Origin of the sequence: Flavobacterium bizetiae (assembly GCF_902804475.1) — a bacterium.
Lineage (GTDB): Bacteria > Bacteroidota > Bacteroidia > Flavobacteriales > Flavobacteriaceae > Flavobacterium > Flavobacterium bizetiae.
Window position 1 is genome coordinate 1 of record NZ_CADCSU010000079.1, and the last position, 46,677, is coordinate 46,677.

General features: G+C 35.7%; 26 protein-coding genes. 2 read left to right on the forward strand and 24 right to left on the reverse strand.

Annotated features, from left to right (window positions below):
• Positions 1-251 precede the first annotated feature (251 nt).
• Complete coding sequence (locus FLACOL7796_RS09415) at positions 252-3,446, forward strand: glycoside hydrolase family 2 TIM barrel-domain containing protein (protein WP_173970547.1); 3,195 nt, start codon at positions 252-254, stop codon at positions 3,444-3,446.
• A gap of 97 nt (positions 3,447-3,543) precedes the next feature.
• Here FLACOL7796_RS09415 and FLACOL7796_RS09420 read toward each other — a convergent pair whose 3' ends face one another.
• The 16 genes from FLACOL7796_RS09420 to FLACOL7796_RS09495 all read right to left on the reverse strand — a co-directional run bounded on the left by FLACOL7796_RS09420 (position 3,544) and on the right by FLACOL7796_RS09495 (position 30,286).
• Positions 3,544-6,246: an alpha-L-rhamnosidase gene (locus tag FLACOL7796_RS09420; RefSeq protein WP_173970548.1), complete on the reverse strand. Its 2,703-nt coding sequence runs from the start codon at positions 6,244-6,246 to the stop codon at positions 3,544-3,546.
• 749 nt (positions 6,247-6,995) lie between these two features.
• Positions 6,996-8,957, reverse strand: a complete 1,962-nt coding sequence (locus FLACOL7796_RS09425) for a glycoside hydrolase family 97 protein (RefSeq protein WP_173970549.1) — start codon at positions 8,955-8,957, stop codon at positions 6,996-6,998.
• A 77-nt stretch (positions 8,958-9,034) separates the two neighbouring features.
• The gene (locus FLACOL7796_RS09430; RefSeq protein ID WP_173970550.1) at positions 9,035-11,215 is read right to left on the reverse strand and encodes a GH92 family glycosyl hydrolase; all 2,181 of its coding nucleotides are present in this window, start codon (positions 11,213-11,215) and stop codon (positions 9,035-9,037) included.
• A gap of 31 nt (positions 11,216-11,246) precedes the next feature.
• Positions 11,247-12,677: a glycoside hydrolase family 125 protein gene (locus FLACOL7796_RS09435; protein ID WP_173970551.1), complete on the reverse strand. Its 1,431-nt coding sequence runs from the start codon at positions 12,675-12,677 to the stop codon at positions 11,247-11,249.
• A 35-nt stretch (positions 12,678-12,712) separates the two neighbouring features.
• Complete coding sequence (locus tag FLACOL7796_RS09440; protein ID WP_262889160.1) at positions 12,713-15,016, reverse strand: GH92 family glycosyl hydrolase; 2,304 nt, start codon at positions 15,014-15,016, stop codon at positions 12,713-12,715.
• Between the two features lie 4 nt (positions 15,017-15,020).
• Complete coding sequence (locus tag FLACOL7796_RS09445; RefSeq protein WP_173970552.1) at positions 15,021-16,829, reverse strand: glycoside hydrolase family 2 protein; 1,809 nt, start codon at positions 16,827-16,829, stop codon at positions 15,021-15,023.
• Between the two features lie 180 nt (positions 16,830-17,009).
• Positions 17,010-18,191 carry a glycoside hydrolase family 76 protein gene (locus FLACOL7796_RS09450; RefSeq protein ID WP_173970553.1) on the reverse strand — a complete coding sequence of 394 codons (1,182 nt, stop codon included), beginning with the start codon at positions 18,189-18,191 and terminating at the stop codon, positions 17,010-17,012.
• A 61-nt stretch (positions 18,192-18,252) separates the two neighbouring features.
• Entirely contained in the window at positions 18,253-19,377 is a 1,125-nt protein-coding gene (locus FLACOL7796_RS09455) for a SusE domain-containing protein (RefSeq protein WP_173970554.1), read from the reverse strand.
• Positions 19,378-19,406: 29 nt separating this feature from the next.
• Positions 19,407-21,029: a RagB/SusD family nutrient uptake outer membrane protein gene (locus FLACOL7796_RS09460; protein ID WP_197913320.1), complete on the reverse strand. Its 1,623-nt coding sequence runs from the start codon at positions 21,027-21,029 to the stop codon at positions 19,407-19,409.
• A gap of 11 nt (positions 21,030-21,040) precedes the next feature.
• Positions 21,041-24,088, reverse strand: coding sequence for a SusC/RagA family TonB-linked outer membrane protein (locus FLACOL7796_RS09465; protein WP_197913321.1), 3,048 nt, complete (start codon positions 24,086-24,088; stop codon positions 21,041-21,043).
• 540 nt (positions 24,089-24,628) lie between these two features.
• Complete coding sequence (locus tag FLACOL7796_RS09470; protein WP_173970557.1) at positions 24,629-25,654, reverse strand: LacI family DNA-binding transcriptional regulator; 1,026 nt, start codon at positions 25,652-25,654, stop codon at positions 24,629-24,631.
• Positions 25,655-26,062: 408 nt separating this feature from the next.
• A complete protein-coding gene (locus FLACOL7796_RS09475; protein ID WP_173970558.1) occupies positions 26,063-26,578 on the reverse strand; it encodes a cupin domain-containing protein in 516 nt (171 codons plus the stop codon).
• 26 nt (positions 26,579-26,604) lie between these two features.
• The gene (locus tag FLACOL7796_RS09480; RefSeq protein ID WP_173970559.1) at positions 26,605-27,546 is read right to left on the reverse strand and encodes an ROK family protein; all 942 of its coding nucleotides are present in this window, start codon (positions 27,544-27,546) and stop codon (positions 26,605-26,607) included.
• A gap of 217 nt (positions 27,547-27,763) precedes the next feature.
• Positions 27,764-28,453, reverse strand: a complete 690-nt coding sequence (locus FLACOL7796_RS09485; protein WP_173970560.1) for an SGNH/GDSL hydrolase family protein — start codon at positions 28,451-28,453, stop codon at positions 27,764-27,766.
• Between the two features lie 440 nt (positions 28,454-28,893).
• A complete protein-coding gene (locus FLACOL7796_RS09490) occupies positions 28,894-29,493 on the reverse strand; it encodes a murein L,D-transpeptidase catalytic domain-containing protein (RefSeq protein ID WP_173970561.1) in 600 nt (199 codons plus the stop codon).
• A 214-nt stretch (positions 29,494-29,707) separates the two neighbouring features.
• Positions 29,708-30,286 (reverse strand): Crp/Fnr family transcriptional regulator, encoded by a 579-nt coding sequence (locus FLACOL7796_RS09495; protein ID WP_173970562.1) that lies wholly within the window; start codon positions 30,284-30,286, stop codon positions 29,708-29,710.
• Positions 30,287-30,545: 259 nt separating this feature from the next.
• Here FLACOL7796_RS09495 and FLACOL7796_RS09500 point away from each other — a divergent pair, with 259 nt between their 5' ends.
• The gene (locus FLACOL7796_RS09500; RefSeq protein WP_173970563.1) at positions 30,546-31,124 is read left to right on the forward strand and encodes a cysteine hydrolase family protein; all 579 of its coding nucleotides are present in this window, start codon (positions 30,546-30,548) and stop codon (positions 31,122-31,124) included.
• Positions 31,125-31,205: 81 nt separating this feature from the next.
• Here FLACOL7796_RS09500 and FLACOL7796_RS09505 read toward each other — a convergent pair whose 3' ends face one another.
• The 8 genes from FLACOL7796_RS09505 to FLACOL7796_RS09540 form a co-directional block, all read right to left on the reverse strand.
• Positions 31,206-33,251 (reverse strand): site-specific recombinase, encoded by a 2,046-nt coding sequence (locus tag FLACOL7796_RS09505; protein WP_173970564.1) that lies wholly within the window; start codon positions 33,249-33,251, stop codon positions 31,206-31,208.
• A 127-nt stretch (positions 33,252-33,378) separates the two neighbouring features.
• Positions 33,379-33,726, reverse strand: coding sequence for a hypothetical protein (locus FLACOL7796_RS09510; RefSeq protein ID WP_173970565.1), 348 nt, complete (start codon positions 33,724-33,726; stop codon positions 33,379-33,381).
• 119 nt (positions 33,727-33,845) lie between these two features.
• Positions 33,846-35,783 carry an OmpA family protein gene (locus tag FLACOL7796_RS09515; protein ID WP_173970566.1) on the reverse strand — a complete coding sequence of 646 codons (1,938 nt, stop codon included), beginning with the start codon at positions 35,781-35,783 and terminating at the stop codon, positions 33,846-33,848.
• A gap of 12 nt (positions 35,784-35,795) precedes the next feature.
• A complete protein-coding gene (locus tag FLACOL7796_RS09520) occupies positions 35,796-36,716 on the reverse strand; it encodes a PorP/SprF family type IX secretion system membrane protein (RefSeq protein ID WP_173970567.1) in 921 nt (306 codons plus the stop codon).
• 92 nt (positions 36,717-36,808) lie between these two features.
• Complete coding sequence (locus tag FLACOL7796_RS09525; protein WP_173970568.1) at positions 36,809-38,071, reverse strand: gliding motility-associated C-terminal domain-containing protein; 1,263 nt, start codon at positions 38,069-38,071, stop codon at positions 36,809-36,811.
• A gap of 149 nt (positions 38,072-38,220) precedes the next feature.
• On the reverse strand, positions 38,221-39,807 hold the full coding sequence (locus tag FLACOL7796_RS09530; RefSeq protein WP_197913322.1) for a collagen-like domain-containing protein: 1,587 nt from the start codon (positions 39,805-39,807) through the stop codon (positions 38,221-38,223).
• 249 nt (positions 39,808-40,056) lie between these two features.
• Positions 40,057-45,300 (reverse strand): tail fiber domain-containing protein, encoded by a 5,244-nt coding sequence (locus FLACOL7796_RS09535; protein WP_173970569.1) that lies wholly within the window; start codon positions 45,298-45,300, stop codon positions 40,057-40,059.
• 682 nt (positions 45,301-45,982) lie between these two features.
• Entirely contained in the window at positions 45,983-46,582 is a 600-nt protein-coding gene (locus tag FLACOL7796_RS09540; RefSeq protein WP_173970570.1) for a PAS domain-containing protein, read from the reverse strand.
• Positions 46,583-46,677: the final 95 nt, after the last annotated feature.

Consider the following 46,677-nt stretch of genomic DNA (forward strand, 5'->3'; position numbering starts at 1 on the left):
ATATATACTTTTTCACTATTCAAAAATGAATAAAAGAATATTTTACAAAAACAATAAGTGCAATATAAAGGGAGAATAAAATAAAATTATGTATTATTACTGATAAAAAACAAAGATTAACCAATGTATTTAAGTAATAGTTGAATAAACTGGTAGGCAAAATTTAGAAATACCAAATCGATTTAGTATGTTTGCAGTAATTTAATAATTTTCTAAACCAAAACTATTACTAATTATCTAAAACCACAGGTATGTTTCACCCATTATTAAAAAATCGAAGTATTAAAATTTTTCTTTTTATAGTTCTGATATTCCACCAAAACTCCATTTTTGCCTTTCAAAAATTAGAACAAAATCTTTCTGCTCAGGATACAGCAAAGGTTCCTAAAGAAATTGAAGATCCTGAAAATATCGGCATTAATAAAGAACCTGCGCACGCAACTTTAATGCCTTATGCTTCGCTAAAAGAAGCGCTTACTGCAAACAGACACGCTTCTACTTACAGTAAAAGTTTAAATGGAATGTGGAAGTTCAATTGGGTCGACTGGCCTCAAAAACGTCCGGTAAATTTTTATAAAACAGATTACGATGTATCGAAATGGAAAGAAATAAAAGTACCGTCGAACTGGCAAATTGAAGGTTACGGAACACCTTATTACAGCAATTTTAATTACATTTTTCAGAAAGACTTTCCGCGAGTGATGAGTACGCCTCCTGAAAATTTCACGGCATTTCACGAAAGAAACCCAGTCGGTAGTTATCGTCGTGATTTTACCGTTCCGGAAAACTGGAAAGGAAGACGCATTTTGATCACTTTTGATGGTGTCGACGCGGGATTCTTTATTTGGGTAAACGGGAAAAAAGTAGGCTATGGCGTAAACAGCAGAAATGCAGCAGAATTTGATCTGACAAAATATCTTGTTGCCGGAAAAAATACCCTGGCTGTAGAAGTCTATCGTTTCACCACAGGAAGTTATTTAGAAGATCAGGACATGTGGCGTTTGAGCGGTATTTTTAGAAACGTAACGCTTTGGAGTACTCCGCAACAACATATCAGGGATTATTTTATCAAAACCAATCTCGATAAAAATTATAAAGATGCCGAAGTTGTGGTAACTACCAAAATTAAAAACTACGCAAAAACAATTTCGAAACCACGATTGGTACAAGTCAATTTATATGATGGCAGCGCTATTGTGGGCAAAGCAACCGGGAAAAAAATTGTTCCGGCTTTAAAACCAGGTCAGGAAGTTGCGATAGATGTAACGTTTAATGTTACGAATCCTAAAAAATGGACAGCGGAAACCCCTACTCTTTACACCGCCGTAATTGATTTAAAAGAAAGAAAAAATACAATCGAAACTCTTTCGTCTAAAATTGGTTTTAGAAAAATAGAAATCAAAGGAAGATTGTTTACTGTAAATGGTGTTGCGATCAAACTAAAAGGAGTTAATCGTCACGAAAACTGGCCAGATGACGGTCACGCCGTTACAGAAGAACAAATGATCAAAGACATTTTGTTAATCAAACAAGCCAACTGTAATCATGTCAGAACAAGCCATTATTCTAATGATCCGAGATGGTATGAATTATGCGACGAATATGGTCTTTATTTAGTTGCTGAAGCCAACGTAGAATGTCACGGAGCCATGAATGAATTTAATGATGACCCTCGTATAAAAGCCGCGATTGTAGATCGTAATGTGGCGAATACAGAGAATTTCAAAAACCATCCTTCAGTTTTAATCTGGTCATTGGGTAATGAAAACGGAACCGGTGGCGTGAACTTTAGAGCGGCATTAAAAGCAATTAAAGATATAGATCCAACCCGACCTACTCATTACGAAGGTTTTGGCATTGCCTTAAACAACCCGGCCGATATTGACAGTCAGATGTATACAGATGTTTTTAACTTAGAAAAACATGCTAATGATACTTCTTTGACAAAACCATTTTATTTATGCGAATATGCCCATGCGATGTTCAATTCGATGGGATCTGTAGACATCTACAATGATTTATTCGATAAATATCCTGCCCTGCTTGGTGGTGCAATTTGGGAATGGCAGGATCAGGGAATTTACAATAATCGTGATCCAAAACATCCTATAACTGCTTTCGGAGGTGGTTTTGGCGAATTTCCAAACGATCAGTACTTCATTCATAAAGGAGTGGTATTCTCTGACCGCTCTTTAAAACCGCATTATCCTGAATTAAAACATGCATACCAATGGATTACAATTTCAGACAAAGACAGTAAAAACGGCATTTTCACAATCAAAAACCGTTATGAAACGAAGAACTTGAATAGCCTTTCGGCAAAATGGGAATTGACTGAAAACGGAAAATCAATCGCTACGGGAGATATTGCAACAGGTTCTATAATTCCGGGTGAACAAAAAGACATTCAGATTCCTTTAAATATTACTCCAAAATCAGGTTCAGAATATTTCTTACGTATTTCATTTGCTCTTGCAGAAGATGAATTATGGGCCAATAAAGGTTACGAAGTAGCTTCGCAGCAATTCGAACTTCCGGTAAATACTCCGCCAGTTTTGCAACATATACCTGAAGGTACTTTATCTGTAAAAAACAACAGAAACAGCATTCAGCTTATTGGTAACAATTTTAAAATTGAATTTGATAAAAACAAAGGAACATTTTCGAAAATAGAAAAAAACGGTAAAAACCTTTTACAGGAAAACGGAGGACCACTATTGCATTTATGGCGCGCACCACACAGAAAAGATGATATGTGGGCGTACGAAAACTGGGAAAAATACGATTTGAAATCGATCAAATGGGTAGTGAGTGATATTAAAACTCAAAAAATATCCGGTGGAAGTTTCGAGATTAAAGCTACATTAACCGGAACCGGAAAAGAAAATTTTAAAGTGGTGCACCGTGTTTTTTATACCATTAACGGAAACGGTACTATTAAGGTAACCAATGATATCAGTTTTAATGATCCTAAATTAATTTTAGCGCGAATTGGTGTTCGAATGTTTTTGAGTAAAGATTTAGACCAATTTGATTACCTAGGACGCGGACCAATGGAAAATTATCCTGACCGTAAAAGCGGCTTTGATGTTGGTCATTATTACAGCACTGTAAAAGAGCAAATGACACCTTACGAAAAGCCAATGGAATCCGGAAATCATGAAGATGTACGTTGGGCAAACCTAAAATCTCAAGATGGTTTAGGATTAACTATTAAACAAGGTGATGATTTACTACAAGTAGCTGCATTGCCTTACAGCGACGAAGAAATGGAAAATGTAGAATACAAAATAGATCTGCCAAAAAGCAAAGGAACGGTATTATGTGTTTCGCATAAAACCTTAGGAGTAGGTTCCTGGGGATGCGGGCCGAAGCCATTAGAACAATATATGGTGTATGCAAAAGCAACTTCTTTTAATTACGAAATCGATCTGAATTCAAAATAAAAGCCTGATCTTTCCGCTTTAAAAAGCATCCAAAATAAAAAAGCATTAGTAAATATAAATTACTAATGCTTTTTTTTATTTCAATGTAATGAAGGTTTTATTCCTGATTAATTTTAAAAGAATACGAACCTGATTTCAGGTGAATTACTTTATACAATCCTTCGTTGATAATGTTGATGTCTTTTGAATTGCAACTAAAAGTTTTGTCTTTTTCTAAATAAAAACTCGCGCTGGAGTTGGGCGGAACCACCACATTATAAAGTATTTCTTTGTTTTCTTTTTTCCAGTTCGAGACAATTTTCCCATAAGGAGAACTATGTTCAGACTCAAAATAAGTAAGATCTTTAACAAAATTTGGTTTTAAAATAATATGCTTAAAACCAGGCTGATTTTCATCCGGAAAAATTCCGCCCAATCCTTTGTACATCCACGCTCCTATTTCTCCAAACATAATATGATTCATCGAAGCATCATTTTTCTCGACATTCAATGGCCAATTTTCAAACAAAGTCGTGGCGCCGTTTTTTATCCAATAACCCCAGGACGGAAAATCTTCCTGAGAAGCAATTTTATAAGCAGCATCGGCATAACCATTTTCGCTCAATGCATTCAGCAAAGACTTTGTGCCCAATAAACCAACGTCAAGATGAAAATTAGTTTCCTGTACTTTTTTGTATAAATTATCGGCTACTTTTTGCTTAAATTCATCAGGAACCAATCCCCAATACAACGGACCGGACAATTCGGTTTGTGTGCCGCTGCAGTATAAACTTGTAGTTGAATTAAAAAATTCTTTATTGAATGCTGTTTTAATTTTTTCTCCCAATTTAAAATAATGTTCCGCATCGCTGGTGTTTCCTAATAGTTTTGCTGTCTTCGCTAAAATCATCACATCAGTATAATAATACATCGTCGAAGTTAGCGGTTTAGAACTTACGGTTTTTACAGGAACCCAATCTCCTAATCCCCAATCTGTAATCCCGCCTGGATATTTCTTATCAATTAAATCTACATACTTTTTTATGTTGGGATATATTTTAGTCAGCAAACTGGCGTCGCCGTAAAACTCATATATTTTCCGCGGAATAATAGCAATCGAACTTGTCCAGTCCGGACCAGTTGCAAATTCATATCCAAATGCTCCCGGATTAGGAACAATGTTCGAAATTCCTCCGTCCGGTTGTTGCTCGTCCTGATGGTCAGCAAGCCATTTTTCGTAAATCGTGATTCCGTCAAAATTGTATAATCCCGTTTCTATATTCGTGTGTGCATCTCCTGTCCAACCATTCTTTTCGCGTTGCGGACAATCTGTTGGATAACCAAATAAATTAGCCAGATAGCTGCTGTTTGTCGCTTCCCAAATCTTATTAAAAACCGAATTCGAGGTTTTAATTTTCCCAATAGCAGGAACATCGCTGTGCATTTCGAGCGCCAAAATACAATCATACTTCAATTTAAAAGGGCGACTTGAAGTAACTTCTACAAATTGAAATCCTTTATAATTAAATTTTGGAGAGAAGCTTTCCTTATCATTTCCTTTTACAATAAAAATATCCGTCTGAAAAGGATCTGAATTATCAGTTGGTCTGTAATGCAAATCGATATTCGAAAGATCAACTATCCCGTTTTTATACAAACGTTCCGCATGTTTTATTCTAAAAACAGTTCCCGCGACAGCATTTTTTATCGAAAAACGAACAGTCCCTGCAATATTTCTTGGGAAAGAAAACACAGTCAAAGTATCGTTTACACGATTGATTTTGGTAGGTTTTAACTCAGCCACCACTTTAATAGGATGCAATTGCTGCGACACCAATTTTGATGATGGCGCTTTTACAACTATTGCTTTATTCCAGTTACTATCATTAAAATCAGGTTTGTTCCAGTTGGCAATTTCTTTACGCGCATCATAATGCTCGCCCGTGTAAATACTATTAAAAATAACCGGACTATCCGCTGTTTTCCAACTTTCATCTGTTACAATTGTTTCCGTCGAATTATCAGCATACGTAATTCTGATATTCACCAGACAACGAGGTCGGTTCCTCCAAATTGTTTTATCAAAATGCCAAACAGCCGTCGATTGGTGATTGTACCAGCCGTTTCCTAACAAAATACAAAAAGCATTTTTTCCCTTTTGCAAATCGGCCGTGATGTCTAATGTGGCGTACAAATTACGACTGTCGTATTTCGTAAACATAGGATCAAGCATTCGGTTTCCTGCTTTTTTTCCGTTCACATAAAATTCGTACAATCCGCCGGCGGTAACATAAACACGGGCTTCTTTGATCATTTTTGTTGTCGTAATTTCTTTTCTGAAATAAGGAGCCGGTTTGTAATTCTTATCATGAGAATCAGAAATCCAACTTCCTTTCCAGTCGCTCGATTGCATCATGGCAGTTTCAAAACGCTGAATCTTCGAAATTCTCATTTTGCCATTTTCATCCCAAACTTTTACTCTCCAAAAATAAGTAGTAAACGATTGTAGAGTCATTCCTTTATAAGAAACTAAAATAGCGTCCGAAAGCACTTTTCCAGTATTCCACACCGTTGCTTTTCCTTGTGTTAAAGCATTAGCGTCTGTTGCAATTTCTATCTGATAAGCCGTTTGCGCTACATTGTGTCCACTTCCATTCAATTGCCACGAAAGTCTTGGTTCTGGCACATCAATCCCTAATGGATCAACCAAATGTTCGCACTTAAGATTTACCGGTGCCTGACAATATCCTGCTACATTCATCAATAGAAAAAGGAAAAACAGGCAAATTGTTTTACTATTTTTTTTATGTTGTATAATCATTAGATTTTATTTTTTAATATTTTGAATTGGCTTGTAAAAGCAAATCATTTTTTTTAGGAGCTAATCCCGCACCCGAGCCTGAAAGAGCGAACTGGCGAAGCAATCCGTTCCAATCTTTTTATTTTTTAAAGAAAAAAACAAAAAGGATTTCCACTTTTATCGGGGCTAGGGCAATTGTTTTCATAAGAACTTTTTTTGTCACTCTGAGGAACCAAGAATCAAACTTGGGATTCGACCATCATAATCAAAACTAATTTGAATATTGCACGCAGATGACACGGATTCGCTTCGCGAAAACGCAGATTTGCAAAGATTTTTTATTTTCTCACAAAGTAAACATAATCTTGTCATCCCGAGGAACGAGGGATCTCACAAGAAACTCGACAAAGATTGGCGAATACCTGAACAGAAATACTAGTGTGATCTCTCATTCGTCGAGATAACAAACTTTGTGGTTACTCATTCATTGAGTCTTTTTGTCATCCTTAGGGACGAAGGATCACAATCTTTTTGGTTACTTACTGATTAAGAGTTTTTGTCATCCCGAGGAACGAGGGATCTTCATGAGAAATTCCACAATCAAAATCACCAATCTTGGTAGAGCTACTGGCGGAGATCCCTCGTTCCTCGGGATGACAAACTTTGTCGTTGCTTTCTATATAAACTCCAGCTAAAGCTGGAGCCTATTCAACAAAAACTATGCGGGATAAAACACAAAACGATTATATTTTAAAGAATTACGTCAAACCCTAAATCTCTTCTAAAACTGCTGCCCATCCTCCATTTTTAACCATTTTCACATCAATACCATCTTTGTTTGTAATGGTGTAATTCTTCTTTCTATAATCCATTGCCTGATATCCTGCGTTAATGCCGTCTTCAAACGTGGTTACTTTATAGGTTTTTCCGGCTTTTAGAAAATCTAAATTCAGTTTAAAGTTTCGTTGTTTTTCGGCATTGTTGGTTATTCCGCCAATAAACCATTTTGTTCCTTTTCTTTTGGCAACAATGGCGTATTGTCCCGCTTTGGCTTCTAATGCTTTGGTTTCATCCCAAGTCGTAGGAACCGAAGTGATAAAATCAGTACATTCTTTCTCACGGTAATAATTGGTTGGATTATCTGCCAGCATTTGCAAACCGCTTTCGAAAACAACAAACAAAGCAAGCTGATAAGCTCTTGTACCAATACTTGCCGAATTTGGTCTTTCAGATCTGTATACTTCCGGCTGCATGCTAATCATCGCGCCCGGCGTATAATCCATTGGGCCAACGGCATTTCGCATAAAAGGCAGGTACAAACTGTTGTCCGGTTTACAGCCGTCCATTTGTTCCATTCCTCTTACTCCTTCGTACGAAATTAAATTTGGATATTTGTATTCTAAACCTGCAGGCTTAAAGGCGCCATGAAAATCTACCAATATTTGATGCTTTGCTGCTTCTTTGGCTACATTTTCGTAATAATTGACCATTACCTGATCACTTCGATCCATGAAATCAATTTTTACACCTGCAATTCCCCATTCTTTAAAGGTTTTAAAAACGCCCATATTTTTATCGACAGTAAGCCAGGTCAGCCACAATACGATACCCACATTTTTTTCTTTACCATATTTAATGAGCTCATGAACATTCACATTCGGATTTGGCGAATACGGATCTTCTGTACTATTGGCCCAGCCTTCATCCATAATGATATACTTTATACCAAATTTCGAAGCAAAATCAATATAATATTTATAGGTATCCAGATTATAACCAGACACAAAGTTCACATCTGGACCGTAAGGCGTTGCGCCGTTCCACCATTCCCAGCTGGCTTGTCCGGGTTTTATCCATGAAGTATCTTTTAGTTCGCTTTTTGGAGCGAGTTTCAAAGTCATTGTATTTTCTATAAGCTGCTTGTCATTTTTAGTAATCACAAAATAACGCCACGGAAAATTTCTTGTTCCTTTGGTCTTGGCAATATAATTGGCTTCTTTCAAAATTTTAAGACTTCGGTCTCCATCAGGGCCAAATTCTAAAGGTGTTTTAGGAAATACGGCAGTAATGCTTTTTCCCGTTCCTTTTAAAAACATACAAGGATAATCCGAAAGGTCAGATTCGCTTATTAATATCTTGTATTGCTTTTGCGAATCGGCCAAAACAGGAAGTACAGACATTTTATCAGAAGGTTTCCAATCTTTTACCGTTGTTTGCGAATAAGCTTCTTCATAAGCCGTTTTAAAACCTCCAGGTTGTTGCACATGCAACAGATAATTATCCGGAAAATTAACAGCGAAATCTTCGTTTAACACTTCGATTTCTCCTTTTTTAGACGTTATGAATCGATAAGATATTCCGTCATCAAAAGCGCGAAACTCTATTGCATAATCTCCTTTAAAATTCAATACCAAATAATTGTATTGATTAGAAACAGTTGAAAACTTAAGCGGAACAACGGGTTTAATTTCCTCTTTTACTTTTCCGGTTTTACTTCCTGTTATTTTCGGATTTAATCCTAAAGTTTCATTTTTAAGGATTAATGCCAGATGATTTTTGGCGGCTATTTCTTCGTTTTGGATATTGATCGAATAATAGATTTTATCTTCTAAAGCAACCGAAACTTTTATTTCTCCGTTTGGTGAAAGGAGTTCGAACTTTTTTTGCTGAGAATATGCAGTAAAAATTCCCAACAATAAAAACAGGCATGTTACTAATTTAATTGTCTTCATTTAAAATTGTTTTTATATAAACAACGTCCCAAAAAAAGGGACGTCATTTTAATTTATACTTTACAAAGGCATTCTTATTATTTCGTTATAACTTGTATGTCTCCACCATTTTTAAACAAATCGTGAGAGATAAAATAGCCATCGATTTTAGCACCGTTTACTTTTATGGTTTCCAGATTTCTTTTCCCATTCGGGTTTTTGATGGTTACTTTTTTGCCTGCCGGTGTTGTCCATGATACTTCTTTAAAAATAGGAACGGTTACAATATATTCAGGATCGGCAGGAGATAACGGGTAAAGTCCCAGTGCACCAAACACGTACCAGGACGACATTTCGCCCGCATCATCCATACCGGACATGGCTAGTTTTTCAGGCCCGATTCCGTACATTGTTTCTAATATTTCGTCGATTCTTTTTTGTGATTTCTCTGGTTTATTTACAAAATAATACGAAAACGGAGCTTCGTGATCCGGTTGGTTACCGTGACAATATTGCCCGATAAAACCTGATATATTCCATGCAATATATTTAGGATTCCATGGTTTTGTAAAGAATTCATCAAGCTTGGCTTCAAAAGGTTTGTCGCCTCCATAAAGTTTAACCAATCCCGGCATATCATGCGGCGCAAAGAAGGATAATTGCCATGCGTTTGCTTCTCTGTACATGTATTCATAATACGGAAACTCAGGATTAAATGGCGTCACCCATTTTCCATCTGCCAGTTTACCTCTCATAAAAGTGGTCGATTTATCAAACACATTGGCGTAATTTTTAGAACGTTTTACCAAATCATTATAATGTTCTGTATCATTTAGTTCTTTGGCTAATAATGCCAATGCATGATCGTCATAAGCATATTCCAGCGTTTTGGTAACGCCTGCATTTCCTTTCGTTTCTACTACAGGATTTTTGATATCCTGTTCCGGAACATACCCTTTTACAATATATTCTGCGATGTGTGGTCTTGTTCCGCCTTCTTTATAAGCGTTGTTTAGTAATAGTTCGTATGCTTTTTTAACGTCGTACTTTCTAATTCCTCTCATATAAGATCCTGCAATAAATGATGCAGCATGATCTCCGTGAAAGAATGTTGGCATAAAACCTTTAATTTCTCCTTCATTGATCATCGAACTGATAATATCGCTGGTTTCATCTGGTGAAAAAATACTCAATAAAACCAGTTTATTTCTGTAATCATCCCACAATGAAGGAAGTGTGTAATAGTGATAGTTTTCTTTTCGAACTTTTCCTGCTTCGTCTGTAAATTGTCCGTTTACGTCACTTCGCAAAGCCGGCCATAAAAACGATCTGTACAACATGCTGTAGAACATTACATTTTGTTGTTCGCTTCCTCCTTTTACCTGAATTTTAGACAGCAGGTTTTCCCATTTTGTACTTCCTTCTTCAAAAACTTTGGTCAGGCTTTTTTCGCCTACTTCGGCTTTTAAGTTTTCGATTGCATTGTCTACACTTACAAAGGACAACGCTATTTTTACTGTTACAGGTTTTGTGTCTCCGTCTTTAATGTTTACCAAAGTATAACCGCCGCTTTTGGCAACATCTTTAGTATCTAACTTCTCTATCGGACTGCTTAATGTGGCATAAAAATATATTTTTTCGCCTCCGGTTCTCTGAAAACCGCTTACGGCATTTGAACCTTCCTGTTTAATCTGCCAGTCGTCTACATGATTATTCGCTTTGCCTAAATCAAAAAGTACTTTTCGGCCTTTGTTGTTTTTAAACGTATACTCGTGTACGCCACAACGCAATGTCGAACTTAGTTTTACCTGTACATCATAGTTTTTTAAATACACTTCGTAATAAGCCGGACTTGCTTTTTCCTGATCATGGATAAAAGATGATTTGTACGGAAATGTAGCTCCGTCCGGAACTGGTAAAAGCGGAATATGACATAGATTCCAATGTCCTTTATTGGTATGGGTAAAGCCTAAAATTTCAGTGTCTTCGTATTCGTATCCTGCACCTGATCTGTATTTTGTCATTGGGCTTAACTGTACCATTGCATTGGGTACTGATGAACCCGGAAATACCAATCCTGCCCAAACGCGCATATCTGCCGGTGGTGTGTAGCCTATTATTTTGGTATCTAATAATGGTGCGGTACCAATAAACGGATTGACCAGTGCTGTATATTTTCCTTTTGCAAGTCCTCCGCCTGATTTTTGAGCTGTCGCATTGAAGCTAAAAATAGACATAGAAAGGGCTGCAAGAACGATATTCTTGTTGAATTTTATCATTTTATAAAAAATTAAAACTTGTTATAAATAGTTATAGTTCCAGCAATTTTGGGTGTTTTTGATAGGTATCCCACAATAATTCGCCAAATAATGTATTGGTCCAGGCAAACCATGATCTTGTGAAATTCTTAGCGTCGTCTTTATGAAAAGATTCGTGCATAAAACCAGTATCGCCATGTGATGCTTTAAGCATTTTGATACATTGTTTTATTTCGTTTTGGTCTGATGTTGTATAGGCTCTCATGACTAACGACATCGGCCAGATCATATCCATTCCTACGTGTGGGCCACCAATTCCTTCGGCTACTTTTCCTTTAAAGAAAAACGGATTATCTTCTGATAACACAAATTTTCTGGTATTTTGATACGTTGGATCATTCACATCAATAGCATCTAAATAAGGTAAACTCAATAAGCTTGGCACATTAGAATCATCCATAAGTAAATGACCTCCAAAACCATCTACTTCAAAAGCAAAAATGTTTCCGTATTTAGGGTGTTTTACTACTGCATGTTGTTTGATGGCTTGTTCTACTTCATTTCCTAAAGCGCGTAGTTCTTTTGCTGTAGCGCTGTCTTTTTTAATGGTTTCTAACATTTCTGCAGCTTGTTTCATACTGGCTACAATAAAAAAGTTTGAAGGAATTAAAAAAGAAAAAACAGTTGCATCATCACTTGGTCGAAAGGCCGAACAAACTAAACCAACTGGTTTAACCGGATATCCGTAGCCTTTTAAGGGTCTTGTGTCTGTAGCAAATTGCGTTGTTCTCTGAAACGTATACGGGTTGGTACCGTCTTTTTGCTGTTGATCTTTAAATACTTTTAGGGTTGCTTTAATTGCTTTTACCCAATTGTCATCAAATGGAGAAGTATCTCCTGTATTTTTCCAGTAATTGTACGCCAGTCTTATTGGGTAGCATAACGAATCTATTTCGTATTTTCTTTCGTGAACTCCGGGTTTCATATCAGTATGATCTGTTGTCCACTCCCCTTTTTTGTTAGGATCGTTGTAAAATGCATTCGCATACGGATCTTTCAATATATATTCTGTCTGCCTGTTGATTACTCCGGCAATTAGGTTTTTAAGTTTGGTGTCTTTTCCGGCAAATGTCATATACGGCCACACTTGCGCAGAACTATCTCTTAGCCACATTGCATCAATATCTCCGGTGATTACATACGTATCAGGTCTTCCGTTTTTTTGCGAATAGGTTACCGTGGTATCAAGTGTATTAGGGAAACAGTTATTGAACAACCATCCTAATTCTTTGTCTTTTACATTCTTTTGAAATTCGGTTATCGTTTTTTCAATGAAATCACTTTCAAAATTTCTTTTTCCTTTTGCAACCCTTACAATAGGGAAATCTTTTACCATTTTAGTTCCTGCAATTATTTCCATAGGATCGATAAGGGCTAAACTGCCAAATAAAGCAGCATTCTGGATAAATTTTCTTCTTTGCATTGTTGTATATTTTAATTTATAGGGAAATATCTTTTTTATTCGTTTGTTAAAGAGTACGGAATATCTTCTTTTGCGGTTCCTCTTTTTAGATTTGGTGTGTTCGACATATCAAAATCTAATGTGGCACCTTTCATTAATTCAGAATGGCTCAACCAGTTTTTGGTGTATGTTTTTCCATTTACTTTCAGGTCTTTCACATATCTGTTTTGATCGTTATTTTCCGGCGCATTGATTTCTACTTTATTTCCGTTTTCCAACTCGATTGTTACTTTTTTAAACAATGGCGCTCCTACAACATATTGGTCTGAGGCCGGAGTAACCGGATAAAATCCTAATGAAGAAAAAACATACCAGGCCGAAGTTTGTCCGTTATCTTCATCTCCGCAATATCCATCCGGAGTTGCATGATACATTCTGTTCATTGTTTCTCTTACCCAATATTGCGCTTTCCAAGGTTCTGCGGCATAATTGTACAGATAAATCATGTGCTGAATAGGCTGGTTTCCGTGAGCATATTGTCCCATGTTGGCAATTTGCATTTCTCTCATTTCGTGAATCACTCCTCCTGTAAAATTGGAAGTAGCAAAAATTGGCGGTGAAGAAAAGACTTTATCTAATTGTGAAATGAATACCTGATTTCCTCCCATCAAATCAATTAAACCTTGTATGTCATGAAAAACCGACCATGAATAATGCCAGCTATTTCCTTCGGTAAATCCGTTAAACCATTGAAAAGGATCAAAAGGCTCCATGAATTTTCCGTCACTGTTTTTAGGATGCATTAAATTATATTTCGGGTCAAAAAGGTTTTTATAATTTAAACTTCTCTTTTTGTATAAATCAATTTCCGACTGTGGTTTGTTTAAGGCTTTCGCCAATTGGTAAATCGCAAAATCATCGTAAGCATATTCTAAAGTTCTTGCAGCGCTTTCATTTACAACATCGTGCGGTACGTAACCTAAAGTGTTATATGAATCTACTCCTGCACGACCTACTGCTTTTAGTGGTCCCGCATTATTGGCACCATGAATCACGGCTTTGTATAAATTTTCGATATCATACTTGTTTCCTTTTCCGCTTTTCAGGTAAGCTTCGGATACAATTGAGGCTGAATTATTCCCCACCATAATATCTCGTAATCCCGGGCTTGACCATTCCGGCAACCATCCGCTTTCATTGAATGCATTCGAAAGTCCTTCCTGCATTTGGGCATTCAGTTCCGGATACATTAAATTTAAAAATGGATATAAAGCTCTAAAAGTGTCCCAGAATCCGGTATCTACAAACATATAACCTGGTAAAACTTTTCCGTTGTAAGGGCTGTAATGAACCGGTTTATTATTTTTACCAAATTCAAAAAACTTTCTCGGAAAAAGAAGCGATCTGTACAAAGAGGAATAAAATGTGCCCATTTGGTCATTTGTTCCGCCTTCTACTTTTATGCGGCTTAATTCTTTGTTCCAGATCTCTTTTCCTTTTTCTTTAAGCTCATCAAAATTGTCTTTTCCTATTTCTTTCAGATTTCTTTCTGCCTGATCATAGCTTATAAATGATGACGCTACCTGAGCATTTACTTTTTCTCCGGCTTTTGTTTTAAAACCAATTACGGCTCCGGCATGATCTGCCTGCATTTCAAGGGCATTTCCTAAAACATCTCCGTTGAAAGTGGAATTCAACTGAAAATCTTTATCAAAAATGATCACAAAATAGTTCTTGAAGTTTAAAGGAACTCCTCCGCTATTTTTAGTCGTGTACCCAATAATTTTTCTTTCTGACGGAATAATTTTCACATACGATCCTTTATCAAAAGCATCAACTACAATGTAGGCTTTGTCTGTTTCGGGAAATGTAAATCGAAATCTTGCAGCTCTTTCTGTTGGAGTAATTTCAGTTGTAACGTTATGATCTGCCAAATAAACACTGTAGTAATAAGGCGTCACGGTTTCTGCTTTATGAGAAAACCAGCTTTGTCTTTCTTCTTCCTTAAATTTTAAATCACCAGTTACGGGCATTATCGAAAACTGACCATAATCGTTCATCCAAGGCGAAGGCTGATGTGTTTGTTTGAAACCTTTAATTCTGTTTGATTTATAGGTATAAGCCCATCCATCGCCCATTTTGCCTGTTTGTGGTGTCCAGAAATTCATTCCCCATGGCATTGCAATCGCGGGATACGTATTTCCGTTTGAGATTCCGTAATCAGAATCTGTACCTACTAAAGGATTTACCCAATCTACAGGAAGTTTCGATTCGCAAACTGTCGCGTTTTGTGCATTCATCGGAACAAATACAAGCAATGCGAATAAACTAAAAACGATTTTATGTTTATTTTTTACCAAAATCTTAATTATTAATAGCGTTAATGACTTCTTTATTTATTTTACTAACTTCAGAAAAATTCATTTTATCAACCTTACGATCGTAGGTCATAAAACCGTTTACTTCGCCTTCGACATCTGTTGTCTGGGTATAAACTGCTGCAGAAAAACCTACTTTAGATAATGTTTTTAGCTGCTCTGCATACTCTTTGTATTTGGCTGTCGTTTCATCATTGTTCTTGAACTGCGTGTACCCCCAGTTTTTATCTGTTTGCCATAAATGTCCTGTAACCGGAAGACCAATTCCGCCGTATTCTCCTAAAACAGTGATTCTGCGTGCATCATACAATTTTAAATTTGGCTCAGGATAATGGTGAATGTCTAACATGTCTCCTGTTTGAAAATGGTTTCCTCCGCTTGACGAATTTACTAATCTGCTTGGATCATGATTCTTCGTCCATTCTGTAATTTCAACTGTTTTAAATTGTCCCCATGCTTCATTAAATGGAACCCAAACTACGATACTTGGATAAGAATACAAATGATCCATAATCTCTCTCCATTCTTTTTTGTATGTCGCTTCAGATTGTGCTGTTCTTTTTAATTCTGTTCCTTCAAAATATTTGTGCATTTGCCAGATTGGGCCGTCATCGCCATTTGGCATATCCTGCCATACCAAAAATCCCATTCTGTCGCAATGTGTGTACCATCTTGCCGGTTCTACTTTTACGTGTTTACGAATCATATTAAAACCTAATTCTTTTGTTCGTACAAGATCGTATTTTAAAGCTTCGTCTGTTGGCGCAGTATACAATCCGTCAGGCCACCATCCCTGATCCAGCGGGCCAAACTGAAAACAATCTTTGTTGTTCAGCTGGATTCTCACAATTCCTTTATCGTCTCTTTTTGAAGAGATTTTACGCATTGCAAAATAGCTTTTTATTTCGTCGGTTACTTTTCCACCGCTGATTAATTTTACTTTAATATCATATAAAAATGGTGTGTCCGGCGACCATAATTTTGGATTATTCAATACAATGTCTAATGACTGACCTGCTGCAACTTTTTCTGTTGCAATGGTTTTGATACCATCAGATACTGTGATTTCAACAATATCGCTTGCAGTACTTCCTTCAATTTCCGGTACAATATTGATGGTGTTGTGATCAATATCCGGAGTTGTTCTTAGGTTATTAATGTGTTTTTTATTTACTGGTTCTAACCAAACGGTTTGCCAGATTCCTGTTACCGGTGTGTACCAGATGCTTTCAGGGTTTTTTACTTGTTTTCCTCTTGGCTGTGTTCCGTCGCTCGTAGGATCCCATACTTTTACGACTAATTTTTGCGATTTTCCGTTTAGGTAAGGCGTTATATTAAAACTAAAAGGAGTAAATCCGCCAGTATGTGTTCCTATTTTTACATTATTAATCCAAACTTCTGTTTTCCAGTCTACTGCTCCAAAATGTAATAAAATATCTTTGTTTTTCCAGTTGCTGTCGATGGTAAAATTGGTTTCGTACCATAATTCGTTTTCTGAACCTACTTTTTTCATTACGCCCGAAAGGCTTGATTCAACAGCAAAAGGAACGAGAATTTTTCCGTCGTAGCCTTTTGGCGCTGTTTGTCCTGCCGGTTGTATTGCGTAGTTCCATAAACCATTAAGGTTTTTCCATTGATCCCTTTCCATAATTGGTCGCGGATATTCCGGAAGTACATGATTGGGATCTACTTGTTCTGCCCATTTTGTTTTTATTTTATCTCCTTGTGGTTTCCATTGTGCAAAGGATACAAGGCTTGCAAAAAGAAAAAGTATAATTGTGATTTTATTCTTCATTATAATATTTTATTTTTTTTGAAATTTCCGGAAAGTACTTTGATTGAATATGTATTTAAATCTTTGTTCTTTGCATGCAATTTCTGTTGAATTGATAAACATTATAAAACCTGAAGGCTGTTTATTTCCTTCAGGTATTACAAAAATTACTACTTAAACTAAACTACTTAAACTAATTAATTAATCAAAAAAGCCATCTTTATTCAGCTTGGCTGCTGCTTCTATTAACATTACTCCGCTCAATTGAGTTGTTAAATCTACTTTTCCACCTGCTGCAGGAGCTACTTTCCAGTTGTTTCCTGAAAGCATTGCAGGTCTTAAAATTCCTTTTTTATAAAATGACTGTGCATTAAATTTTAAGAATTTTGAAAAACTCTCTTTATCTGTAGAATTTATAGTGGGGTGCTCTATTAATTCTGTAAAATAACGTACCAAAATTCCTTTAAATAATCCTCCATCGCCCTGACCTTCATCTTTAAGAAGCCCTTCTGAAACTAATTTTGGATTTGTTAAAACGTTTCTTCCTGATTTTACTGCATCATCAAGATATGTTTGCTCGTTTGTGGCTTTGTACAATCTTAAACCTGCTCCTATCCATGTTCCCATATTATAGGTAAATACCCAGTCTTTGTTTGTAGTAACTGTTCCGTTTACTTCAGATATATTATCCCAAACTGCTCCTGAAACAGGATCTACCAGATTATTTTTTTGCCATGCATAAATTTTCTTCGCCCAGGCAAGATCATCAGCATCATTATCAATTTCATACAATCTCATAGCAAGAATTACGGCTGGACCGTTTGATACGGCATTTTTTTGTCTTGGAGAATCTTGTTTCCATGTAATTCCCCCGCCAAAAACATCACTCCAGCTTAACTTTAATCTTTCCCATAAAAAATCGGCAACGTCTTTGTATTCCTGATCGTTTGTTGCTTTATAAGCACGAAGACATGAATTGGCCAGCCAAAGCATATCATCATTAAAAACATTATTGTAGGTGTTTCCGTTTTTTACTTTAATTCCCTGAACCAATGCTTTCATTTTGGCTTTGTAATTGTCATTGCCGGTTCTTAAATAACCGTCTACCAAAACATCAAGAACGTGAGCGTTTGGCCAATAATGAAAGGTACTGTTACCAGTATTGTTTTCTACAAAAGTTCCGTTAGCTCCCAAATAATTATTATAGGTAGAAAGCTGTAAAGAATCTACTGTTTGTGCCCAGGTATATTTAAATTCCGGACCGGTTGTGGTATTAGGATCTCGCAACGGAACTGCATCATCATCACATGAAGTAGTCAATAACCCTAATCCTATTACGCAAAGCAACATGACGCTATAACGTGTTGAAAATAATTTTTTCATAATATAATTTCATTTAATACAACGTCTCTTAAAGATCGCCTTTAAGAGACGTCAGGGTTATTTATAGAACTGTGAAACTGTGTGTGTAAGCTGGTACGCTTGCGCTAAAATTGATTACAGCGTTTACACTTTTGTTATCGACTGCGCCTGCAAATTTGAAACTATTTGCCCAAACATCGCTTGATACAGGAACCATATACCAGAACGATGCAGGAGTATTCGCGTCAGGTCTGTTATTATCTCCGTTAGTACTTCCGTACCATTCTTCGCTTGTAGTAGCACCATTTACAACAGTAAATTTAAATTTGTAACGCTCGTCTCTACCCCATGATTCTTGTTTAAAAACAATCGTTTTATTATCTGCTTTCCAAATTCCTTTTCCTGCATAAGTATATTCGAATAAATATTGGCTAAGTGGAGGAAACCATAGTTCGATTTTTTTAATTTCTGTCATCGTTGTAGAACCATCACTAAAATCTACTTTAATTTTATACACTTTAGCATCTCCTGCATAAGTTGTAGCGCCGTCTTGTTTTAATTTAGCTTCGCTGATATAGAAAACTTCAGGAGTGCCATTTTTTCTTGTAATGAATTTATAGCTTCCTGCTTGTAACTTCGTATAGATTTCGAATGTTGTAGCGCCTGTTTTCTTGAAAGCCTGTGCATCTGCCACTGTTTCTCCTGTTTCAGAACCTGCTCCTGTGATAAACAACTGATCCGGAGTTGGGAAACCGCCTGGTCTTTGTACTTCGATAATACCTGAAACACTCGATTTTTGAACATTTACTCCTTTAGAAGAATACACTGTCCATTTTAATTTTCCGATAGTTTCAGAGGCAATACCTGCCAGTCCTGCAATTTTGTTTAATTCTGTAAAAGAAAGATTTAATGTTTTCTGAAATCCGTTTCCGTCAGAAGGCTTTACATAAATTGGTTTAGAAAAATCTCCATCTGCACGATCAAAAACAACATCGTATAATACTACTCCGTTATCTTCTGCTTTAGCTCCTTCCCATTCAAATACTGCCGAACTCTGTGCTCCAAGATCATAGAATTTATTATTTGCAGGAGAATAAAGCGCGTTAACAGCACTTACATTAGTATGACTCATGGTATCGTCGTTGTCACAACTTGCAACAAAAATTGCGCATACTATTAATAATAATTTTGAATATATATTTTTCATTTTATTTATTTTTAGGTTGTTAGTTAGTTTTACCAGTTTGGATTTTGAGATAAATTAGTATTAATCAAACGCTCATCTCTTGGTATTGGCCATAAATAATGTTTCTCAGGATCAAAAGTTCTTAGGTTTACTCTCAAGTAACCATTGTCTACTGATGATACACCAAATTTTGCTCCGTGCGCATAGCCGTTCAAAACAACTTCGGCAGTTTTCCATCTTCTAATATCAAAGATTCTTAAACCTTCCATTGCAAATTCTGTACGACGCTCATTTCTTATTACTTCTCTAAGTCCTGTTTGTCCTAAAGTATTATTAAAAGATAAAGCTGCTGTGTCTGAAAAACCTGCACGGGTTCTTAATGGTTTAATGGTCTGATCCCATACTGCACTTGTCATTTGGTTCAACTCGTTTTTAGCTTCAGCATACATCAATAAAATATCTGCATAGCGAAACAACATTAGATTTAAACCTGATTGCAAAGAGGTTAAGTGTTGTGTATCATAATATTTACGAGTATAATAACCTGTAGGTGTTGAAGAAGAACCTTGTACAAATTCATCTGTTGGGTTTCCTACTGACGTACCAGGTTTGATGTAAATAATATGAGAACTTCCGTCTCCTTCTTTCCAGTTGTATTTATCATACACTACAGTATTGGTAAGTCTTGGATCTCTGTTGATATAAGGATCGTTTTCGTTATATCCTGATCCGGCTTCGTTAATTCTTTTTCCGTTAAGCATTAAATAACTGTCTACTAATTCCTGAGTTGGAGCCAAAGCATTTAGCCTTGCACCTGCAGAAAGCGGAGCCATGTCAAAAAATTCTCCCCACATTCTAAACTGAGGTACATATTGTAAACTTAAGATGTCTTCGCTATTGTACTCATTTTGTTGTTGAAACAATCCTTCGTAAGACGGAAACAAACTATACGTTCCGTAACTCATTGCAATAAATGGTTCTACCGTTTTTACAACATCATCCCATTTGCCTTCATACAAAAGAACTCTTGCTTTTAGAGCTACTGCAGCTCCCATAGTGATCTTTCCTCTGTCTGAAGTGGCAAGCTGTGTGTTTTTTGGTAATGCCGGAATGATAGCGTCTAACTCACTCAGTATAGAAGCGATCACTTCTGCATGCGACGTTCTGCTTACTGTTGTTGCTTCTGTAAGAGAAGGATCTTTCGCTATTAACGGAATATCTCCAAACCAAGTCGTTAACTGAAAATGCTGAAACGCTCTTAAAAAACGAGCTTCGGCTTTCATTCTTGCAATTACAGTGGCATCTGCATTAGGAACACGGTCTATATTTTCTAATAAAAGATTACAGGTTTTAATTCCTGCATATCTGTTGTTCCATTCGTCTTTTATTCTTCCTAAAGAAGGATCATAAATTCCGGCACCAATCGATGCAGCTCCGGCGTTATCCCCTCTTCCGTTAAAAGCATTATCAGATAAAGCTTCATTATAAAAGAAATACTGACTGGTTTGCATTTGCGAATAAGCCGTGTTCAGAAAAGTCTGTGCTTTATCTACACTTGTCCAATAATTAGAATCTGTAAATTGATTTTCAGGCGCAAGGTCCAGATCTTCACAGCTTACCAATAGTAAGAGTACCACTGGTATGAATTTTATGTGTTTAAGTATATTTTTCATTTTCATTTTTTTTAAAAGGTAATATCGATACCCATTCCATAATAAACCTGCGTTGGATAAGCTCTTCCGCTGTTAGCGCCTGAAGGTGTCATGCTATTGTTGAATTCAGAAAGTTCCGGATCAACAAATTTCACTTTAGACAGTGTAAGTAAATTTTGTCCTGAAACGTAGACATGAAATTTGCTCATTCCTAATCTTTGCGCCACATCATTTGATAATGAATATCCTATTTGCACATTTTTTAACCTTGCGTAAGCACCATCATACAAATACATATCAGAACCTCTTCTGAAGTTGTTTGTATTCGATTGTGTACCATTGTTTGCCAATCTCGGGTATCTTGCATCCGGATTTTGAGGCGTCCAATAATCCAATTGGTGCGTGTACATTGTCATACCATAATTGTAGTGAAATGGCTCTACAAGCTCACCTCTAATCATCATGGTTCTTTTTCCAACACCCTGAATGAAAATGCTTAAATCAAAATTTTTGTAATCTAAATTATAAGTCGCTCCGTACGTATATCTTGGGAAAGGATTTCCAAAAACAAACTTGTCATTGTCATCAATTTTACCATCTTTATTAACGTCTACGTAACGGTTATCACCTGGCTGAACATTTAATCCTTCCGGAACTGCTGCGCCTTTGATTTCATCCCAGTTCTGGAAAATTCCATCTCTCTTTAAACCAACATATGAATTAAAAGGCAATCCTTCACGAAGAATAACCTGTAACTCTTCTACACCAGTTAATCTTTCTTTTCCTCCATAATCCAGTACTTTGTTTTTAGAATCACCAAAATTCACCATCAAAGTATGATTTAATACTTTTCCTTTATGTCTGTAAGTCGCGCTTATTTCCCATCCGCGGTTTCCTACTTTACCAGCATTAAACATTGGTAATCCTGTACCAAAAACTCCAGGTACCTGAGGCGGTACAAGTATGTCTGATGTTACTTTATCGAAATAATCGAATGAAAATGATAAAGCTCCTTTAAAGAAATCGGCATCGATTCCGGCATTAAAAGTGGCTGCTTTTTCCCATTGAATATCAGGGTTTGCAAAATTATATCCTGTACCACTTACCCCACTATTATTAAAACCATAAGCGTTTTGAAAAGTAAAATAAGTCGTTTGATATTGATAGTTACCTACGTTTTGGTTTCCTAAAATACCATAAGAAGCTCTTAATTTGATGTTACCTACCTTATCGTTATAGTTTTCCATGAAATTTTCTTTGGTCAACGCATAACCAAGAGTTCCTGATGGAAAGAATCCCCATCTTAATTCATCTCTAAATTTTGATGATCCGTCATATCTAAAACTAAATTCTGCAAAATATTTATCTTTAAAATCATACGAAGCACGGCCAAAAAGAGAATTAAGGCTATTTTTTGATGAACTTGCATTAGAATTATAAGAGTTCTCTCCAATTACAGTTTCGCTGGTTGGCGTTCCTAAATCCGGATCAGTATATTTTTTGTAAATACCAATTCCTCTGTCTGAATGATTTTCATTAGAAACCCCAATCAATCCGCCTACGTTATGAACACCACCAAAAGTTTTAGTGTACTCTAACATAAATTGCGTATTAAGGTCAAGACTTTTTCTCGTTTCATCGTTCGTATCTCTGTCAGCGCCATAAACTCCCTGAGGCGAAAATTTTACTTCTTTTACTCTGCTGTACATACTTCCGGACCATAAACGTCCTCCAAAAACACCTTTTACTTTTAAAGCATCTGTTAATTTAAATTCAGCATTCAAAGCTCCAAAAACATCATCATTGTCGTATTTTCTAAAACCTCCCTGCTCTAAAATTCCTAATGAATTAAATTGCTGTAAAACATCATTCGTCAGGTAATTACCATCTTTATCTTTTTGAGTATAATATAACGGAACCCTGAAAGCATCTACCATTAAGGTACCTGTGCTTGATGAGTGATCTGTAATTTTTTGTTTTGAATAGGCTAACGTAGATGTTAACTTAAATTTACCGTATTCGTTCGTAAGATTTATTCTAAAGTTGTAACGCTCCATTCCTTTTTTAGGCCCGACGAATGTACTTTCCTGATCCAGATATCCTAATGATACTAAATAAGTTGAGTTTTGACTTCCGCCCGAAAAAGATAAATTTTGATTTAACTGAAGCGCCGGTTTTACAATTTCTTCTGCAAACCATTCTGTATCGCCATTTGCTTTTAGCTCAGCAATTTTAGCTGCCGAAAATACTGCTGTTGATTCACCTGAATTAAATGCAGCTTCATTTCTTAGCATGGCATTTTCGTACCCGTGTACCGGCTTCGTAAAATATTTAGGATTATTAAATCCTGTAAGACTGCTGTACTGAATCGACATTGGTTTCTCTTTACTACCTTTTCTGGTCGTAATAAGAACAACACCATTACTGGCTCTCGATCCGTAGATCGCAGCACTACCCGCATCTTTTAATACCGATACACTTTCGATATCAGCAGGATTCAAAGCATTTATATCTCCACCTACTATACCGTCTATAACTATCAGCGGGCTATTATTTCCTAATGTACTAATCCCGCGAATGTTTAGGTTTAAGCCTGCACCTGGCTCAGAGTTAGTTTGCTGAATCGTTAAACTTGGCGCTTTACCTTGTAGGGCAAGCGTTGCGTTTACGTTAGGTCTGTCCTTAAAGGCATCATTATTAACCTGATCGATGGCACCTACAACTTTTCTTTTCTTTTGTGTACCATAACCTACTACAACTACTTCATCTAATGCTGAGACATCTAAGTCCATTACTACATTAATAACGCTTCTGTTGTTCACCTTTAATTCTATCGGTTTGTAACCAATCATTGTAAAGCGCAAAGAACCCGTTCCGTTTTTTAATGTTATCGAGTAATGCCCGTCAAAATCAGCATTTACTGCATTTCTGGGATCACTTACATCAATAACCGAAGCTCCCGGAAGAGAAAGTTTGTCTGAAAGAGAAGTGATGACCCCAGTAACCTGAGTTTTTTGATTCTGGGCTGTAACATGGTTATACCCGCCACAAATGAGAATAATTGTGAGAAAAAAATGCATGTACAGCATCTTTTTCTTTCTGCAATTTGATTGTTTCATCATGAAAAATTTTGGTTAGTTAGTTTTTATTGAATTAATTCTGAAGTTTTAAGGATTGCGTTTTTTTGAAATTTTAAAATCACTTCAACTATTTAAAAATTAGCTTGTCTGTGTTTTGGGTTGACTAAAATGTTCCGGAAATTTTAATCGGTAAAAAACCAAACGAACTACAATAAGTATTAATTCATAGCAAACATACTAAAACGTTTTAGTAAAAAAAAACTTTTTTTGCTAAATATAATTTTAATGTTAATTTTATAAGATATGCGCTTATTTGAGGTGTATTATTAAATATTACGCAATTAAAATCAACGAAAACGTTATAATAACTGTTAAAATTATTGATCTTAAAAATCGCTGTAAATCAATTTTTACGGTCTACAGCCCCCTTTTTTTAGTAAAAGAGATAAAAAAAATCTGAGAATCAATAATTGCTTATTGACGCTCAGATTTTCTTAAAAATTAAATAGTATTCTACTGTAAATTAGCGTAGTAAATGCCTTACTTCACGAGTGAAGACTCGCGTACTATCAGCTCTGTTTTTAGTACGATTTTATGACTAGTTTCGCTCACATCTTTTTTCTTTAAAAGAGGCAGCATCAGCTCCATCAATTTAGTACTTATTTCTATCAAAGGTTGTGCAACAGATGTAATCGAAGGATCGTAGATTTTGAACATATCATTATCATCAAATGCAATGATACCCAACTCTTTTATTAATTTCGGATTGTTTTCTTTCAAAACCTCCAAACCGCTTTGTGCAAGATAGTTAGTGGCATAAAATACAGCATCTAAATCAGTATGTTTATCAAAGAAATCCTTAACATACTCCTTCCCTCTTCCCTTTATAATTTCGTTAAACGGAATTTGAAGTGTATGCGGTTTCAAACCATGTTCTTCAACCGCTTTTTCATATCCTGACAAACGCCCCATCATCTGACTCTGATCTGAAGCGGTGGTAATAAAACCAATATTTTTAAACTTATTTTTGATCAAATGTTCCGTCGCATCAAAAGCCGCCTGAACATTATCAATAACAACACTATTACAATCTAATCCTTCAAAAAACCTGTCTAATAAAACCACAGGAATATTATCTTTTATCAAACTTTCAATAGTATCTTTTATCCCCGGAGACGGTACAATAATAAACCCGTCTACCTGACGAAAATTAAATAAATTGATCAATTCATTCGATTTTTCATCATCATTTTCGTTGCTGCAAAAAATAACTTTATATCCTTTTTCGTATGCAATATCTTCAAAAATTCGGGCCAGTTTCGAAAAGAAATTATTCGAAATATCTTCGACCATAAAAACCAGGATTTTAGATTTTCCGGTTCTAAGGCTTTGTGCAATTTGGTTGGGTCTGTAATTAATTAATTTTGCATAATCTAAAACCTTTTTTGTAAGTTCTTTAGAAATGTGTTTTTCTTTTGCCTTACCATTTAACACAAAAGATACCGTAGTTACAGATATCTTCAATTCATCGGCAATATTTCTAATAGAAACAGGTTTTTTCTTCATTTTAAAATCATTTTTAATTTAAAACCACAATTTTTTGCTCAAATATAGTAAAGTTATTATTGTGGTCTTAAATTAGTACTATTTTACTTAAATAAAAATCTTAGATCTTATTTCAATTACTAAAGATAAAACCGAATCTTTTTGTTTAGGAGCTAATCCCGCTATCCATTCCAATCTTTTGTGCCGAACCCCGGCACAAAAGGATTTCCACTTCTATCGGGGCTAGGGCAATCATTTTTATAATAATGTTTTCGTCTAGTTTGTCATCCTGAGGAACGAAGGATCACACATATAGCTCGACAAAGATTGGCTACATTCTATATGGAATTTCTTGTGTGACTTCTTGTGTGATTTCTCCTTCGTCGAAATGACAATATTGAGTTTAAACCTTTGCGAGATTACTTTTTATTAACGCCCAAAATCATCCTGAAGTCGCACAATATCATCTTCATCTGAAGGATTATCCTGATCTGTATGTTGCCAGATTTCGGCAATTACGCCCCACGAATCCAAACCTATCAGACGGTGACGTTCTCCTTTATCCATCTGGATAAAATCACCATTTTGCAATGTTTTTAATTCACCTTCTTCATCTGTATCGCTAATTTTAACTCCAACCGGACCTTCTACTACTTTCCAGATTTCAGCTCTTCTAAAATGGTATTGCCACGAAAGTCTTTTCTCCGGAGCTACCACCAAAATTTTTGGGCTTAATTTGTTTGTTATTTGTACTTCGTCAAGTTTTAAATGCGGGAAAAACTTAGTGATAAAATCACTTGCCTGACTTTCTTCAATTACAAAAAAACCACCCCAGGGTCTCGTCTGATCTTCATTGATGATGCTAAAATTGTGTTTCTCGATTTCAGTTCTAATTTTATCAAACACAATTGCTTTACTGTCTTTATCTTCTATTTTGATATTCATGATCTTCTTTTTTATTATTTTATTACTTAAAAGTACGGTAATTCTGCTTTAATTCGTTCCCAAAAAACTTCATTAAACAAATAACTTGATCCCAAAATACTCGTTTGCTCCGTATTTTCAACAATAGAAATTGCTATGTCTATATTTTTACTTTTTAAGTTTTCCTGAAATTTAGTTAAAAACAATCGATTCGATTTGGCAATATTTCCGCCAAGAATCAAAAGGTCAGCTTGGAAATCAATAATAAAAGGCGCTAAAAATTCGCTTAAATTATTAGCAAAATCATCAAATATTTTTGCTGTAGAGTAATCTTCAATACCTGCAATTTCCTTTACTCCATCCGTTAATTTATTTCCTGTAATACTTTCGTACTGACTTAAAAACCATCTTGTCGAAAAATAATTATCTGCAATACTGTCCGCAAAAGGTTTGTCCCACAAACAACCATTATGCGGCACATTACTTCCTTGAGTAATAGGTAATTTGTTGTCTAAAAAAGCAGCTCCAAAACCGGTTCCCAGAGTTATCGCGATTACTTTACTATTCGCATAAGATTCTTGTTTAAGCGATCCTCCTACTCCAAAACAGCTGGCGTCATTAAGAAACCTGAAACTCACATTTTGGGTGCTTAAATATTTTAAAAGTTCTTCTGAAACCGACACATTATATAAAGATTCGTACTTATCATTTCCTTCAAACATTGCTATTCCGGTTTCGTACTGAAACGGACCAGGCATAGAAAAAGCGATCCCAATAGTATCACTCAAAGAATAGTCGTATGTTTCCTGAATGATCTGGATGGTTTGATTAATAATATCTGCCCATTTTTTTATAATCACTTCTTTAGAAGCTTTGCTGTCTACAGCTCCGCTAAAATATGTTCCCGGAATTATCACAAAATCATTACCATTTACAGCAGCACTGCTTATGTGGCTTCCTCCAATATCTACACCTATTGTTATTGACATTTCTTACTCATTTTAATTATTTTTTTACTCATAATCAATTCAATTAATTATCTCTATTTTTTCTCTATTTTGTTGTGGATAAGTTACTTTCTAGCTTTTTAAAATAATATTCAAACCTAAAAAGAAAGACTTTTAACATCCGATACTATATTGTCAAAAAACAATACTATTCTCCTGAATTACTTTTCTTGAATTATAAATTCAGAAAATTTGTAATTTACTTTTTGAGTGCTTTAGAAATCGCTTTCTCTAAAATAGGTTCCATAATAGCATATCCCGCTTCGTTAGGATGCACCCCATCTGTACCCAATTCTTTTTTTAAACCCATTTGTTCGTTTACCATCGCAGAAAAATAATCTACGTAAAGAAGTTTATGTTGTTCTGCGTATGCTTTGAGCACGTTATTGAGCTGTATCACTTTTTGGGCGGGTTCTAAACCAGGTTTCCACGGAAAATCAAATGCAGGAAGTACCGAGCAAATAATTGCTTTTATTCCGTTTTGCTTTGCCAGTTCGCACATCGAAAAAATATTTCCGGATGTAGCTTCTATAGTATATGGTCCGGTATTTTGAGCGATATCATTTATTCCGGCCAGAATAACCACTACAGAAGGTTTTAAAGCAATAACATCTTGTCGAAAACGCAATAACATTTGTGGCGTTGTCTGACCGCTTATTCCTCTATTAATATATTTTTTTGCATTGAAAAATTCAGGTCGTTTATTGATCCAGCCTTCTGTAATAGAATTTCCCATAAAAACTACCCGACTATGATCTTTAGCACTCAGGACAGGAACTTTAGCATTTTCGTCTTTATAACGATTTAAGTTCGGCCAATCCTGAGCATTAGAATAATTTACCGAAAAAAGGAGTACTATGAAGTAATAAAAAAATAAGGGTGTTTTCATTTAATTCGCAATGTGTATTCGATTATAAATTAGATTAGATAATTTCTTTTAAATCTGAAGATTAACGAACAATGAATAGTATGATTAAAATTTTAACACTCTGCGTTACAATTAAAAAATTATACACTACAAACATTCATTAATACGCAAAAAAGCGATATCATGTTGGCAAATCTACTAAAACGTTTTAGTATAAAAAATATTTTTAAAAAAATTTTATTCGAACGATTGGTTCTTTGTTTTATAGAGTAATAAATTAGACTAACGCAATAGTTTTAAAGCGTTTTGGATTTGAGGTTATAAAGAAAAATAATGTCGAAATTCGCTATTCTTGATTAGCTTTTATTGCAAGTAAAACTAAAATAACACAAAAAAGCAAGGTTTAAAACTACGTGTAATTTTAGACCTTGCTCCTTTCCTGAATTGTATTTTTTCTTATTCTAATAATAGATATTCAAAAGTATTTTTGATTTTGAAGTGTCAATAATCTTTTCTATTTTTTTGAAGAAGTCTTCGCTTATCATCGGACAGCCCTGACTATTTGAAATATAGTAATCCTGCTCTTCTGAAGGTACTGCAGAGTAAGAATGCAAAACGATGGCTCTCTTTTCGGCATTACTATTGGTTGCGTCTAAACCGGCTAATTTATAAGCTTTACCAAACATTCCTTTATACGATCTTCCAACAGTATATCGGCCTAAAGAAGTTGAACGGGAATTAACTTCGTTACTGAATTTTAAATCTCCTTTAACCTTGGTTTCAGATCCTGATCCGTGAGCAACTAATCCCTGATCTATGATTGTGTTTTTAATTAAATCGTATACAAAAAACCGATACTTGCCGGACTTTATTTGCATATCAACAAAAAAGGCAATTTTAGAGTTATAACCTGCATTCTTTTTTAATGCTTCTTTAACTTCTGCCAATTGACTATCAAATCTATCTATTTTTATAGTAGCGGGTATGGTATCATTTTTATATTCTTTTGCATTCACAAAAAAACTAACACATAAAAATGCTATTACATTTAATACTTTCATAAAATTTATTTTGCCATTAAAATAAATGCGACTCACAACGAGAATTCACAGTATTGTAAACTATAATTTACAGCTACAAAAATACTGCGGGCAAATATTTTAAGGGGACCAAATAAATCAAAAAAATGACAGATTAAGACATTATAACTATTTAAAAATAAAACCAGTAAACAGCTATAAATTTAATTTTCATCTTTTAGAAAGCAACAAAATATTACAGCAATTTCTTTCTTATTTTACTTAAAAATTCATGTGAGATACCTAAATAAGCGGCAATTTGATGTTGGGGAATTCTTTGTTCGAGCGTTGGGTATTTGCTTTTAAACTCCAAATAACGTTTGTCTGCGGTTTTATTGAGCATACTAATCATCCGCAACTGAATTGACTCTAACGCTTTTTGATTCATCAGCCTAAAAAGTCTTTCGGTTTGAGGCATTTCCTGATAGAGTTTTTCTTTTTGCTCTTTGCTGATCATGATTATTTTGCAATCTTCGAGAGCCTGAATATTGAGTTTTGAAGGCGTTCCCGAGACAAAACTTCCGATATCCAAAACCCACCAATCTTCTACGGCAAAGTATAAAATATGCTCTTTGATATTGTCTTCATTATAGAAAATTTTAAAACAACCTTCTAATATGTATCCTTCAAAATCACAAACTTCTCCCTCAGAAAGTAGCATCTGATTTTTTTGAATTTCTTCGATATGATAAAACGAACTCAGTTTTGCAAACTCAGTTTCAGAAAGATCTATATACTTTTTTATGTTTTCGTAAAATAGGTTTTGTTCTGTCATTTGTTTTATAAGATGAATTTATTGCGGTTTTCTAATGTAAAAAAAATATTGATTTCCTGAACCAACATGATACTTTATGTGCTGATTTATTTCATTTTAAGCATTTGGTGAACTAGTTCAACGGATCTATTTTTTGTATCGCTATACCTTTGACAAAAATATTTAAGACATGAAAAAATTAGCTTCACTATTGCTCATAATCGCTACTACAATAGCGTGCAATAAAAAAAATGATTCAACAATTCAAAACACAAAAGAAATGGAAAATTCAAAAAAAGAAAAAACAGCATTAATTATTATTGATATTCAAAATGATTATTTCCCAGGCGGAACTATGGAACTGGTTGAACCTGAAAAAGCGGCACTAAAAGCAAAAGAGGTTTTATCTTATTTTAGAGAAAACAAAATGCCCGTAATACATGTTCAGCATATTGCATTGCAAGAAGGTGCCACATTTTTTCTGCCCAATACAAAAGGTGCCGAAATTAATTCAATTGTTGCTCCTCTTGCCAACGAAAAAGTAATTACAAAAAATTATCCTAACAGTTTTAGAGATACCAAATTATTAGAATATCTGCACGAAAATAATATTACCAATCTGGTTTTCGCCGGTATGATGACTGATGTTTGTATCGATGCAACCGTAAGAGCTTCGACGGACAACGGATTTAATAATACTTTGATTAGCGATGCTGTTGCAACAAGAGATCGTGAACTGAACGGAAAAGTAGTTCCGGCAAGCCAAATTAATACTGCTTTTCTAGCCGGATTAAATGCTCTTGGTGGTTTGTACGCGACAGTACTATCAAGCGATGAATTTCTGGCAAAAAATAAATAATTAAAGATTATTTAGTATTAAACCATTGGTAAACCTGAACTGGTTTACCAATGGTTTTTTATTTATAAGAAATCAAAAATATTATTCTGATACTGCACTATTTTTTGGTGGAAAAAAGAACTGCAAAGGTTTGCTCCTAAAATATCTAAAGATCGCTCTTGCTACTTGTCTTAATTCTGAAAGCGGAATGTTTCTTGAACGAAATGCAAGCCCTAGCGACAAACTAAAACTCACCATAAAATTCACCAAACCAATAAGCCCAATACCTAAAACGGACCAAAAAAACATCCATTCGTCTACATAAAAGTTAGCGCCATATAAACCCATTGCAAAGTTTCCGCTGGCAAAAGTAATGTGCCTGATATCGATATTTAAGCCAAAGAAAATCCCGATGAAAACGGTACTTCCCATGAAAACACCAAACCAGAAATTAGAAATAATTCCTGCCCATTTTTTTTCGTATAATGATGCCAATTTCTTGGTCCATTTTTTTCCTAAACTCATTTTAAGTAATGGATGTTCCTGAATACGGTAATAAATATGGTTGTGTTTATCGCGATTGGCAATACTACCCGCAATAATCCCGGATAAAAACAGAAAAACCCCAGCTATGGCAGCGTGAAGAATTGCCGGAGAATAAATTGGGTTTAAATCATTAAGCAAAACAGGCCATTTTTGCTCTGCAATATTATAATGAAAGATTTGATCGATAGCCCAAATTCCAAATAGTGAAACCGGAAAAGCAATCATTACGTTCCCTACAAAAGCAATAAACTGCGAGCGAAATACTCGGGCAAAAAATATGGCAAACTCTTTATACTTGTACTCTTTTTTATCCTGTGCTTTTTGTTTGAAACCTTCCTGCAAAGCTCTTACTAATGCAGAGGCTGTCATTGCAGGTTGTTTGGTGGCCAAAGTAAACCCAAGTATATAAATAATGATGAATCCTATAGAATAGTTCATGCTGTATAAAAACATATGACTAAAACCACTGGCATGTACTTTACCTAATAAGAGTTTGATGATACACAATATCCCTACAATAAAACCTCCGCCCGCTGCTGAATAAAGCATTTTAAAATACTCTTTACGGCTGTTGGTAATATAATGTTCTCCTGTATTGGCAGTATGTTGCGTTATTTCATACGATAAAAGTTGCGTACTCTCGTTGACTAATTTCTGAATATTGTTTTTGTTACAATTGTATTTAATCAGTTTATACGAAAGGTAAATCGTGTTTCTGTTCGCATCTTCTTCGGTCCCTTGTATTAAAAGTGGTAATAAAGATCTTAGGCGATCGAGTTGCTGACGAATGCGCAACAAACTTTGATTGACGTGCAGCGAAATACCAAATTTATTACTGTTTTTAAACGCCGTTTCGATATAATCCGTGCATTGTTTGTGCAGGATAATCAGTTGTTTGTAATCGAGATCGTCTGCTTTTATTACATTTTCAGGAGATTGAAGCAGTTTTTCATTCATTGTCAATAATTCCCGCTGAAAGGCAATAAACGGACTTTCGAGATTTTCATATTCCGGTACCATTCTGATTACATCGGTTTCCATCGCCGATCCGCAAATGCGATACGTAATAACTTCCATGGCAAAAACCAATTCGTTAAATGACGAATTCTCTTCACGCACTCCGTAAATAGAACGAAATTTTAAAAGGGAAAACAATTGCAGAATTTGCTCCTGCGGTATTTTACTAATCCAAAGTAAATCTGTATTCACAAAAAATACCTGATTCAGGATAAATTGTAAAGTGTCTTTTTCGGGCTGCTCGGGAATTAGTTTGGCGAAAATTCTCTTGCGAACTTCAAAAAAGAAATTGGCATCCTGAAGAATCCCTGCATCCGAAAGAATTTTATTGAACTTTTTATTTTCTAAATTAGTACTGATGCAATCCATCAGTCCGTCGCGATAATTTTGGTTTTCCTGAAGCAGATAAATCAGTTGAGACAAATCGACTTCGGTTATTTTTTTGGGCTTTTTAGGACGAATTAAATTAACCAATTCTACCAGCAGCTCTATATTTTCTATTTTAGATTTCCATAACTGGTCATTATTAAAGTTTTTTTCGAAAAAATATTTTAATGTCATTTTAGGTTTTCTCCTCAATTTCATTCTATCAAGTTTAATTATTGCTGTTTTTACAAATAAACGCATTCTTTTTATTTAAAATGGTCAAATAAGTATTGAATTAAGGCATTTATATCTATTATATTTAACGAAAGAGTTATTGAAGGATAGATTAAAACGCTACATTATGAAGAAAAAACTTTAGTTCTGATCGCATTTCAGACTTTACTTTAGATAGATCCAGTAAGAAAAGATCGTCTATCATTTCGAGTTTTGATTTTATTTCTTTACTAAAGGTACAAACAATTAAAGGAGTTCCTCTTTGATAAATTCGCAGAAGATCGTATAATTCTTTGTCTGAGTGAATGACAAACAACATAATGGCGTAATGCTCGATTATATTGTCAAATTTTTTGAAGTTTTTATAAACCTCAAATGCAAAATCTTTTTTAAACTCGTACTTCAAAAATCTCGAAAAACAATGCTGACTATCATATACCAATACTTTTTTCTTCTTCATTCTTTACTTTAATTTGTATGTTATTAAACGAAGTATGCTCATTCTTTTTTACAGGTAAAAAAAGAATGAGCGCTATTTATTTTGCAATAAAATGACTTCTAGTTAATTTGTTTCCAGGTTTACATTGCTGTAATGATAAACTGGCTTCTTCTGTTTTGTTGGTGTTCTTCTTCAGAACATGCTACGCCATCGGCACATTTATTTACTAATTGGCTTTCTCCGTATCCTTTGGCTATTAATCTGCTTTTATCGATTCCGGATTTTATCATAAAATCCATAGTAGATTGTGCTCTTTTTTGTGATAATGCAAGGTTATAAGCTTTAGAAGCGCGGCTATCAGTGTGCGAAGCTACCTCAACTTTCATCGTAGGATATTGTTTCATGACCTCAACGACTTTACTAATATCTAAAGCAGCATCGGGACGAATATTGAATTTATCCAAATCGAAATAAATCATCTCGATGGCAAATACTTTGGCTAAATCTGTTCCGGTAGTAATTTTTTCGATGTTCTTTTCTAAACCAATATTGATATCTGTTTTTCCTTTTTCAGTTGGTATTGTTACCTTTTCTTCGGTGGTTAAGTAATCCTCTTTACTAACTCTTACGTAATATACTTTTCCGCATTCGGCCTTTTCATAACTAAAACTTCCTTTGTCATCAGTAGAAAGTTCTTTTATCACATTCATTTGCTCATCAAGCAAGAGTACTTTGGCTCCAGCCAAAAAAGAATTCGTTTTTTTGTCTGTAACTTTTCCTGCCAGTACTTGCTCGCACGACAGTTTTCTGGTTTCGATAAATTGGTAGATATCATCGTATCCTTTTCCTCCTTCTCGATTAGACGAAAAATATCCTTTACTGGTATTCGTATCAATTATAAAGGCAAAATCATCCATTGAGCCGTTTATTGGAGTTCCTACATTAGAAACATTCCCAAAACTTCCGTTTGAATTTATTTTGGCTACAAAAACATCCAAACCACCCAATCCCGGATGTCCGTTGGAAGAAAAATAAAGTTCATTTTCTGCTGATACAAACGGAAAAGTTTCTTTGCCTTCAGTATTAATCGTGTTTCCTAAATTTTCAGGTATTCCAAAAAGATTATTATCATAAATTGCTACTTTATAAATATCAGATTCTCCCAAAGTTCCGGGTCTGTTTGAAGCAAAATATAATGTTTTTTCGTCAGGGCTAAGAGCAGGATGCGCTGTACTGAAATCATCGCTATTAAAAGGAAGTTCTTTTACATTCGACCATTTTCCGTTTTCAAGCGTGGCTTTATATAGTTTTAATAAAGTAGTTCCTTGTGTATCTTTTCCTTTTTTACCTTCATTGTAATTGTTACGGGTAAAATACATCGTTTTGCCATCTTTAGTAAAAACCGGAGTAGCTTCGTTAAATTTAGAATCTACAATATTCGAAAAAGGTTGTGCTTTTTCTAATGTACCATTTGCGTTTACTTTGGCAGTATATAAAGTCGAAAATGCCTGATTGGTCCATTTTTGTGTTCGTTTAGCAATTCCTCTTTGTTCGCGGGTACTGGCAAATACAATTTTATCACCTAAAAATGAAGTTCCGTAATCTGACAAATCAGAATTAATGTCTAAAGTTTCGATAACATAACGTTCGGAATTTTCTTTGATTACTGCATAATAATCTTTGTTGGCTTCATACAATTTGGCTCTTGAATCGTTGCTGTTTATTTTATTAAAGGCATTTAGCATTCTATCTGCTCCATCATAATCTCCAACTGATTTAAGCGTTTGAGAATAACGAAAATAATATTCCGGATCAACGATTTGATTAAGCGCAAAAAGTGCTGCATACCATTTATTGGCCTGCGGTAATTGAGCATTAAAATAATACGAGTTTCCAAGTTTTTGGAACAAATCGACTGACTTGTATCCTTTTTCGGCTACGTTTTCGTAAATTTTTATCGCATCGATATAAGCGAGTTGACCATACTCTTTTTCTGCTTTTTTAATTTTATTATTTTGGGCATAACTTTCTAATCCTAAGACTACAATCAGGATGCTGACTACTATTTTTAATTTCATAATAAATATCGTTTAGAAGAATCTTGGTGAAACAATCTTATCGTATTTTTTGAATAGCTCAAATCGTAAGAAGATCTCATGCGAACCTGAATTGTAATTGGCTAATTTTGTGGTTTCGGCATCATAGGCATATCCTACAAATAAACCGTCGCTTACCTGAAAACCAACTAATGCGCTTAAGGCTGCGCTCCATCGATACGCTACTCCGGCCGTGAATTTTTCGTTAAACAAAAAGTTAGCCGATAAATCTACTTGCAAAGGCGCTCCTTCGGTCATTTTTACTAATGCAGATGGTTTGAATTTTAGATTATAATTTAAATCAAAAACATGTCCTGCCATGAAGTAATAATGAATTTTCTCTTTGGCAACATAGGTAGACATACCATTATAATGACTGGTTTCCAGCAATGCCGGCGCCGAAAGTCCTACATACGTATTATCTGAATACAGGTAAACTCCTGCTCCCACATTTGGAGAAATTTTATTTTCTACGTTTTCCTGAAATCCGGGATCGGTAGGATCATAAATATTAAGTTTTGTATAATCGACGTTTAATAAATTGGCGCTTCCTTTTATTCCGAAAGCTAATTTATATCGGTACGATACATCTATTGTATAGGATAAATCTACCCCCAGATTGGTTTCGTCAGATGGTCCGATACGATCGTTTACGAGTGAAAATCCAATACCTACTTTCGAATTTTCGATAGGAGTATGCAAAGAGAATGTTCCTGTTTGCGGAGCGCCTTCGAGCCCTACCCATTGCGTGCGGTAAAGTCCGAAAATACTCATCGCATCCCGCGAACCTGCATATGCGGGATTTATAACACTTGCATTATACATATACTGCGTATATTGTGCGTCTTGCTGGGCACTTATATAATTACAAGTGAACAGAATAATTAGCAATAACCTTATACTTTTTGTCTTCATTTTAATTATTTTTAAAGAATAAATTGCAGGCGAAAAACCTATTGAACTTCTACAATTCATATTATTTATACTCGCTAACAATAAATTGTTTTTTAATTATTTTGATTGATATACAGATATCCTGCTTTTTCTTTGTTTTGGGCATTGGTTCGGTATTTTAAGATATAGAAGTAAGTTCCTGTTGGTAGTCCGGCATCTCTGTTTACAGTGGCGCGTCCGTCTGAGAATCCTCTAAATACTCGATCACTTTCATTGTAACCACTGGTTTGATATACTAATACTCCCCATCGATTATAAATTTCTACTGTGTTGTCCGGATATTTGTTTATTCCTTTAATAAAGAAAAAATCATTTTTACCATCACCGTTTGGAGAGACTGCATTATGAACAATTAAATCATCCTCTTCTTCTATTGGTTTAGTAACTCTCGCCAGTGTAAAAATTCCGTAACCTGATACCTGAGCAGTTACCATAGTTTGGGCATCATCTGTTACGCCACCTTCAGAAATCCATTTTCCTGAAGCAACATCCCATCTTACAATTTGTATTTCGGTACCATTGCTGTCTTCATAAATAAATGCTGGTGTGGTCGCTCTGTTTAAAGTAAGCGTAAGTACAATATTAGTATCTCCTTTATCTTTTGTTATCTCCCAATATTCAGTATCATCAATTAGCTTTATATTATCCTGTTTGCTATTATGAGGATAAGAAGGATCTGAATTTTGTAAAAAATAATGTGATGTGTAAGTGTCTGAATTATCAGCAGAATTTGCATGTAAAGAAGGACGATAATAATTGGCATCTCCAACAGGATATTCAAATGCTGCTGTACCAATTTTTGCTACTCTTCCGTCAACAAAACTATTATTGCTTGTATTGGAATGCACTCCATTAATTTCAAAAATTACTTTTCCGTTATAACTATCGGCATCAATAATTCCTTTCTGAAAATTTGAATTTCCTGAAACCGAAATATCTGTTGCCAATAAAAAAGGAGATGCTGCGGCTTCATTATCAAAAACAACATTTTTAAAACGGGAATAAACAGATGAAGAAGGAATGTCCCCGTCGATAATTTGTTCTTGTTGTCCTGTAAAATACGTTGTTCCTTGTTGTGTCGCTGTAAAATCAACCTTTCCGTCATTTGTATAATGATGAAAGAGATGAACCTGACCATCATTGATAAACTCTCCGGTAGTCGTATTTTTAAAATCAAAATGTACCGAAACCAAAGTCCCAGGTTCTACTTTTATTTGATCCGGATTCAATAACTGCGCTTTTACATTCGATACAGAACAGCACAAAGCAAAGCTCAGCATCGTTGTTACTTTTATAAAAGGGAATCTATTTTTCATAAGAATTCAATTTGCTGCTTTACGCAGATTTAGAAATCAAAGCACAGTTTTTATAGTAATGTGCTTATTTTAAATATTTTGCGAAGGTTACTTTCTTTTTGTTTTTAAGTAATAGAAATACCTAATTCTTATCTATCTCCTTAAAAACATTAATATTTTGCAAGAATCTGATATTTATAAAATGGAGCTACTGCTTCAATAATAAACTGATACGCCTCCTTTGGATTTAGATCTATGATAGTTTGTGTCTCATCAATTGTTGCATTTCTACCCGAAACCACTTGTACTTTTGCAGTACTATTAGAATCTACCCGCTTTACCGCAAAAACTTTTCCAATTAATATGGGAAGCGGTCCGGATGCGGGTAAATGAAATTCAATAGTACCAGAACCTGCTGAGCTGGCATCAATTAAAATGACTTCATCAAAAATGATGTTAATATCTGCAGTAGCTCTAATTCTTTTTATGGCTGAAGTCTTAAATGGTGTGTTCCATACAACAGAACCTGCTGCATTAGTTGTTAAAATTTGTCCTGATGTACCTGGATTAATCTTTATGTTAGCATTTTTTAAAAGTGCATTACTGCCTGTATCAATACCAATAACACCTGTACCACTAAGTGTTCCTGTAGCCAAATCAGTTTTAACTTTATTGATGTCCAGATCAATAGTTGTATTTTTAAATGTAGTTCCTGCACCATCAGTAATTGCGATATAATCATTAGCTAATAAATTTCCGGCTCCTGTAGTAGGTGCTGCTCCTGCGGGACCTTGAGGACCTTCGGGACCAATTTCTCCTTGCGGGCCTTGTGGGCCTGCTAATCCGTCAACTCCGTTTCTTCCATCAATTCCATTTGTTCCGGGTAAACCTTGAGGACCAATTTCTCCTTGTGGGCCTTGGGGACCTGCTAAACCATCAACTCCTTTTGTTCCATCAATTCCATTTGTTCCCGGTAAACCTTGAGGACCAATTTCTCCTTGCGGACCTTGTGGGCCTGCTAATCCGTCAACTCCGTTTCTTCCCGGTAAACCCTGCGGACCAACTAATCCGTCAACTCCATTTGTTCCGGGTAAACCTTGAGGGCCAATTTCTCCTTTTGGACCTTGCGGACCAACTAATCCATCAACTCCATTTGTTCCCGGTAAACCTTGAGGACCAACTTCTCCTTGTGGACCTTGCGGACCAACTAATCCATCAGCTCCATTTGTTCCCGGTAAACCTTGCAAACCAATTTCTCCTTGTGGACCTTGCGGACCAACTAATCCATCAGCTCCATCTGTTCCCGGTAAACCTTGCGGACCAACTTCTCCTTGTGGACCAGTTAAACCTTGAAGTTTGATTTCATTCACATTATTTTCTTCATCCTTATAAGTCAACATCTGATTTGCTTCATCATACGCTAAAGATGTTATAGTTTCTTTAAAAGCTGCTATATCTTCTTTATTGATTATTCTTACCCATTTAATGCCATTCCAGAAATAAAATCCCGGTGTAAAATCATTTATCGTTTGCGTATTAAAAACTAACAAACTAGTTTTTGCAGTTCCGATAATTGGTGCCTGAAGTGACAATTGAGTCAGTTGAACACGCGGTATTAGGAGTCCTTTATTTGTAGCTGTAATATCTAATTGAGAAGACTGAACTGGATTTAACGTTCCGATACCTACCTGACTGTAAGTGACAGTTGTAAAGGATAACGAACAAATAATTCCGTAAAAAGTACTTTTTAATTTCATAACTTTAATTGTTAATAATTTATAATACAAAGAGACAAAATCGCGCTACCCCAAAACGGCAAAAAAACACCAGATTAAGATACAATTTGACTATTAACTGTTGTTTGAGCAACAATAAGAGTATTATAAACTAAATAAATAGGGATTTATCAAAAATTACAGTTCTTTAATCTATTCTTTATCATAAGATTTTCTAAAAGAGTAAAATTGAGCACAGCCTTAAAAAAGACTGTGCTAATTCTATTTTAATTATTTTTTAGACAATAACTGTTTTACAGCATTTTTTAAGTCTTCTAATTCTGCTTGTTGTTTCTTTTGAGTTTGTTCTAACTCTTGCAACTTTTTATCTTTTAATACGATTACATTTTGTTGCTCTTTTACTGCCTCAACAAGTACAGGAATTAAAGTAGTGTAAGAAACCGAGTAATATCCTTTATCATCAACCGTAACAGCTTCTGGTAACACTGCTTCAATATCCTGGGCTATAACTCCCAATTGGTGTTTTTGATCAAAACTCATTTCCTTAAATTCATCTGTTCTCCAGTTATAACCTACTCCGTTTATTTTCATAATCTTTTCTAAAGCATTTGCTATAGGCGTGATGTCTTTTTTATATCTTCTGTCTGACGATTGCGCCCAGGTAGTTGTTCCTCCGGCTGCACCATTTACATAAAATCTATAAGCTGTATTAGCTGACGCCTGATTTATTGCAAAACTGCTACTCACTCTATCGTATACAAAAACTCTATTTTGAAATAGGTTAGCTCCTGTTAAATGAGCTAATTCAAAAATATCGTTTCCTCTGCCATTAAGTGAAGATCCCATAACCCATCTTTCATTTGTTGCTGTTCGAACGAAATTAAGTTCTGCCGAATTATTGTAATTTCCAGATGAAAGTCCGTTATTAATATTCATACCATTACTTCTTACAACACCTACAACATCTAATTTTGTTCCGGGATCTAGTTTCCCAATACCAACATTTCCATTGTTTATAATAGACATACGTCTGTTAGCCCCGGTCCAGAAATCTAAACCGTTTTGATTCCCATTAGCGGCAATAGCTCTATTAGAAGAAATTCCTTCTCCACTTGTATTATTTCCAAAAAACAGACCTGTTCTCAGAGTTCCGTCTCCCAGATTTTCGCCATCTATTTGTAGTGTTTTAGAAATAACAGCATTACCTACAACACTTAATTCCCTGGCTGGAGCGGAAGTTCCGATACCTAATCTTCCGTTTTGCACATCAAAACTAGCTACTGTTCTTTTAACTCCTGAAACTACTCCATAAATATCTAAGGTATTCATTGCTGTACCTGCCGGACTCGTAAATTCTAATCCACCACCCCAGGTGTTTTCTCCACCTGATTCCCAAAAACTAATTCTTCCTTGTGCGTTAGCATTTGTATTCGCAGCACCAGTACTTAAAAAATTTAATGTTGGTGTAACTGATCCACCAATTAATTGATTACCACCAGAAACATTTAATCTATAAGTTGATGCAGCAGTAGTTCCGATACTTATGTTACCCATTTGATAAATATTCTGAGTATTTCCATTAGCTTCATTCGTTGTTCCGGAAACTCTCCATGGTTCATTAATTGCTATTGTTGAGGGCGTCCAGTTAGTTCCGTTCCAACCCAAAACTTGATTTGCTGTTGGAGCTGTAGTGCTTATTGGTCGACCTTGCAATTGATTTGCATTCCATAAATTGGTTGTGTTTAAAGCAGATATTATACGGTTTGTATTATCTACTGCTATACCCGTTCCAGCCGTGTAAACTGGCGCTGGATTACCTGCAGGGCCTGTTGCTCCTGTTGCACCAATATCTCCCTTATCTCCTTTTGGACCAGCAACACCTGTTGCACCTGTTAAACCAATCGGACCTTGTGCACCTGCAGCTCCGGTTAAACCTCTTGCTCCATCATCTCCTTTTGGACCTTGCGCTCCAGTTGCTCCGGTTAAACCTTGTGGACCAGCAACTCCCGTTGCACCAGTTAAACCAATTGGACCTTGAGCTCCAGTATCACCTTTTGCTCCAGCAGGACCTGCTATACCTTGTAATCCCTGAGGACCTGTAGCTCCTACAGCACCGTCATCTCCTTTTGGACCTTGAGCTCCAGTAGCTCCAGCTAAACCTTGTGGACCAACTGCGCCATCAACTCCATCTTTTCCATCAGTTCCTGCTATACCTTGTAATCCTTGAGGACCTGTTGCTCCTACAGCACCATCATCTCCTTTTGGACCTTGTGCTCCGTTAGCTCCAGTTAAACCTTGGATTCCTTGAGGGCCAACTGCGCCATCAACTCCATCTTTTCCGTCAGTTCCAGCTATACCCTGTAATCCCTGAGGACCTGTTGCTCCTACAGCACCGTCATCTCCTTTTGGACCTTGTGCTCCGGTAGCTCCAGCTAAACCTTGTGGACCTGTTAATCCAACTAATTGTTCTGGCGTAAAATCTTCATATTTAAAATCTTTTCCATCCACTCCATTAGTTCCGTTTGCTCCATCAGTTCCATTTGCTCCGGCAACACCTTGCAATCCCTGAGGACCTTGTGCTCCATCACTACCATTTGTTCCGGCTGTACCTTGAGGACCAGTTAAGCCAACTAATTGTTCAGGTGTAAAATCTTCATATTTAAAATCTTTTCCATCAATACCATTAGTTCCGTCAGCTCCATTAGTTCCTGCAACACCTTGTAATCCTTGAGGACCTTGCGCTCCCGCCGCTCCTTCTGGACCAGTTAAACCAACTAATTGCTCTGGTGTAAAGTCTTCATATTTAAAATCTTTTCCATCAATACCATTAGTTCCGTTTGTACCATCAGCTCCATTCGCTCCGGCAACACCTTGTAATCCTTGAGGACCTTGTGCACCATCAGCACCATTGGTTCCTGCTATACCTTGAGGACCAGTTAAGCCAACTAATTGCTCTGGCGTGAAATCTTCATATTTAAAATCTTTTCCATCAATACCGTTTGTTCCATCAGCTCCATTTGCTCCGGCAACACCTTGTAATCCTTGAATACCTTGTGCTCCATCAGCACCGTTAGTTCCGGCAGTACCTTGAGGTCCAGTTAAGCCAACTAATTGTTCTGGCGTGAAATCATCATATTTAAAATCTTTTCCGTCAATACCGTTTGTACCGTCAGCTCCATTCGCTCCGGCAACACCTTGTAATCCTTGAGGACCTTGTGCTCCCGCCGCTCCTTCTGGACCAGTTAAACCAACTAATTGTTCCGGTGTAAAGTCTTCATATTTAAAATCTTTTCCATCAATACCATTGGTTCCGTTTGTACCATCAACTCCATTCGTTCCAGCAACACCTTGTAATCCCTGAAGACCTTGTGCGCCAGCTGCTCCTTGTGGACCTGTTAATCCAACTAATTGTTCTGGCGTAAAATCTTCATATTTAAAATCTTTTCCATCCACTCCATTAGTTCCGTCAGCTCCATTCGCTCCGGCAACACCTTGTAATCCCTGTGGACCTTGTGCGCCATCAGTTCCATTTGCTCCTGCTATACCTTGAGGACCGGTTAAACCAACTAACTGCTCTGGCGTGAAATCTTCATATTTAAAATCTTTTCCATCTACTCCGTTTACTCCATCAGTTCCATTTGCTCCGGTAATACCTTGTAATCCCTGAGGACCTTGCGCTCCATCAGCACCATTAGTTCCGGCTATACCTTGAGGTCCAGTTAATCCAACTAATTGTTCGGGCGTGAAATCTTCATATTTGAAATCTTTTCCGTCAATACCATTAGTTCCGTTTGCACCATCAGCTCCATTCGTTCCAGCAACACCTTGCAATCCCTGAGGACCTTGTGCGCCATCAGCACCATTGGTTCCTGCTATACCTTGAGGACCAGTTAATCCAACTAATTGTTCTGGCGTGAAATCATCATATTTAAAATCTTTTCCATCTACTCCGTTTGTTCCATCAGCTCCATTTGCCCCAGCAACACCTTGTAATCCCTGAGGACCTTGTGCTCCATCAGCACCATTAGTTCCAGCTATACCTTGAGGACCTGTTAATCCAACCAATTGCTCTGGTGTAAAGTCTTCATATTTAAAATCTTTTCCGTCGATACCATTAGTTCCATTTGTACCGTCAGCTCCATTTGCTCCAGCAACACCTTGCAATCCTTGAGGACCTTGTGCTCCATCAGTTCCGTTAGTTCCAGCTATACCTTGTGGACCAGTTAAACCAACTAATTGTTCTGGCGTGAAATCTTCATATTTAAAATCTTTTCCATCAATACCGTTTGTACCATCAGTTCCATTTGCTCCGGCAACACCTTGTAATCCCTGAGGACCTTGTGCTCCATCAGCACCATTGATTCCTGCTACACCTTGAGGTCCAGTTAATCCAACTAATTGTTCTGGTGTGAAATCTTCATATTTAAAATCCTTTCCATCAATACCGTTTGCTCCATCAGCTCCATTAGTTCCTGCAACACCTTGCAATCCTTGAGGACCTTGTGCTCCATCAGTTCCGCTAGTTCCAGCTATACCTTGTGGACCAGTTAAACCAACTAATTGCTCTGGTGTAAAGTCTTCATATTTAAAATCTTTTCCATCAGCTCCATCTGCACCTTGAAGTCCAGCAACACCGTCTTTTCCGTTGTCACCATTAATCTTTGTCCACGTTCCATCAGAATTTTGAACGTAAACATCTCCTGTTGAATTATCGGTATATATATTGACACCTTCGCCTGGATAGCCTGCTTCTCCTCGATTACCAGGTACTCCTGAACCGCCCTCTACACCAACTTGTCCTTCTTTTCCGTTGTCACCATTTATCTTTGTCCAAGTTCCATCAGAATTTTGAACATAAACATCTCCTGTTGAATTATCCGTATATATATTGACACCTTCGCCTGGATAGCCTGCTTCTCCTCGATTACCAGGTACTCCTGAACCGCCCTCTACACCAACTTGTCCATCTTTTCCGGGTAATCCCTGAGGACCTCTTAAACCTGCTAAAGTAATTTCATGTGTTTTTTCATCTTCATCTTTATAAGTCAAAATTTGTGTTGATGAATTGTATGCTAATGATGTTAATGTCTCATACGACTTTACATCTTTAGCAATCTCAACGGTGGTTATTGTACCCGCTTCGTTTGAATAGGTATATGTTCCGTTGCCATTGTTGACCAAAGAAGTAATCGTTTCTCTAAAACTACCTATTTCGTCTTTACTAATAATTCTTACCCATTTTACTCCATTCCAGTAATAAAAACCAGGTGTAACATCATTAATTGTCTCTGTATTATAAACTAATAAACTCACTGCAGCTGTACCAATTACAGGTACTTGTGATGAAATTTGCGTTAGTTTTAAACGAGGTATCAATATACCTTTGTTTGTAGCGGTAACATCTAACTGAGAGGATTGTTCCGGGCTTAAGGTTCCTACTCCAACCTGACCATAAGATACTGTTGAGAACAACAGTAAACCTATAACTCCTAGAAAAGTATTCTTAATTTGCATAGCGTTAATCTTTAAATTAATAAACTGAACTTTACGTTACACTTTCAAAACCTAAACATTTGCTTCAATTAATGCTCTCTTAATAATTGAAAGACAAGTAAGTTGTTTATAGAATTTTTTGTTTTGAGAAATAACATAAATTATTACATGACAAAGGAAGATATTTCGATAGCCTGTAAACGTCAAAAAAACACCACTTTAAGACACATTTAGGTTTTATACTGATTTTTAAGCAATGAAAAAAGTTTACAAGGCTTCTGAATTATCAATTCCACAAATTTTTAACATTATGATTATTCAATGCTTAAATTATTTTGCACGGAAAAAGAAAACCATACTTTTAAGGCTATAACTGTGAAATATTCAAGAGATGTAAAAGGCTATATTTGGATTAAAAAGACTTAAATCATAAAAATAAACCTACGAATTTGATTAAAACACATCATTAAATAGTAATTTCTATATATGCTTTTTACTTTAATAAATAATAGAAAAAGCAAAATACTGAGGTAGAAACGAAAACATTAAAAGATTAAAAAAGAGGTCGAATGTCTCTTTATAAATAAAATAATACACAGATATATTTGACATTATTTCAATCAATATATACATCAAAAAAAATTGCCAAAGAAAATTTTCCGTGGCAACACAATTTAAATCTATTACAAAACAGCATGTTTCTTTATCGTTTTTTAGAAGCAAAAAATTTACTGTTTCTTATCAATGTAAGTTCTCTTTCTTTTTGAAAATAAATATCTGTATGAGTTCCGGCAAGTCTTAATGGTTTTCCTTGACTATCACATTCTATAACTTTACCGCGACTCATAATCCATTTGTATTTTCCGTTGGAAGTTAAAACCCTGTGTTGATTTTCAAAATAAGAGGTTTTTCCATCTAAATGATTATCAATAGCAGCGTAATATTTATGAAGATCTTCGGGATGTAAGGCTCTGTCCCAAAGTTCTAAATTGTCAAATACATCATTAGAATCTAATCCTAATAATTTTAAAGATTCTGATGAATAAAAAACAACATTGGTCGGTATATCCCAATCCCAAATTCCGGCAGCAGAAGCCTCTAAAGCAACCCGGCTTCGCTGGTCGTAAATCTTAGACCTTATTTCTTCGTCTCTTAAATTAGTTATAAAAGGATCGTTCAGCTTAAAAGATAAACTGCCATTTCTCATTGGTGTTGTTTTAGAAGATCCATCTATATCGCTTAGTTTTCTTTGAGGTAATAAACGTTTAATTGCTGCAGTGATTTTTTCTAAATTTAATTCCATTGTTATTCTTATTTAACGAATTACTGTTTTAAAAATAATATTGAAACAGAACCTCCATCTATTCTGTTTTTCCATTTTAGTTTCTCCTGTAATAC

What these genes read in the sequence shown, in the direction of transcription:
- FLACOL7796_RS09435 (WP_173970551.1), bottom strand. Translation starts at nt 12,677, where the DNA reads ATGCAAAGAAGAAAATTTATCCAGAATGCTGCTTTATTTGGCAGTTTA.
- FLACOL7796_RS09490 (WP_173970561.1), bottom strand. Translation starts at nt 29,493, where the DNA reads ATGAAAGTATTAAATGTAATAGCATTTTTATGTGTTAGTTTTTTTGTG.
- FLACOL7796_RS09450 (WP_173970553.1), bottom strand. Translation starts at nt 18,191, where the DNA reads ATGAAAAAATTATTTTCAACACGTTATAGCGTCATGTTGCTTTGCGTA.
- FLACOL7796_RS09525 (WP_173970568.1), bottom strand. Translation starts at nt 38,071, where the DNA reads ATGAAAAATAGATTCCCTTTTATAAAAGTAACAACGATGCTGAGCTTT.
- FLACOL7796_RS09515 (WP_173970566.1), bottom strand. Translation starts at nt 35,783, where the DNA reads ATGAAATTAAAAATAGTAGTCAGCATCCTGATTGTAGTCTTAGGATTA.
- FLACOL7796_RS09465 (WP_197913321.1), bottom strand. Translation starts at nt 24,088, where the DNA reads ATGCATTTTTTTCTCACAATTATTCTCATTTGTGGCGGGTATAACCAT.
- FLACOL7796_RS09535 (WP_173970569.1), bottom strand. Translation starts at nt 45,300, where the DNA reads ATGCAAATTAAGAATACTTTTCTAGGAGTTATAGGTTTACTGTTGTTC.
- FLACOL7796_RS09520 (WP_173970567.1), bottom strand. Translation starts at nt 36,716, where the DNA reads ATGAAGACAAAAAGTATAAGGTTATTGCTAATTATTCTGTTCACTTGT.
- FLACOL7796_RS09510 (WP_173970565.1), bottom strand. Translation starts at nt 33,726, where the DNA reads ATGAAGAAGAAAAAAGTATTGGTATATGATAGTCAGCATTGTTTTTCG.
- FLACOL7796_RS09460 (WP_197913320.1), bottom strand. Translation starts at nt 21,029, where the DNA reads ATGAAAAATATACTTAAACACATAAAATTCATACCAGTGGTACTCTTA.
- FLACOL7796_RS09445 (WP_173970552.1), bottom strand. Translation starts at nt 16,829, where the DNA reads ATGAAGAATAAAATCACAATTATACTTTTTCTTTTTGCAAGCCTTGTA.
- FLACOL7796_RS09470 (WP_173970557.1), bottom strand. Translation starts at nt 25,654, where the DNA reads ATGAAGAAAAAACCTGTTTCTATTAGAAATATTGCCGATGAATTGAAG.
- FLACOL7796_RS09505 (WP_173970564.1), bottom strand. Translation starts at nt 33,251, where the DNA reads ATGAAATTGAGGAGAAAACCTAAAATGACATTAAAATATTTTTTCGAA.
- FLACOL7796_RS09500 (WP_173970563.1), top strand. Translation starts at nt 30,546, where the DNA reads ATGGAAAATTCAAAAAAAGAAAAAACAGCATTAATTATTATTGATATT.
- FLACOL7796_RS09420 (WP_173970548.1), bottom strand. Translation starts at nt 6,246, where the DNA reads ATGATTATACAACATAAAAAAAATAGTAAAACAATTTGCCTGTTTTTC.
- FLACOL7796_RS09530 (WP_197913322.1), bottom strand. Translation starts at nt 39,807, where the DNA reads ATGAAATTAAAAAGTACTTTTTACGGAATTATTTGTTCGTTATCCTTT.
- FLACOL7796_RS09475 (WP_173970558.1), bottom strand. Translation starts at nt 26,578, where the DNA reads ATGAATATCAAAATAGAAGATAAAGACAGTAAAGCAATTGTGTTTGAT.
- FLACOL7796_RS09480 (WP_173970559.1), bottom strand. Translation starts at nt 27,546, where the DNA reads ATGTCAATAACAATAGGTGTAGATATTGGAGGAAGCCACATAAGCAGT.
- FLACOL7796_RS09425 (WP_173970549.1), bottom strand. Translation starts at nt 8,957, where the DNA reads ATGAAGACAATTAAATTAGTAACATGCCTGTTTTTATTGTTGGGAATT.
- FLACOL7796_RS09430 (WP_173970550.1), bottom strand. Translation starts at nt 11,215, where the DNA reads ATGATAAAATTCAACAAGAATATCGTTCTTGCAGCCCTTTCTATGTCT.
- FLACOL7796_RS09415 (WP_173970547.1), top strand. Translation starts at nt 252, where the DNA reads ATGTTTCACCCATTATTAAAAAATCGAAGTATTAAAATTTTTCTTTTT.
- FLACOL7796_RS09540 (WP_173970570.1), bottom strand. Translation starts at nt 46,582, where the DNA reads ATGGAATTAAATTTAGAAAAAATCACTGCAGCAATTAAACGTTTATTA.
- FLACOL7796_RS09455 (WP_173970554.1), bottom strand. Translation starts at nt 19,377, where the DNA reads ATGAAAAATATATATTCAAAATTATTATTAATAGTATGCGCAATTTTT.
- FLACOL7796_RS09495 (WP_173970562.1), bottom strand. Translation starts at nt 30,286, where the DNA reads ATGACAGAACAAAACCTATTTTACGAAAACATAAAAAAGTATATAGAT.
- FLACOL7796_RS09485 (WP_173970560.1), bottom strand. Translation starts at nt 28,453, where the DNA reads ATGAAAACACCCTTATTTTTTTATTACTTCATAGTACTCCTTTTTTCG.